This is a genomic window from Duganella sp. SG902 (assembly GCF_013376005.1).
Lineage (GTDB): Bacteria > Pseudomonadota > Gammaproteobacteria > Burkholderiales > Burkholderiaceae_D > Rugamonas.
The window spans coordinates 337,155-393,595 of the sequence record NZ_JABMJK010000006.1 but is presented as its reverse complement, the minus strand read 5'-3'; the positions used below and the strand labels follow the sequence as shown (position 1 = coordinate 393,595).

Below are 56,441 nucleotides of genomic sequence, written 5' to 3'. Positions count from 1 at the left end.
CGGCTTGCGGCGGGTCAGGAACACCAGGCCCGCCGCGATCACCGAGGCGGACGCCAGCGCATACAGGCCGCCCTGGATGGAGCCGGTTTTCTGCTCGAGATAGCCGAAGGTGGCCGGCGCCACGAAGCCGCCCAGGTTGCCCAGCGAGTTGATCAGGGCGATCACCGCCGCCGCGATGCGGCTGTCGAGGTAGCCTTGCGGAATCGGCCAGAACAGCGACGAGGCCGCCTTGAAGCCGATGCCGGCGAAGCAGATCGCCACGAACGCGAATACCGGGCCGCCGGTGGTGGAGGCGAACATGCCGCACGCGGCGATCACCAGCGCCACCGCCACCCATGCCTGCTGATGGCGGTACTTCTGCGCCAGCGTGGCAAACATGTACATGGCCGCGATCGAAATGATCCAGGGGATCGAGTTGAACATGCCGATCTGGAACTCCGAGAAGTGGCCCATCTTCTTGATGATGCTGGGCAGCCAGAACGTGGCGCCGTAGATGGTCAGCTGGATCGCGAAGTAGATGAAGCAGAACAGGGCGATGCGGCCATCCTTGAGCAGCGTGAACATGCTGGCGTGCGCCGGCTTGTTGGCGTCGCGCTCCTTTTTCTCGGCCGCGATGACGGCGGCCAGCGCGTTGCGCTCGGACTCGGTCAGCCACTTGGCGTCTTCCGGCCGCGAGTCGAGGAAGAACCACACCACGAAGCACAGCGCCACCGAGGCCAAGCCCTCGATGATGAACATCCATTGCCAGCCGTGGAAGCCGCCGCCATCGATCGACAGCAGCGCGCCCGACAGCGGGCCGGACATCACCGACGCCAGCGCCGAGCCGCTCAGGAAGATCGCCATGGCCTTGCCGCGCTCCTTGTTCGGCAGCCATTGCGTGAAGTAATAGACCACGCCGGGGAAGAAGCCGGCCTCGGCCACGCCCAGCAGGAAGCGCATGACGTAGAACGACATCTCGCCCTGCACGAAGGCCATGCCGGTCGCCACCAGGCCCCAGCTGGCCATGATGCGGGTCAGCCAGGCCTTGGCGCCGAAGCGCTGTTGCAGGATGTTGGAGGGCACCTCGAACAGCGCGTAGGCGAGGAAGAACACCCCGGCGCCGAAGCCGAAGGCGGCGGCGCCGATGCCGAGGTCTTTTTCCAGGTGCGAACGCACGAAGCCGATGTTGACGCGGTCGATGTAGTTGGCGATGAACATCACCACGAACAAGGGCAGGATGCGCCACTTGACCTTGCTGACGGCGGTGTCCAGTACGGTGGGGGCGGCGGTCGCGCCGCCGCTGGCGGTGTTGCTGTTGCTTGCTGTGATCGTCATGTTTGTCTCCTTATGGTTCTTGTTGTCGTTATTAGCGAACCATGCAAGGCATCTTGTTGTTGAACTTCCAGCCGGGGATCAGGAACTGCATCGCCACCGCGTCGTCCCGCGCGCCCAGCCCCATGTTGTTGTACAGGTGGTGGGCGGCGTCGATGGCGTCCATGTCCAGCTCGACGCCGAGGCCCGGCGCGGTCGGCACCTGCACCATGCCGCCCTGGATCCGCAGCGGGTTTTTGGTGAGGTGCTGGCCATCCTGCCAGATCCAGTGGGTGTCGATGGCGGTGATGTTGCCCGGCGCGGCGGCGGCCACATGGGTGAACATGGCCAGCGAGACGTCGAAGTGGTTGTTCGAGTGCGAGCCCCAGGTCAGGCCCCATTCGTGGCACATCTGCGCCACCCGCACCGAGCCCTGCATGGTCCAGAAGTGCGGGTCGGCCAGCGGAATGTCGACCGATTGCAGCTGGATCGCGTGGCGCATTTCGCGCCAGTCGGTGGCCACCATGTTGGTGGCGGTCGGCAGGCCGGTGGCGCGGCGGAATTCGGCCATCACCTCGCGGCCCGAGTAACCGTTCTCGGCGCCGCATGGGTCCTCGGCGTAGGCCAGCACGTCGCCCTTATCGCGGCACAGGCGGATGGCGTCCTTCAGCAGCCAGCCGCCGTTCGGGTCCAGCGTCACGCGCGCCTGCGGGAAACGTTCGTGGATGGCGGTGACGGCTTCGATTTCCTCCTCGCCGCGGAACACGCCGCCTTTCAGCTTGAAGTCGTTGAAGCCGTAGCGCTCGTAGGCGGCCTCGGCCAGGCGCACCACCGCCTCCGGCGTGACGGCCTGCTCGGTGCGGATGCGGGTCCAGTTGTCGCTGGCGTCGTCCGGCACGCCGGCGTAGGGCAGGTCGGTCTTGTTGCGGTCGCCGATGTAGAACAGGTAGCCGAGCATCTCCACTTCGCTGCGCTGCTGGCCCTCGCCGAGCAGGGCGGCCACCGGCACGCCGAGGAATTTGCCCAGCAGATCCAGCAGCGCCGCTTCCAGCGCGGTGATGGCGTGGATGGCCACGCGCAGGTCGAAGGTTTGCAGGCCGCGGCCGCCGGCGTCGCGGTCGGCAAAGGCGGCGCGGGCGGCGTTCAGGATGGCGTTGTAGTTGCCGATCGGCTGCTCCAGCAGCAGCGGGCGCGCGTCCTCCAGCGTCTGGCGGATTTTCTCGCCGCCCGGCACCTCGCCCACGCCGGTGTTGCCGGCGCTGTCGGTGAGGATGACGAGGTTGCGGGTGAAGTAGGGGCCGTGGGCGCCGCTCAGGTTGAGCAGCATGCTGTCGCGGCCGGCCACCGGAATAACTCGCACGGCAACGATACGTGGGGTGTCTCGCATGATAAATCCTTAGAAAATGATTGCGCTGTCATTTGCATGTTAGCGGTCTTTCCTAGCTATTTCAAGGTAAACCTGTGTTTAAAAATGATAGAAAATGATGTGTGATGCTACAATGGCACATCTTTTTCTTATCGAGGATAGTCATGAGCGAGCTGCGGACTTTGCGCACGGCCACCGGCGAGGTCAGTGTCAGCGGCGCCACGCTGGCGGACGTGGCCAAGGTGGCGGGGGTGTCGCCGATCACCGTGTCGCGCGCGCTGAACCAGCCGCACCTGGTGCGGCCGAACACGGTGGCCAAGGTGCAGGCGGCGGTGCAGCAGACCGGCTATGTGAAGAACATGATGGCCGGCGCGCTGGCCTCGAGCCGCAGCCGGCTGGTGTCCTTGGTGCTGCCGACCATTTCCACGCCGATCTTCGCCGACATGGTGCAGGCGGCCAGCGATCATCTCACCGCCGCCGGCTACCAGGTGATGCTGGGGCTGTCCAGCTACGAGGCGTGGCGCGAGGAGGTGCTGGTGGAGACCATCCTCAGCCGCCGTCCCGACGGCGTGATCCTGACCGGCTCGCTGCACACCGACAGCACGCGGCGCCGCCTGCAGGCCTCGCAGGTGCCGGTGGTGGAGGCGTGGGATCTGACGCCGTCGCCGATCGACATGATGGTCGGTTTCTCGCACGAGGAAGTGGGGCATGCGATCGCCCAGCACTTGCTGGAGCGCGGCTACCGGCGGATCGCCATCCTGGCGGTGGAGGATCCGCGCGCGGCGCGCCGCAACCAGGGCCTGCAGGCCGGCCTGGCCAAGCATGGCGTGCAGGTGGCGGCGATACAGGCCATGCCGCTGCCATCCACCTTCGCGCTGGGGCGGGACGGCCTGTCGCTGTTGCTGGAACGCTGCCCCGACCTGGACGCGCTGGTGTGCAGTTCCGACACGCTGGCGCATGGCGTCCTGACCGAGGCCATCGCGCGCGGGTTGGCCGTGCCGCAACAGTTGGCGGTGGTCGGCTTCGGCGATTTGAATTTTGCGGCGCGCACCTATCCGCCGCTATCGACTGTGCGCGTCGATGGCGCTAATATCGGACGTGTGGCGGCGCAGGCGATACTGGACCGGGTCGAGGGCAAGGCGGTGGGCAGCCTGACCGACACCGGCTTCCAGTTCATCCAGCGCGGCAGTACTTAAACCAATCGGGGAGGCCGGCATGGAAATGAAACGCATCAATGCGGGGAAATTGCGGGCCATCGGCTATGACGCGCGCGACAAGTTGCTGCGGGTGGAGTTCGAGGACGGCAGCGCCATCGACTATTCGGGCGTGGGCAATGAGGTGTGGCGCAAGCTGTCCAGCTCCGGCGCGGCGTGGAGCTACTACCGCGATAATATCGAGGACGAATACACTGGCCGGCGCGGCGTGGTGCGCAAGCCCACCACGCGCGCCGACCTGGAGAGCCTGTTCAAGTCGCCGGGCGAGTGATCACAGGCGGCCGACCGCGATCACGGCGTCGGCAAACGCCTTGGGCGCCTCTTGCGGCAGGTTGTGGCCGATGCCGCCGTTGATCTGCTCGTGCTTGTACTTGCCGGTGAAGCGCTGGGCGTAGCTGGCCGGCTCCGGATGCGGCGCGCCGTTGGCGTCGCCCTCCATGGTGATGGTCGGCACGCTGATGTTGGGGAGCTTGGCCAGCTTGTCCTCCAGTTCCTTGTACCTGGCCTCGCCCGCCTCCAGGCCGAGGCGCCAGCGGTAGTTGGAGATGGTGATGGCGGCGTGGTCCGGATTCTCCAGCGAGGCCGCGCTGATGGCGTAGGTGGCGTCGTCGAAATGCCATTGCGGCGAGGCCAGTTTCCAGATCAGCCTGGCGAAATCCTTGTGGTTCTTTTCGTAGCCCAGGCGGCCGCGCTCGGTGGCGAAGTAGAACTGATACCACCACTGCAGCTCGGCCGCCGGCGGCAGCGGCTGCTTGCCCGCCTCCTGGCTGCCGATCAGATAGCCGCTGACGGACACCAGGCCGGTCACGCGTTGCGGCCACAGCGCGGCGACGATGTCGGCGGTGCGCGCGCCCCAGTCGTAGCCGGCCAGCGTGGCTTTATCGATCTTCAGCGCGTCCATCAGGGCGACGATGTCGGCGGCCAGCGCGGCCGGTTCGCCGTTGCGCGGCGTGCCGGCCTTGAGGAAGCGGGTGCTGCCGTAGCCGCGCAGGTGCGGAATGATGACGCGGTAGCCGGCCTTGGTCAGCTGCGGCGCCACGTCGACGTAGCTGTTGATGTCGTACGGCCAGCCGTGCAGCAGGATGACCACAGGGCCGTTGGCCGGGCCCTGGTCGACATAACCCACATTCAGGTCGCCGGCGTTGATCTGCTTGATGTCGGTAAAGCCGGCGGCGTGCGCGGCGCCCGACAGGGCGAACAGCGTGGCGGCGACGGCGGCGGCTACAGGGCGATGTTGTTTCATGAAGGTCTCCGGTAAAGGTTGGATGAGCCAACAAAGCTTAGGCCTTCTCCGCCGCCGCCAAGTCTTTCCGAAGGGAGAAGCCGCTAGTTCTTTTGGGTAGGTAGCAGGCGCGGACGCGTGTTGTTTCTGTCCAGTGCGGACAGCAAGCCGGCGCTGGCGATGAGGAGGGCGCCGGTGAGCAGGGGCGTGCGGGCGTCCCAGCCGGTCAGCAGGCCGGCGGTGGCGGTGCCGGCCGAGCCGGCGGTGATTTTCAGCGCGGCCACCCACAGGAAGATCTGGCCACGGGCGTTGGCCGGCGCGTATTCGGTGCGGGCGGCCAGGGTGGCGGCGAAGAAGAAGGCGTTCACCACGCCGGATAGCCAGAACAGGCAGACCGCCAGCCGCCAGTCGCCGCTCAGCATGATGGCGCCCAGCCCGCCCGCCGCGCACAGGGCCAGCATGGTCATCAGCCGGTCCGGGCTGCCGCGCAGGGGGCGCAGCATCACGCCGATCGATCCCGACAGGTTGCCGATGCCGTAGGCGGCGGTCATGGCCGCCGCGCCGGCCAGCGGGATGCCGAGGCGGCCGGTCATCTGGACGGCGGTGATCGGCAGCGCGGCCATGCTGAAGGCGACCAGCACGGTCATGTAGAGGGTGCGGCGCAGTTTGCCATCGCGGGCGATCAGGGCGATGGTGCGCCACGCGCCGGGCACGGCTTGCGGATTGCCGCCGTGTTCGGGCGCGGCGTAGGGCAGGCGCATCACCAGCGCGGCGGCCAGGAAGGTGGCGCCCGCCAGGCAGTGCGCGGCCAGCGCGGGCGTGGCCCAGGCCGAGACGGCCGCCACGATGGACGGGCCGACGGTGCCGCCGATGCCGTAGGTGGCGACGTCCCAGCCCTGCGCGCGGCGCAGGCTGGAACGGTCCTCGTTGGCGCCGTGGGAGGAGGCCGCGCGCGCCCGGGCGCCACGCGCGTCGGCCTGCGCGATGGCGGGCAGGCGCGTGCTGATGCCGCCGGTCAGCAGGGGGCCGCACAGGCCGGCCAGTGCCAGCAGCACACCGGTCAGTGCCAGCGGCACGCGGCCGTACGTGGCGACGGCGGCGGCCAGCGCGGCCGCGTACCACAGGCAGGCGGCGGCGATGACCTTGCGGCCGTCGTCCGCCAGGTCGATGCGGCGCGCGATGAAGGGACCGAGCAGATGCGGCGCGGTCAGGCAGGCGCCCAGCAGGCCGGCGGCCTGGCCGCCGTCGCCGCGCGTGGTGGCCAGCAGCACCACCGCCACCACGGCGCCGCCATCGGCCATCCGTGCCAGCGAGGCGGCGGCGACATAGCGGGCGAGGGCATCGCCCGGCCTCATGCCAGTTCCAGCGTATCGATCAGCTTGGCGAGCCCGGCGCGCTCGGCGTCCGGCAGCGCCTTCAGCGGCAGCGGCAGGCAGGCGCCCGACACCAGACCGAGGATGTCGAGCGCGCTGGCGGTGACGCGCAGGCTGCCGCCGTGCTTCGCGATCAGGTCCCAGTACGGACGCAGACGCTCGGACAGGCGCGTCGCCTCCGCCGCGTCGCCGGCTTGCGCGGCGCGCGCGATGGCCAGCGTGGTGCGCGGGAACAGGCCGCCGATCACCGAATACCACGCCTCGCAACCGGCGTTCATGCCGGCCGCGCCGAACCAGTCGCCGCTGACGCCGAGCGTGACGCTGGCCGGTATCAGCGCGCGCAGCCGCGCCACCCGTTCGGCCGCCGCCGCCGGCTCCGCCGGCACACCGGGAATCTTGATCGAGCCGATGTTCGGCAACTGGGCGATGCGGCCGTGCAACTCGTCGCTGAAGTTGAAGCGCGTGGTGCCCGGATTGTCGTACACGCACAGCGGTATCGACAGGTTGCGCGTGACCGCCTGGTACAGGCCGTACACCTCGTCCTCCGTCAGCGCGTGGTATGACATCGGCGCCAGCAGCACCGCCCGCGCGCCGGCCTTTTGCGCGTCCTCCGCCAACGCCAGCACGTCGCGCGTGCGCAACGCGCCGATGCCGACCATCACCGGCACGCCGTCCGCGTGCTCGACCGCCAGTTGCGCCGCGCGCGCCCGCTCGGCGCGGCTCAGGTAGGGGTAGCAGCCGGTCGAGCCGAGCGCGCCGATCGAATCGACGCCGGCCGCCACCAGCCGCCGCACCAGCCGGCCGTAGGCCGCCTCGTCGATGCCGTCTTCATTCAAGGGTGTGATGGGAAATGCGCTGAGACCGGAAAACATGGCGTGACTCCTGAGGTGATAGAATGTCTGGTACATCATAACACTATGTCCTAGGACAATGTCAAACATCACCGGAACCACCGCCATCGAGATTGCCGACTGCATCCGCGCCCTGGTGCAGGACGGCCGCTACCAGCCCGGCGACTCGCTGCCGCCCGTGCGCGAGCTGGCCGAGAGGCTGGGCGTCAACCGCAACACCGTCTCGGCCGCCTATCAGCGCCTGACCAAGGCCGGCCTGGCCGTGGCGCAGGGCCGGCTCGGCACCTCCATCGTGGCGCCGCCCAGTGCCGGCGAACAGGAGGGCGTCAGCCCCGACACCCCGCTGATCGACCTCGCGCACGGCAACCCCAACGCCGACTGGCTGCCGGACGCGGCGCCGCTGCTGGCGGGGCGTTCCCTGCGCTCGGCCCTGTACGGCGAGGACACCATCCTGCCCGAGCTGCGCGCGTCCGGCGCAAGCTGGTTTGCCGACGATTGCCCACCGGGCTGGGAGCTGGAGCTGACCGGCGGCGCGGTGGACGGCATCGAGCGGCTGGCGGCCGCCCAGCTGGTGGCCGGCGACAAGGTGGTGGTGGAAGACCCGTGCTTCCTCGGCTCGATCAACGCGCTGCGCCTGAGCGGCATGCAAACCGTCGGCGTGCCGCTGGACGACGAGGGCATGCAAGCGCAAGCGCTGCGGCGCGCGCTCGAGCAGGGCGCGCGCGCGGTGTTGCTGACGCCGCGCGCCAACAATCCCACCGGCTGCAGCCTGTCGCAACGCCGCGCCGCGGAGATCCGGCAGGTGCTGGCCGACCATCCCAACGCGCTGGTCATCATTGACGATCATTTCGCCCTGCTGGCCGGCACGCCGTATTACTCGGTGCTTCCCGCCAGCACCACACGCTGGGCGCTGCTGCGCTCGGTGTCCAAGGGGCTGGGGCCGGACATGCGCCTGGCCTTCGTGGCCTGCGACGCCGGCACCGCCGCGCGCTTGCGCACGCGGCTGGCGCCGGGCATGACCTGGGTCAGCCGCATCCTGCAAACGGTGGTGGCGGCCTGTCTCGGCTCGGCCGAGGTGCGGGGCCAGATCGCGGCCGCGCGCGCCGGCTACGCGGCGCGCCGTGCCGAGCTGCGCGACGAGCTGGCCGCTCAGGGCATCGCGCCGCCGCCGCCGGCCGACGGGCTCAACCTCTGGATTCCGCTGCGGCGCGACGCCAGGGACGTCGCCTACGCGCTGGCCAGGAAAGGCTGGCTGGTGCGGCTGGGCAGCGCCTACGACGTCCAGGGGAAGTCGCAGGCGATCCGCGTCACGGTCTCCACCATGCGGGATGGACAGGCGCGGCAATTCGCGCAGGACTTGAAGTCGGCGCTGCGCTAGCGCGTGTTCCGATTGAATCCGCCGGGAGGCTGTGGTTTAATCAAAAGATCGTTGACCTTTCCGATCGCCATGTCCAGCCAGCCAGATATCCAGCAAGACCAACCCGCATACCGCGTCGAACGCTCGTCGGTGCACGGCAACGGCGTGTTCGCGCGGCGCGACATCGCGCCCGGCGAGCGCATCATCGAATACGCCGGCCGCGAGATCACCTGGGAGGAGGCGCAGATCCGCGCCGAGATCCAGGGCGGCCCGCACAACCACACCTTCTTCTTCAGCCTGGCCAACGGCAATGTGATCGACGGCGGCGACCATGGCAACGAGGCGCGCTTCATCAACCATTCCTGCGAGCCGAACTGCGAGGCCATCGAGGAGGAGGATGGCCGCATCTTCATCTACGCGCTGCACGAGATCCGGCGCGACGAGGAGCTCAGCTATTCCTACCCGCTGATCTACGAGGGCCGCCACACGCCGGCCATCAAGAAGGCGTTCGCCTGCCGCTGCGGCGCCGCCACCTGCACCGGCACCATGCTGGCGCCCAAGCCGCGCAAGCGCAAGCCCAAGGTCAAGCCTGAGCCAGGCTTGTTCGCAGATCCCGTCCCTGCCTTAGCAACTGTTCAAAGTCCGCAGCCGGCAGCGGCGGGCTGAAGTAATAACCCTGGATTTCGTCGCAGCCGTGGCGGCGCAGGTAGTCGAGCTGGCCCGCGGTCTCCACGCCCTCGGCGATCACGCGCAGTTTCAGGTTGTGCGCCAGCGCGATGATGGACACCACGATGGCCGCCTCGCCGTCCTCGCCGATGTCGCTGACGAAGGAGCGGTCGATCTTCAGCACGTCGATCGGGAAGTGGCGCAGGTACGAGAAGCTGGAATAGCCGGTGCCGAAATCGTCGATCGATAGCGCCAGGCCCAGCGCCTTGAGCTTGTGCAGCAATTCCACCGCCTGCGCCACGTCGTGCATGAACAGGCCCTCGGTCAGCTCGATGTCGAGGCAGGAGGGCGGCAGGCCGGTGTCGCGCAGGACCTCGGCGATGGCGCTCAGCAGTTGCGGCTCGCCGAACTGGCGCGGCGACAGGTTGACGGCGATGCGCAGCTGGCCGTGGCCGTCGTCGATCCAGCCGCGCGCCTGCGCGCACGCGGTCCGCAGCACCCAGGCGCCGATCTCGACAATGAGCCCGGTCTCCTCGGCCAGGCCGATGAAGCGGTGCGGCGCCACCATGCCCAGCTCCGGATGCTGCCAGCGCAGCAGCGCCTCCATGCCGACCACGCGCCCGCTCCGCAAGTCCACCTGCGGCTGGTAGTGCAGCACGAATTCCTGCCGCTCCAGCGCGCTGCGCAGCGCGCCCTCGATGCGCAGGCGTTCGCGCGCTTCCTCGTTCATGGCCGGCTCGTAGAACTGGGTGTTGTTGCGGCCCAGCTTCTTGGCGCGGTACATGGCGATGTCGGCGTGCTCGATCAGGCGCTGGGCCGAGGTGCCGTCGGCGCGTACACCGCCACCCCGATCGAACAGGTGACGAAGAACTCCTTGCCCTCCAGCATGGCCGGCTGGGTCACGGCGCGCATGATGCGCTGGGCGACGTCGTGCGAGGCGTCGGCCGGATATTCGCACAGGATGGCGACGAACTCGTCGCCCGACAGGCGCGCCACGGTGTCGCTGTCGCGCACGCTGTCGCGCAGGCGCTGGGCCACGGTTTTCAGCAGCTGGTCGCCGGCCTTGTGGCCGAGGCTGTCGTTGACGAACTTGAAGCGGTCGAGGTCGATCAGCATCACCCACAGCGGCTTGCCGCTGCGGTTGGCGAACGCCACCGCCTGCGCCAGCCGGTCCTGCAGCAGCACGCGGTTGGGCAGGCCGGTCAGCACGTCGTGGTGGGCGATGTGCTGGATGCGCTGCTCGGCCAGCTTGCGGCCGGTGATCTCGCTGCCGGTGCCGCGATAGCCGCGGAACTTGCCCTCGCGGTCGAACACCGGCTCGCCGCTGGTGCTGAACCAGTGGGTCTGGCCGTCCAGCCCGGGCAGCGCGTATTCGAGGTTGGCGAACGGCAGGTGGGCCTCGAGCGTGGCGCGGTGGTCGCGGCCCCAGCGGTTGTCCCACAGCGCCGGGTTGATTTCCCAACGGGTCCTGCCGAGGAAGGCCTGGGGATCCTGCTTGCCCTTGTCGAAGAAGCCGCCGGTGATGCTGGTGAAGCGGAAGTGCTCGTCCTGCTCCCAGTACCAGTCCGACGACAGCGCCAGCAGGCGGCGGAAGCGGTGCTCGCTTTCCTGCAGCGCCTCCTCGGTGCGCTTGCGCGCGGCCACGTCCTCGGCCAGCTTGTCGTTGCTGGCCTTGAGCGCCACGGTGCGCTCGTCGACCAGGCGCTGCACGCGCAGCGAGCGGCGCGCCAGCGAGTTGACGAAGGCCGCCGTCAGCAGCGAGAACAGCAGGCCGCCGATCAGCGTCGACAGCGAACCGAGATGGTGCGGCAGGAACGGCCGCGGCAGCGGCGTCACCTGCACGTGCCACGGCTTGCCGGCCGCGCTGAAGGTGCGGGTGTAGGGCTGGCGGTAGTCGAACGCCAGCCAGCGTTGCAGCGGCAGCGGCGCCGGCGGCTCGTCGGCCTGCTGGCCGCGCGTGTAGACCAGGTTGGCCGGGCGGATGTCGTCGCCGATGTAGACCTGGACCAGCAGTTCGCGGTCGTCGAGCAGGTCGGCCGCCAGCAGGATCTTCTGGATCAGGTCGGCCGAGCGGATGACCGCGCTGGTGTTGCCGACCCAGGCCGCGCGCCGCTGCGCCACGGTGCTCAGCTCGGCGCCGGGGCGGTAGACCGGCAGCAGCATCACGAAGCCGTTTTGCGCGTCGGCCTCCTGTTCCAGCCGCAGCAGCTCGGTGGTGCGCGGCTGCGCGCTGTCCACCGCGTCGGCGATCACGCGCGCCATGTCCGGCAGCGAGGCCAGGTCCAGCCCGAAGGCGGCCTCGTTGCCCTCCAGCGGCTCCAGGTAGTCGACGATGATGTGCTGGGGGCGCGGCGACAGCGGCTGGCGGTTGGCGTCGTGCAGGCGGTATTCCGGGCGCTCTTGTCGCGTCTCGGCCTCGTGGCGGAGGGCGCCGGCGTGGTCCAGCACGCGGTGGAAATTGAAAGCCTGTACAAAAGGATAACGTTCCAGCAGCGGCCGGGTGAAGGCGGCGAACTGCTCGCGCTCGACCACGCCCGCCGTCTTGAACAGGGTGTTGATGATGGTGACCAGCTCCAGCGTGTCGTCCATGCCGCGGCGGATGGCGGCCGCGCGCATGTGGCCGCGCTGCTGGAAGCTCAGCTCCATCTTGCTGTATTCCAGCGCGCTGACCGCGACAAACAGCAGGCCGGTGACGGCGACGCCCGTCAGCAGCGTCAGGATGGCCGCCAGCGAGATCCGGGATGACTTGCGGGGTGACGACATGACGCCCTCTCCGGCAGGAAGATTGGCATGGCGCGGGCGGGGACAAGGGCCGCAGGCTTGCCGCTAGTGTGTCACAAAACATGCCGTGGCGACAGATATCGTGCCAAATAACCACGCCCCGTTGGCGCATGCCGCGCATGGATTCCGGCTTGCGCCGGAATGACGGTCAGAGCCAGCGCAGCTTGAGCACGATCCAGTGCGCCAGCAGGCGGTTGAGCACGGGCAGGGCGAGGCCGTGGCTGCGCGCCACCTTTTGCTGCATGGCCAGCGCCGGCGAGGCGCCGCCGTCCTTGACCGCGAACAGGATGCGGTTGTTGCCGGCGATGCCGCGAAACCAGCAGATGCGGCCCTCGAAGGTCTGGCGCAGGCGGCGCAGCATGTCGCCGTAGTGGGGATCGTAGCTGAAGATATTGCTCACCATCACGCCGCCGGGGCGCAGCGCGCGCCGGCAATCGGCGTAGAAGCTGGCGCTGCCCAGGGCTGGCGGCAGGCCCTCGGCGTCGAAACCGTCCACCAGCAGCACGTCGGCGCTGTTGTCCAGTCGGGCCATATACTCGACCGCGTCGGCCTGGATCACGCGGAAGCGGGCATTGTCGCGCGGGATGGCGAATTGCTCGCGCAGCGCGATCACCTCCGGGTTCAGTTCCAGGACGGTGATGCGGCACCGCGGCAGATAGCGGTAGCAGAACTTCGCCAGCGAGCCGCCGCCCAGCCCGACCATGACGATGTGCTCGGGCCGCGGGTGAAACAGCACGAAGCACATCATGGCGCGCGCATAGCTGAGCACCAAGTCGTCCGGGCGCGACAGGCGCATCTCGCTTTGCACCATGCCGGGCTGGAACTCCAGCAGGCGCTTGTTGCCGTGTGTGCGGACCCGGGGGCGCGGCGGGGAGGATGGCGGTGGCGTCAAGTTGTGTTGGATTGTGGATTTACCTAGGGAATCATAGTAGCATGGCGTTAGCACAGGCCAGCCCCTCCGGCGGCCATCTTGGAGAGAGATACGATGTTTTTAGACCACCCTACGCTTACCGCCACCAACAGCTTCACCGAGCCGGACCGCCTGGAGCGCCTGACCCGCGTCTACGGCTACGTGGCGGCGCTGGCCGACCTGGCCGGCAAGCAGAGCTTCATCGAGAAAGTCAGCCAGCTGCACGACCACAAGGGCACGCTGATCGTGTTCTGGCACGACAGCCCGACCGAGGATGAAAAGGCGTTCTTCGTGCAGGCCTGGTCCAGCAAGATGGGCGACGGCAGCACCAACGTGGAACACGAGGTCTGAGGCCCGGGACTGACATCGGGCCGCGGTCATGGATATAAAAACCTTGCTGCTGGCGCTGGCGCTGGGCAACTGGAGCCTGTGCGCGGCGCTGTTCTTTTTCGCGCGCGAGGCGCGCCGCAACGGCCAGGGCGGCCGCGCCCACGCCACCTGGGCGTGGGCCAAGCAATGCCAGGCCGTGGCCTGGACCTTGTTGTATTTCCGCGGCGACCTGCCGGATTTCCTGACCATCCCGTTCGCCAACGCGGTGCTGTTCGCCGGCTTCGCGCTGGATGCCGCCGCGCTGTGGGAGCAGGCCGGGCGCCGCGTCTGGCGCTCGCACCTGCTGCCGGCGCTGGGCGCGGCCATCGGCGTGTACGTGGGCGCCTGGCTGCTGCAGCTGCCGGCCGGCGGCCGCATCGCCATCGCCTCGCTGGCGGCCGGCTTCTTCTTCCTGGCCGGCGCCGCCGCGCTGGGACGCGGCTGGCGCAACGGCAGCGCGTTGCGGCGCTACCTGGTGCTGCTGATGCTGGCGCTGAGTGCCGCCGTGGTGGCGCGCGGCCTGTGGCCGCTGCTGCCGGAGGGCGCCGACGGCGGCGGCACGCTGGTGGCGCAGGGCGTGGGCATGGGCGCGCTGTACTTGATGATGCTGGGCAATGCTTTCGGCTACCTGCTGCTGGCGCGCGAACAGGCCGAGGCCGAGCTGGCGCGGCTGGAGGTGGTCGACCCCCTCACCGACGTGCCGAACCGGCGCGGCTTTTACCAGGCGCTGACGCCGTGGATCGCGCTGGCGCGCCGCCCGGGCATGCCGACCGCGCTGATCATCCTCAACCTGGACCAATTCAAGCGCGTCAACGACAGCTACGGCCATCCGGCCGGCGACCTGGTGCTCAAGGCCATGGTGGACGTGTGCAAGAAGCAGCTGCGCGACTCCGACCAGATGGGCCGCCTGGGCGGCGCCGAATTCGCCTTCCTGCTGCCGCGCACCTCGCTGCAGGACGCCGCCATGGTGGCGGAACGCATCCGCAACGCCGTGGCCGCGCTGCCGGTCAAGGCGGAAAAGGCCGTCATCAACATGACGGCCAGCCTGGGCGTGACCGTGATCCGCGCCGAGGACAGCACCGTCAGCCTGTTCAAGCGCGCCGACGAGGCACTGCAGGCCGCCAAGCAGGGCGGCCGCAACCGGGTGGTGGAGCTGAGTCATCAGGCTGTCACAAATTGAGCTTATCGTGCTTATAATGGTATAAATCGTTTAGTTTGATTTGTTTGATTTAGCGCGGAGCCTTCGAGATATGTATGCAGCAGTAGATTTAGGTTCCAACAGTTTCCGCCTCCACATCGGCAAGCATGACGGCGAGGCGATACGCGTCCTCAAATCCGTGCGCGAGCCGATCCGGCTGGCGGCGGGCCTGGACAAGGACGGCAACCTGACGCCGGCCGCCATGCAGTCGGCCCTCAATTGCCTGAAGAATTTCCGCACCGTGCTGGCCGCCTACAAGCTGGACGGGGTGCGCGTGGTGGCCACCTCGGCCATGCGGGTGGCGCGCAACGCCGGCACCTTCCTGCCGGAGGCCGAACTGGCCATCGGCTACCCGATCGAGATCATCTCCGGCGAGGAGGAGGGGCGCCTGATCTACATGGGCGTGGCGCACGCGGTGGCGCTGCCCGGCGAGCGCCGGCTGGTGATCGACATCGGCGGCGGCTCCACCGAGCTGATACTGGGGCGCGGGCAGGAGATCGAGCGGGTCGAATCGTTCAGCGTCGGCACGGTCAAGCAAAGCCTGTCGTTCTTCATCGGCGGGCGGGTGGACGGGCCGTCGTTCGAAGCCGCCATCCTGTCGGCGCGCAGCCATTTCGAGGACGCGGCGCCGCCGTACCATCCGCAGTTCTGGAAGCAGTGCTATGGCTCGTCCGGCACCGCGCGCACCATCGCCGACATCATCGTCAAGAATGGCCTGGGGCGCGAAGTCAACGGGCAGTCGCTGGAGGCGCTCAAGCAGCGCTTCATCGACTTTGGCCACGTCGGCAAGATCGACATGCCGGGCCTGAAGCCGGACCGCGCCTCCACCATCATCGGCGGCCTGGCGATCCTGATTGGACTGGTGCGCGAGCTCGATATCCCGGTGGTGGTGCCGATCGAGGCCGGCCTGCGCATGGGCGTGATGTGGGACCTGCACCTGCGCTCGACCAAGCGCGATCGCCGCGAACAATCGGTGCTGGCCTGCGTGCAGCGCTTCCACGTCGACGAGCGCCGCGCCAACCGCGTGGCCGACGACGCGCTGGCGCTGTATGCGCAGACCAAGCCGACCTCCGACCAGTACAGCCGCCACCTGTACTGGAGCGCGCTGCTGCACGAAATGGGCATGGTGGTGTCGCACACCGGCTACCACAAGCACGCCGCCTACATCATCGAGAACGCCGACCTGCCGGGCTTCACGGCGCGCGAGCAGCGCCTGATGAGCCGCCTGATCGTGGCCCACAAGGGCAACCTGCGCAAGGTGGCCGAGGTGCTGGGCGAGCCGGATTTCGCCAAGGCCATCGTGGCGCTGCGGCTGGCGGTGTTGTTCATGCACTCGCGCATCGACATCGACTTCACCCAGATCAAGCTGCGCTTCAAGAGCCGCATCGAGCTGGAAATCCGGCGCGAGTGGGTGGCCGAGCATCCGACCTTGTCCTACTGGCTGGAGAAGGAGCAGGAGCAGTGGGATGAAGTCGGTGTAGACTTCGCTATCCGGACCAGTTGAAGAGGAAACCATCATGCGAAACAGGACGACCAGCGTTTGCGCGGCGATCGCGCTAGTCCTGTCCCTGCCCGCCGCCGCCGCACCCAAGGAAACCGTGACCCTGTGCTACGAGGCGCAGGACGTGCTGCCGTGGCGCACCGCGAAGGGCGGCGGCCTGAATTTCGAGCTGCTGAAAATCGTCGCGCAGCGGCTCGACATCCGCCTCGATTTCCAGAGCATTCCGTGGAAACGCTGCCTGGCGCAGCTGAAGGCCAACGCGGTCGATGGCGCGTTCGCCGTCAGCTACAAGCCGGACCGGCGCGAACTGGGCGAATATCCGGGCGGCGAAAACCTCGACGCCAGCAAACGCATGCACACCGACACCTACGTGGTCCTGCGCCGCAAGGGCAGCAAGGTGGAATGGGACGGCAAGCATTTCAGCAACCTCGATGGCGCCGTCGGCTTCCAGCTTGGCTACTCGGTGGGCGACGTGCTGCGCGCGCAGAACCTGGAAGTGGACGAGGGCAGCCAGCGCGCCGACGAATTGGCGCGCAAGCTGATCGCCGGCCGGCTGGCCGCGGCGGCGGTGGGCGGCAGCGACGCCGCCGGCTTGATGCGCGGCCCGCTGGGACCACAGTTGGAGCAGCTGCCGGTTCCCATCATCGAGAAACCGTACTTCCTGATCCTGTCGCACGCGCTGCTGGCATCCCGGCCGCAGCTGGCGGCCAGCATCTGGAACGAGGTGGAGAAGGCTCGCAACAGCCCGGCCTACAGGAAACTGGCGCAAGCCGAAGGAGTGCGCCATTAACGCGCGCGACAAGCTGCCGGCCGACGGCGGCGGACCGCTGTCGCAGGTGCGGCTGGCATGGCGGCGCAATATCCTGTTGCGGCTGGGGTTTGGCATCTTCCTCGCGGTGGCGATATCCACCGCCATCTATACAACCTATGTGATGCGCACCCTGCGCAGCGAGGCCGAACAGAATCTGCGCGAGCGCGCCGAGCGGCTGGCGGCGGTGCTGTCGCAGGCGCTGGCGCGGCCGCTGTTCGACATCAACAGCGCGGCCGTGTCCAGCGTGGTCGATGCGTCCGGCGCCACGCCGGAAGTGCTGGTGCTGCGCGTGCTGGGACCGAACGGCGCGGAACTGGCCAGCTACGTGTCGCCGATGAAGGAGCCGGTGTCGTCGATCCACGTGCGGCGCGAGATCCAGTTCAGCGACGCGCGGCGCAACTACCCGGTGGGCTCGATCGACCTGGCGTACTCGCGCCAGCAGATGGACCGCGACCTGCAGCGGCAGATCGTCAACACGGTGGCGGCCAACCTGCTGCTGGCGCTGGGTATCGTGCTGTCCATCTTCATCGTCGGCCGGCGCGCGGCGCGGCCGTTCGCCGACATCCGCATCGGGCTGGAAAAGCTGACGCGCGGCGAGACCGACATCAAGCTGTCCGGCGTCGGACGCGACGACCAGGTGGGGCGGCTGTCCGACGCCGTGCTGCGTTTCCGCGACACGCTGACGCGCCTGCGCGACGCCGAGCGCGAACTGCGCGATCTCAACGCGGAGCTCGAGCAGCGCATCAGCGCCCGCACGGCGGAGCTGACCCGCAGCATGCAGATGGCGCGCGACAGCCAGGCCAAGCTGCAGGCCATCGTCGACACCGCGCTGGACGCGGTGGTGCGCATGGACGTGGAAGGGCGCATCGTCGGCTGGAATAAGCAGGCCGAGACCATCTTTGGCTGGAAGCGCGAGGAGGCGCTGGGGCTGGAGCTGGACAAGACCATCATTCCGCCGCGCTTCCGCTATGACCACAAGCGCGGCATGCAGCGCTACCTGACCGGCGGCGGCAGCGGCGTGCTCGATACCCGCATCGAGGTGTACGCCCTGCGCCGCAACGGCGAGGAGTTCCCGATCGAGCTGGCGATCACGCAGGTGAAGATGGAGGAGCGCGACAGCTTCGAGTTTTGCGCCTTCATCCGCGACATCAGCGACCGCCGCGAGCGCGAGCAAAAGCTGGTGAATGCCAACGTGATGGCGGAGGCGCCAATATCGCCAAGTCCGAGTTCCTGGCCAATATGAGCCACGAGATCCGCACGCCGATGAGCGCCGTGATCGGCATGGCCTACCTGGCGCTGCGCACCGAGCTGACCGCCAAGCAGCACGACTACATCAGCAAGATCCACCGCGCGGCCTTGACGCTGCTGGGCATCATCAACGACATCCTCGATTTTTCCAAGATCGAGGCCGGGCGGCTGGAGGTCGAGTCGATTCCGTTCTCGCTGCAGGACGTGCTGGACAACGTCAACAGCGTGACGGCGCAGCGCGCCGCCGACAAGCGCCTGACCTATGTCATCGGCGTGGCGCCGGACGTGCCGCGCCATCTGGTGGGCGATCCCCTGCGGCTCGGCCAGGTGCTGATCAATCTGGTGAACAACGCGGTGAAGTTCACGCTGGAAGGCAAGCTGGAATTGCGCTGCGATCTGCGCGCGCGGCGCGGCGACAAGGTGACCTTGCGCTTCACGGTGAGCGACACCGGCATCGGCATGACGCCGCAGCAGAAATCGCGCCTGTTCCGCGCCTTCAGCCAGGCCAATGGCTCGACCACGCGCCAGTATGGCGGCACCGGGCTGGGGCTGTCGATTTCGCAGCAGTTGGTGCGGCTGATGGGCGGGAATATCGAGGTGGAGAGCGAAGTGGATCATGGCTCGACCTTCCAGTTTGATCTGCCGTTCGCCTTGTCGGATGAAACAGCGCTGGCCGCGCAGGCGAGCGCGCAGCACGCGGCGGTGGGCGAGCTGCAACTGGACGCCTCGCCGCGCCGCACCGCGCGCGTGCTGCTGGCCGAGGACAGCGCCGACAACCAGGACGTCACGCGCGCCTTGCTGGAGTTGCAAGGGCTGGACGTGGAGGTGGTGGGCAACGGCCGCGAGGCGGTGGCGCGCCTGATGGAGGCCGGGCCGCGCGCCTACGATCTGGTGCTGATGGACCTGGGCATGCCGGAGATGGACGGCCACGAGGCCACGCGCCTGTTGCGGGTCGACAGCCGCTTCAGCGAGCTGCCGATCATCGCGGTGACCTCGAACGCGCTGGCCGGGATGCGGGCGCGCTGTCTGGAGGAGGGCATGCAGGACTACCTCACCAAGCCGATCGATCCGCAGCGGCTCTACAGCGTGCTGTCACGCTGGCTGGGGATGTCGATGAAGGTGATTCCGCCGGTGCCGCCGTTGGCGGAATCGGCGGACGGCGCGGCCGACGCGCGCCAGGCCTTGCTGGACCTGGCGGGGCTGCTGGCGGATTTCAGCGGCGAGAGCATGGATTATTTTGAACGCGCCCAGGTCAGCCTGGCGACGATGTTGTCGCCGCCGGAGATGGGGCGGCTCAGGCACCATATGGAGCAATACGAATTCCAGGCCGCCGGCAAGCTGCTGGCGGAAGCCATAAAAAGACAGGAGACATGATGAACAATGCCAATCGCCCGACCGTTTTGATCGTTGACGACACGCCGGACAACATCACCTTGTTGTCCACGCTGTTGAAGGACAAATACAACACCAAGGTGGCCACCAGCGGCGCCACGGCGCTGCAGATCGTGGCGTCGTCCAAGGTGGATCTGATCCTGCTCGATATCATGATGCCGGACGTGGATGGCATCGAAACCTGCCGCCGTCTCAAGGCCGATCCCGCCAGCGTGGGGATTCCGGTGGTTTTCCTGACCGCCAAGAGCCAGCAGGAAGACGAGGCGCTGGGCCGCAGCGTGGGCGCGGCCGACTTTTTGCGCAAGCCGGTTAATCCAGATCAATTGTTCGCCCGTGTGGCTGCTCAGCTGAAATGATATATACTGTTTATATTGTTGATTAAATTGGAGTGAGTATGGCCACCAAAGCAGCCACCAAAGCAGCCCCGAAAACCACCGCGACCAAGACCGCCGCCAAGCCGGCAGCCGCCAAGCCAGCCGCCAAGCCAGCGGCACCCAAAGCCGTCGCCAAGCCCGCGCCGAAAGCCGCCGCCAAGCCGGCCAGCCGCGCGACCACCGCCAAGCCGGCGCCGAAAGCCACGCCTAAGGCCGCACCGAAAGCGGCACCAAAGCCGACCGCGCCAAAAGCCGCCGCCAAGCCGAAAACCGCCGCTGTGGAAGCCAAGGTCAAAGCGCCAAAAGAGAAATTGGTACGCGACAGCTTCACCATGCCGGAAGCCGAATACGCGGTGCTGGGCCAGGTGAAGAAAACCGCCCTGAAGGCCGGCTTCGAAGTGAAAAAGAGCGAACTGCTGCGCGTCGGCGTCGCCCTGATTTCGCAAATCGACCTGGCGACGCTGAAGAAAGTGCTGGCCAGCCTGCCGCAACTGAAGACAGGCCGTCCGAAGAAGGCCTGATTAAAAAACAACATGTCACGAAAATGACATTTCACTGTCATTTTCCTGAAGTATTCGCTGGTTACGCTTGCTTCGTCTTCCACAAAAAAGGGATGAAGCATGCAAACCTCGATCATACAAGCGGACGTGCGCGCGGCGTCCGGCAAGCTGGTACTCAGTATGGCAAGCACGCCGGAAGAACTGCGCGAAGTGCAGCGCCTGCGCTACAAGGTGTTTATCGAGTCCATGGGCCTGAGCGCGCTGGAACGCGCCGACGGCCTGGATAGCGACGAATTCGACGAGCACTGCGACCACCTGATCGTGCGTGATGCCGACAGCCTGATGGTGGTCGGCACCTACCGCCTGCTGAACGCCACCCGCGCCCGCAAGCTGGGCCGCCTGTATTCGGAAGGCGAGTTCGATCTGGGCCGGTTGAACAACATTCGCGGCCGCATCGTGGAAGCCGGCCGCGCCTGCATCCATCCTGATTATCGTGGCGGCAGCGTGATCATGCTGCTGTGGTCCGGCCTGGCCGAGTACATGCGCCGCGAGAACGCCGAATTCCTGGTCGGCTGCGCTAGCATCTCGCTGGCCGACGGCGGTCACAATGCCGTCGCCGTGTACCAGCAGCTGGCAGCCAAAAACCTGGCGCCGATCGAATACCGCGTGACGCCGCACCTGCCATTCCCGTTCTCGAAGCTGGAAGCCGCGCAAAAACCGCAAGTGCCCGCGCTGTTGAAAGGCTATATGCGTTCGGGCGCGTGGATCTGCGGCGAACCGGCATGGGATCCTGATTTCGAAAGCGCCGACCTGTTCCTGCTGATGCCACTGGCAAACCTGGACGCGCGCTACGCCCGTCACTACGGCGTGGGCGAGCTGCAGGCGGCTTGAACGCGCCCGCGCGGCCCCGTGTAGAATAAGCCGTTGTGCTTATTCCGCGGGGCTGTGATGAAGTTGGATCTGGAGTCGGACAAGGCGGGTTTTCAGGAACGCCAGGTAACGCGCCATCGCGGCGCCGACGCCGCTCGCGCCGGCGACCGTGTGATCGAGGAAGTGCCGGTGGCGCTGGTATTCAATGGTATCTCGCATGCCGTCATGATGGTCACGCCGCGTGACCTGCAACCGTTCGCCATGGGCTTTGCGCTGACCGAGGGATTGGTGGCCAAGCCGGCCGACGTGTTTGACATCGAGGTGCGCGAGCATGCGCGCAGCTTCGAAATCGACATCACCATCGCCAGCGAGGATTTTGTGCAGCTCAAGCAGCAGCGCCGTTCGATGGCGGGCCGCAGTGGTTGCGGCGTGTGCGGCATCGAAAGCCTGGAGCTGCTCGACCTGCGGCCGCAGCGCATCCAGGCCGCGCCGCTGCCGGCGCCGCTGCAACCGGCCGTCGCCCGCGCGGCTTCGGAACTGGGACAGTACCAGGAACTGCAGCGCGCCACCGGCGGCGTGCATGCCGCCGCATGGTGCGGCGTCGATGGCGCCGTGCTGAAAGTATGCGAGGACGTCGGCCGCCACAACGCGCTGGACAAGCTGATCGGCCATCTGGCGCTGGAGGGCGTCGACATGCGCAACGGCTTCGTCTTCATGTCCAGCCGCGCCAGCTACGAGCTGGTCCGCAAGGCCGCGCGCATGAACATTCCCATGCTGGCCACCATCTCCGCGCCCAGCACGCTGGCCATCGATATCGCCGCCGAAGCCGGCATCAAGCTGCTGAGCTTTTGCCGCCAGGACGGCTGCGTCGAATATTCCTGACGCGTGGCCGTCAGCCACGCATGATACCGCTTTCATGCGGCTAGCCGTTGCCTTCGCGCAACGGCGAAGTCACATTCCAATCGAAAATTACACAAAAAAGATCTTTCCCGATACACACTGAGGTCGTGATTCAGCGCCAAAAGAAGCGACCACAACTACCGGAGGGAACGATGACGAAGACCACGCTGGCCCTATCCATCCTCGCGGCATGCGGCGTAGTTGCCGCTACCGCACACGCGCAAGACTCCTTACCCATCACCATCGCCGGCTTCGGCACCGGCGCCCTGACCAAGACCAATACCGACCTCGCCGAATTCAGCCGGCCCAGCCAGGCTTCCGGCGTCGGCAAGGATGCCCGCACCGGGGTCGACTCGAACTTTGGGCTGCAGGCCACCGCCAAATGGGATGACCGGCTGTCGTTCACCGCGCAGGGCTTGGTGCGCAAGCATGGCGAAAGCGACCAGTACACCGCCGAGCTGGCGTGGGCGTTCGCCAAGTACAAGCTCAGCGACGACTTCTCGGTGCGCCTCGGCCGCATCGGCTTGCCGATCTATATGATTTCCGACTCGCGCAACATCGGCTACGCCAACACCATGCTGCGTCCGCCGACCGAGGTCTATCAGCAGGTGCCGCTGGATAACGCCAACGGCGGCGACGTCATCTACCAGCACAGCTTCGGCGAGACCACGGTGACCGCGCAGTTCGCCACCGGCGTGGCCAAGGACCATTCGCGCAACAGCACCCTGGTCAATTCCAGCACCATGGCGGCCCAGCTGCTGCTGGAGAACGGTCCGTTCACCTACCGTATCGGCCGCTCGCAGGCCAACGTCAGCATCCACAACGCCGGCCTGGCGCAGCTGGTGGCCGGCGCCAGGGCCGTCAATCTGCCGATCGCGGATCAGTTGAACGTGATCGATTTCACCGGCAAGTTCACCTCGCTCGGCCTGACGATGGATTATCGCAACGTGCTGGCCCAGGCCGAATACGCCAAGCGCACCACCGACACCCGCCTGATCCCCGACACCACCTCCTGGTACCTGATGCTCGGTTACCGCTGGCAAGCGTTCGTGCCTTACTACGTGCACGGCAATGCCAAGCAGGACAGCGTCCGCAATTTCGCCGGCCTGCCCACGACCGGCCCGCTGGCCGGCCTGAGCGCCGGCATCAACGGCGCCATCAAAGCCGGGCTGCAAACCACCGACGCGGTGGGCCTGCGGTGGGACTTCTACAAGTCGGCCGCGTTCAAGGTGCAGATCGATCGCGTCAAGCCGAAGGATGGACCGGGCTATTTCCTCAACGCGCAGCCGGGCTTTACGGGGCCGGTGACCGTGTACGCCGCCGCCATCGATTTCGTCTTCTGAGGAGCGCGCTATGAATACGTCTATGGGCAAGCTGTTGCTGGCGGCCGGCGCCTGGCTGGCCGCCACCTCCGTGTTTGCGACGGAAATCGTGGTGATCGTCAATCCCAAGAATCCGGCCACGCGCATGTTCAGCGAACAGGCGGGCCAGTTCTTCGTGGGCAAATCCACGCTGTTCACGCCGGTCGAGCATACCGACGGTCCGCTGCGCACGGAGTTCTACCGCAAGGTGCTGGACAAGGACACCGCCCAGGTCAAGGCGATCTGGTCCAAGCTGGTGTTTACCGGCAAGGCCACGGCGCCCAAGGAGCTGGGCTCCAGCGCCGAGGTGAAGAAGGCCGTCGCGGCCGACCCCAACGCCATCGGCTACATCGAGAAATCGGCGGCCGACGATACCGTGAAGGTGATCCTGACGATACCGTAAGCCGCCGGGCCGGGCTCAGAAGCGGTGGTTGTATTCCGCCGTGAACTTCATGCTGCGCGGCGCCGTGTAGCCGACGAACGCGCCCGGCGTGCCGTAGGTCGGCGAGATGGCGCCCGAGGCGGTGTTGTAGACCTGGTCGATTTGCTGCACCGTCTGCTTGTTGAACAGATTGAAGATGTCCAGCTTGAACGACAGGCCGTTCAGCCGCGCCGGCTTGTAGACCACATCCATGTCGAAGCGCACGTCCCACGGAAGGCGGCCGGCGCTGCCTTGCGGGGCCGGCGTGTTGGCGCCGCCGACGCCGCAATAATGGTAGGCGGAGCCGTAGTCCGGGAAGCCGGGATCGGCGTCCTGCAGCGCTTGCGGATAGTTGCCCAGGCAGCTCTCCGGCTGGCCCGAGGCGATCAGGGCATTGCCGCCCAGCGACCATTGGCGGTTGATCTCATAGATGCCGAACGCCTTGATCTGGTGCCGGCGGTCGTTCGGCAGCAGGCCGCTGGCATGCTCCATGATCTCACGGTGGTCCCAGGTCTCGGTCGCGGCGACGTCGGTTTGCGCCACCGCGGACAGGGTCTGGCCTTCGGTGTTGCCTCGGCTGCGCGACAGCGTGTAGTTGATCTTGCCGTACCAGCCGTTATGCATCGGGTGTTCGGCGAGGAAGTCCAGCGCTGCGTAGGTGCGGCTGGGGCTGTCGAAACCCATGTCTTTGGCCGTCAGGCTGACCGGGGTGAGGTTGGTGCCGGTGCCGGAGAAGTCCACCAGGAAGTCGTTGGTGCGGCCGGGATTGATGGAGGCGCAGGCGAAGCCGTTCCAGTTCGAGGTGTCGACGTTGTGCGCCGCCGCCCAGGCGTCGAACGGACGCTGGTCGCAGAAATCGTCGATGGTGGAGCGCAGCTTGCGGTAGGTGCCCTTGACGCCGAAGTTGAAGTCCGGCGACCAGGCTTTTTCAAAGCCCAGCGTGATCTCGTCCTGATAGCTCGGCTTCAGGTTTTGCGCCGCGACGGTCTGGTACAGCTTGGGTTGCCCGAACTCGTTGTCGGCCGAGGTCACCGGCGTGATGGCGGTCAGGCCGGTCGGCACGCCGTTGGCGCCGATGCCGGTGTAGGTGAAGTACTGGCGGGTCAGGGTCGACACCGACGCGCCGCGGATCGCCACGTGGGTCGGGATCTGGATCGAGTAGCGCCCGGCGCTGCCGTACACCTTCAAGCTCGAATCGCCGTTGGCGTCCCAGACCGCCGCGAAGCGCGGATTGAGCTGGTTGTTCACCTCCAGGAAGGTCTGGCCCAGGCCGTTCTTGTTCTTGTACTGCTCATCGCGCAGGCCGATGGTCAGCAGCAGATCCTTGTTGTACTGCCAGCGGTCCTCGAGGTATTGCGCCGACTGGTCGGAGAACGCCGCGGTGATGTCGTTGAAGATGCGGTGGCTGACGAAATAGCCGGTCGCGCCGGAACCGCTGCCGGCCGCCACGGTGGTGCTGTAGCCGTTGAGCGTGATCGGCGCGTTCGGCGTGGCGGTGTGGTCGTAGTTCCAGCTCGAGCCGCCGGCGGTCATGTCGCCGGCGCCGTACGAGGAAAGCTTGTTGTTGTCGAAGCCGCCTCGGATCAGGTGCTGGCCGAGCTTGTATTCCAGGTCGAAGCGCTGCGAGGTCACCTTGTCGTACGACGATGGCGACGAAATGGTGCCGCTGAACGGTTGCCGGTTGATGTTATCCATCGGGAAGTCCGGATTCTTGCCGGTGGCCGTGATGATGATTTGCGGGATGGCCGGATCATAGCCGCCCAGCGACGACACGTGGCTGGTGTGGTTGCGGCCATACAGCGCGGTCACGGTCAGGGCGTCGGTCAGGTTGCCGGTGTACTTGAGGATATTGGAGCGGGCGCCGATGGTCGGCGTGATGTTGGCCAGGCTCTCGTAATGCGCGGTGCCGCTGACCACGCCGGTGCGGCTGCCGCTGGCGTAGTCGAACCCGGACAGCGTGCGGTCGGTGACCGGCTTGTCGCCGATGGTGGTCCATTCGAGGCGGTGGTTGTCGGTGATGTTCCAGTCGAACTTGCCGAGGTAGCGGGTGGTCTTGTTGCGATCGTCCTGCCATCCCGACACCTCGGGCGAGCCGTCGATGGTGTCGGCCACCTTGCCGCTGTTCTCGCGGGTCTGCTCGGCGGCGATGAACATGAACAGCTTGTCCTCGATGATGGGGCCGCCGACATAGGCGCCATACTTTTTGACGGTGTCGGTGTTGAGGTGGTTGATCGCGTGGATCGTGCCATCGGTGGCGGTGTTGTTCGGATCGCCGGTGCGCGCGTAATACACGTCCTTGGCCTTGGCGCGCAGCGCGTTCGGCTCGATGCTGTACTGCGCCCCCACTTCCCAGTTGTTGGTGCCGCTCTTGGTGGTGATGTTGATCACGCCGCCGATGGAGCGGCCGAATTCGGCGCCGAAGCCGCCGGTCATCACCTGGGCCTGGGCGATGGCGCCGAACGGCAGCTCCGAGGCGCCCAGCTGGGTCAGCGGGTTGGCGACCGGGAAGCCGTTGATGTAGTAGGCGTTCTCCGACGCGCCGCCGCCGCCGATGCTGGCGCCGGCCGGGTAGCGCGGGTCGGCGCGGGTGGTGTTGGGCGCCAGCTGGACGATGGCCTCGACGCTTTGCGCGATCGGCAGCGCGGCCAGCTCCTTGGCGGTGAAGGTGGCGCCGTTGTTGGCGCTGGAGACGTCGATGCTGCTGCGGTGGCCGGTGATGCGCACCGTTTTCGCGCCTGGCGCGACGAACGAGGCCTCCACGCCGCGCCCCACCAGCACGTCGATCTCGACGGTGTTGACGACGCTGCCGTCGCGCTGCAACTCGATCTTGTAGTGTCCGATGGGCATGGCGGTGGCCGTGTAGCTGCCGTCGGCGGCCGGTGTCACCAGCCGTTTCAGCGCCGTGTCGGTATTGGTCAGCAGGATCGTGGCGCCGGCCGGCGCTTCCACGCGGCCATAGATATTGCCCGATGCGTTGGACTGCGCCAGCGCCACCGGCGCGACCACCGCTCCCATCACAGCCGCCGCGTATGCCACAGACAAAGTACGCGCCATTTCCGTTTTCTTCAACATAAGCTCCCTCCGATTGTTGTGACACCAGCGGTTCGATACCGTTGGAAGATTGGCCGGCTCGTGGCCGGACATGCCTTGCTTGCATGGCAAAAGTCACGCTATCAGTGTTTGCTGCGGTGCACCATCAGAACTACCTTAAAGCCGTGTAAGGAAAATCTGACCCTTCACCAGAATGATGCAAACGATTTCACGGGAGGAAGTTTTTGGCGCGCGCGCGGCGCGCCTGTGGTGCGAGGAGGATGAGGCGCCCATCGGGACGGACGGGCGGAAGGGGACTTGTGGCGGCTAGTCGGCCGGCGCCGTCGCGCAGCGCTCCAGCAGCACCGGGATCGACTTGGAGGTGGGGGTGCCGGCGCCGTCGGCGGTGCTGTGCAGCGGCACCAGGCCGTTGGTCTCGGGGAAGTAGGCGCCCAGGCAGCCGCGCGGGATGTCGTATTCCACCAGCAGGAAGCGCTCGGCGCGGCGCGTGACGTTGTCGTCCCACACGCTCACCATGTCCACGTATTCGCCGTTCCTCAGGCCCAGCATCGCCAGGTCTTCCTTGTTGATGAAGACCACGCGGCGCAGGCCGTACACGCCGCGGTAGCGGTCGTCCAGGCCGTAGATGGTGGTGTTGTACTGGTCGTGCGAACGGGCCGTCATCAGCACCATCAGGCGCTCGCCGTGCAATGCGCGGGCGCGGTGAATCGGCGTGTCCAGATCCACCGCGTGCGGCACGAACTGCGCGCGGCCGCTGGCGGTGCGCCATTCGCGCTCGCGCGAGGCCACGCGCAGGTGGAAGCCGCCCGGATGCGCCACGCGCGCGTTGAAGTCGTGGAAGTCGTCGAAGACTTTTTCGATCATCTCGCGGATGCTGGCGTAGTCGGCGGCGCAGGCCAGCCAGTCGATCTTGCCGCTGCCCAGCGTGGCGTGCGCCAGGCGCGCCACGATCGCGGTTTCCGACAGCAGGTTGTCCGAGGCCGGCTTGTTCATGCCGAAGGACAGGTGCACCATGCTCATCGAGTCTTCCACCGTCACGCCCTGCGGCACGCCGTTTTGCAGGTCGATCTCGGTGCGCCCCAGCGTCGGCAGGATCAGCGCGTCCTTGCCCATCACCAGGTGGCTGCGATTGAGCTTGGTGGCGACGTGCACGGTCAGCTCGCACTTGCGCAGCGCCTCGAAGGTGAGGGCGGTGTCCGGCGTGGCCATGGCGAAGTTGCCGCCCATGGCGATGAACACCTTCACGCGGCCGTCCAGCATGGCCTGGATGCTGTCCACCGTATCCAGCCCGTGTTCGCGCGGCGGCTCGAAGTCAAATACTTTTTGCATACGGTCGAGGAAGGCCTTGGTCGGCTTTTCCTCGATGCCCATGGTGCGGTCGCCCTGCACGTTGGAGTGGCCGCGCACCGGGCACAGGCCCGCGCCCTTGCGGCCGATCTGCCCGCGCATCATCATCAGGTTGGACAGCATCTGGATGGTCTTGAGCGCACCCTTGTGCTGGGTCAGGCCCATGCCCCAGGTGCTGATGACGTTCTTGCCCTTGATGTAGATGTCGGTCAGTTGTTCGATCTGCGCGCGCGGCACGCCGGATTCGCGCAGCAGCACGTCCCAGCTCTCGGCGCGCAGGTCTTGCTCGAAGGCGGCGTAGCCGCTGGTGTGGCGCTCGATGAATTCGCGGTCCAGCAGGCTGGCCTGGCCGGCCGCCAGCGCCTCGTCGTCGCGCTCGACCAGGCGCTTGGCCATGGCCTTGATCAGCGCGAAGTCGCCGGCCAGCCTGGGCTGGATGAACAGCGAGGCGATGTGGGTGGTCGAGCCGGTCAGCATTTCCAGCGCGTGCGCCGGCGAGGTGAAGCGTTCCAGTCCGCGCTCGCGCAGCGGGTTGATGGAGACGATGGTGGCGCCGCGGCGTGCGCAATCGCGCAGCTCGCCCATCATGCGCGGGTGGTTGGTGGCCGGGTTCTGGCCGAAGATCAGCAGGGTGTCGGCATGTTCGAAGTCCTCCAGCGTGACCGTGCCCTTGCCGATGCCGACCGTGCCCGGCAGGCCGCGGCTGGTCGGCTCGTGGCACATGTTGGAGCAGTCCGGGAAGTTGTTGGTGCCGTACATGCGCACGAACAGCTGGAACAGGAAGGCCGCCTCGTTGCCGGTGCGGCCCGAGGTGTAGAAGGTGGCCTGGTTGGGATCGGGCAGGGCGTTCAGGTGGCGCGCCATCAGCGCGAAGGCGTCGTCCCAGCCGATCGGCCGGTATTTGTCGCTGGCGGCGTCGTAGACCATGGGATCGGTCAGGCGGCCGTGCTGTTCCAGTTCGTAGTCCGATTGCCGCAGCAGTTCGGTGACGGTGTGGGCGGCGAAGAATTCCGGCCTGACGCGCTTGCTGGTCGCCTCGGCGGCCACCGCCTTGACGCCGTTCTCGCAGAATTCAAAGGTGGAGGCGTGCTCGCGGTCGGGCCAGGCGCAGCCGGGGCAGTCGAAGCCGTCCGGCTGGTTTTGCTTGAGCAGCGTCTTATAATTGCCGCCAGCGACGCGTTCGCGCACGAGGTTGATGGCTACCTGTTTCAGCGCGCCCCAGCCGGCGGCCGGATGGGTGTAGGGTTCGATGTGGCCTGATTCGGGCTTTTTGTTCATGTTGCGGTCCGGTAATATTTTCTGCGAGTATATTGCATTTTCAACTAAGCGATGTGTTCCCATGGATGATAACGTGATGGCCGCCCTGGCCGGCCTGCTGGAGGCCCTCGGGCGGATCGAGGCCGAGCGGCCCGGCAAGCCTTGTTCGCTGGCCAAACTGAGCAAGCAGGCCGGCCTGCCCATGAGCGCGCTGCGCCGCCAGCTGACGCTGCTGGAGGAGGCCGGCCTCGTCGCGTTGACGCTGGACGATGGCGGCGTCACCGGCACCATCGAGCTGAGCCCGACCGGACGGCAACTTCTGGGCCATTAGAAATTCCAGGATTGTCGGGGCATATCTTGTAATTGGTCATGCCGAGGGGTGTGAGTTGGCCGCAGACTGGGAAGATGTCGACCGCCGCCACCCCGCCTGCCCGTTATGATTTGCCATGGAAAGCCGCCTTGTCGCATGCTTTCCGGCGCTTCCTCGATTTCTATTTTGCGGATCTCAGCGCCCTGATCGACTGGCGGCAGCGCCCGCGTTTCCGCGACAAGGAACTGGCGCGGTTGGGTTTGGGCAGGGCGCCCGACGTGATGGTGGCCGACAAGCTGGTCGAGGTGCGTCTGCGCGATGGCGCGCGCCGGGTGTTGATCCACGTCGAAATCCAGGCGCAGCATGACTCCAGGCTGGCGCGTCGCATGCGCGACTACTACTCCCGCATCAGGGAAACCTACGGCCTCCCGGTAATCAGCCTGGTGCTGCTGGCTGATGACCATCCGAGCTGGCGTCCGGAGGGCTTCCATGAGGCGTTGCACGGTACGGCGATGACGTTCTCTTTCGGCACCGCCAAGCTGCTCGATTGCGCGGCGGATATCGACGCGTTGGAAGCTTCGGATAATCCTATTGCCTGGGTCACTCACGCGCATGCGCTGACTCAGCAGGCGCATCACGACGCCGACGAGCTGTATACGGCCAAGCGCCACCTGACCCAATTGCTGTTCCAGCATGGCTGGCGGGAGCGGCGCATAATGGTTTTATTCGATGTGATTAACTGGATGATGGTCTTGCCCGAGGCATATGAGCGGCGCTATTTGCAGGAGGTCATCTGGTTGGCAAAGGGGAGCGAGATGAAGAAGTTATTTAACCCATTGGAGCAAATGTTGATCAACGACGGCATCAAGATAGGCCTCGAGCAAGGACGCAAGGAGGGAGCCGTCGCGTTATTGGAGCGGCAATTGGTGCAGCGTTTCGGCCCTCTGCCGCGCGCCGTCAGCAACAAACTGGCTCAGGCCAGCCTGGCGCAACTGGAGGCCTGGAGCGATGCCCTGGCGGCGGCGCAATCGTTGAAGCAAATTTTTAACTAGGCAGCCGGCCGCAAATTTCTCTTGCATCCCGGGCCGGCAAGGTTTAGAGTTGTTGTACCGATTGGTACAACTAAAGGAAATCATCATGACCCGCCCCCCATTACCGCCGTTCACCCTTGAAACCGCCGCCCAGAAAGTGCGCGCCGCCGAAGACGGCTGGAACACGCGCAACCCCGAAAAGGTGGCGCTGGCCTACACCGAGGATTGCTACTGGCGCAATCGCGGCGAATTTGTCACCGGCCGCCCCGGGATCATCGGCCTGCTCAAGCGCAAATGGACGCGCGAGCTGGAGTACCGCCTGATCAAGGAACTGTGGGCGCATGACGGCAACCGCATTGCGGTCCGCTTCGCCTACGAATACCATGACGATTCCGGCCAGTGGTATCGCGCCTACGGCAACGAGAACTGGGAGTTCGCCCCAGACGGCTTGATGCAGCGCCGCCTGGCCAGCATCAACGAGCACCCGATCGCCGCCGCCGACCGCAAGTTCCACTGGGATATCAACGCACCGCGCCCGGCTGACCATCCGGGATTAAGCGATTTTGGTTTCTGAGCAATGCCACGAGTAATGGGAGAGCGGCGCGACGTCGTGCCGCTGCTGGCCGAAGTGTTCCGCACCTACGGTTTTGAAGGCGCCAGCCTGGCGCGGATCGCCGAGGGGACGGGCATGGGCAAGGGCAGCATGTATAACTTCTTCCCGGGCGGGAAGGAGGAGATGGCGGAGGCCGTGCTGAGCGAGATCGACGACTGGTTCCGCCAGCAAGTGTTCCAGCCGCTGCGCGCCACCGAGGACGTGGCGCAGGGCGTGGAGCGCATGTTCACCGCGGTCGGCCGCTATTTCCTGTCGGGCCGCAAGGTCTGCCTGGTGGGCGTGTTCGCGCTCGGGCATGAGCGCGAGCGCTTCGCCGTCAAGGTGCAAGCGTATTTTGCCGAGTGGGTGCAGGCATTGGCCACGGCGCTCCAGCGCGGCGGGCGGGACGCCGACACCGCGCTGGCGCTGGCCGAGGACGTGGTGGGCGGCATCCAGGGCGCGCTGGTGCTGGCGCGCGCGGCCGACGAGCCGGACCTTTTCATGCGGGCGCTGCGGCGCATGCGGCAGCGCTTGCTGACTGCCGGGTGAACTCAGCGGCGCCGTCGCGGTCTAACCGAGTTTAGACCAGCCGGGCACCGCCATGACACCTCCGTTGACGAATGTAATCGCTCCCGGCCTGGCGCCGGACATCCTGTTGCAGCAGATTTACCTGAACGTGCGTGATTTCGCCATCTTCACCATGGACACGCAGGGCCGGGTCACCAGCTGGAACCTTGGCGCCGAGCTGATTTTCGGCTTCGCGCCGGACGAGATCATCGGCCAGAACGTCGCTTGCCTGTTCACCGCGGAAGACCAGCGCGATGGCGAACAGTGGCTGGAGATGGAGTTGGCCGCCAAGTGTGACCGCGCCTCCGATTACCGCTGGCACCAGCGCAAGGACCATTCCATGTTCTGGGCCGACGGCGTGCTCACGCCGATTCCGGGCGGCGACGGTCAGCCGTCCGGTTACCTGAAAATCCTGCGCGACATCACCGAGCGCAAGCTGGCGCAGGACGAGATACGCCGCCTGGCCACGGTGGACGTGTTGACCGGCCTGGCCAACCGCGCGGCCTTCGACGCGCGCCGCTCGGAGATGGTGTCGCTGGCCGAGCGCACCGGGCAGCAACTGCTGTTGCTGATGGTCGACCTCGACCAGTTCAAGGAGGTCAACGACATGCTCGGCCACCAGGCCGGCGACCAGTTGCTGCAGCAGGCCGCCCAGCGCATCCGTGCCGTCAGCCGCGAGAGCGACTATATCGCCCGCCTTGGCGGCGACGAGTTCGCGTTGTTGCAGCCGTACGCGCCGTCGCCCGCCAGCGGCGGCGTGCTGGCGGAAAAGCTGCTGCAGGAAATGGCGCAGGCGTTCATGATCAATGGGCGCGAGATCAAGATCAGCGCCAGCATCGGCATCGCCGTATGCCCGGTGGATGCCACCTCGCCCGACGCGCTGCTGAAGAAGGCCGACCTGGCGCTGTACCATGCCAAGAACGCCGGCCGCAACCGCTATCACTATTACACCCAGGCGCTGGACGAGATCGCCCATCGCAAAAGCGCCGACCACAACGAGCTGCGCCACGTGCTGCGCACGGGCAGCTATTGGCTGGAGTACCAGCCGATCCTGACGGCCGATGGCCGTCCGTTCGCCATGGAGGCCTTGCTGCGGCTGCCGGACTTCCTCGGCCAGCAGCCGGTGGAGTACGTGATCGGCCTGGCCGGCGAGCTGGGCGCCTTGCCGGAGCTGGGCAAGGGTGTGCTGCGGCGCGCCTGCGCGCAACTGCGGCACTGGCGCGACGCCGGTCTGCGCGGGCTGCGCATCTGCATCAATACCTGCGCCAAGGAATTGCTGGACAAGGACTATCTGGCCCAGATCGACGTCGTGATGGCCGAGTCCGGGCTGGCCGCCGGCGACGTGGAGATCGAGCTGACCGAGCGGGACGCCATCGAGCTGGAGCGCAACGGCAGCCATATGATCGAGCAATTACGCCTGCGCGGCTTCATGGTGTCGCTCGACGACTTCGGCACCGGCTATTCCTCGCTCAGCTATTTGCGCGCGCTGCCGGTCAACACCATCAAGCTGGACAAGAGCTTCCTGCGCGGCGTGCCAGGCAATGACGACGCCAACGCGGTGGTCAGGATGGTGATCCGGCTGGCGCAGGACCTGCGCCTGAACGTGGTGGCGGAAGGGGTGGAGAACATTGAGCAAGCCACCTTCCTGGGCGATGCCGGCTGCACCGCGTTCCAGGGCTATCTGTATTCACCGGCGCTGAATCCGGACGACGCCACCGACTGGCTGCGCGACCACGGCGCGCCGTAGAGGCGCCGGGCTACACCAGCCCGAGGTCGCGCCCCGGTGTGCCGAAGATTTTCTCGACCTGGCCGGCATTCAGGCCGTACATGCGCGCCAGCAGGCCGCCGAACATGGCGCGGTATTCGTTGAGCACCGGGTAGTCGCGGTTCTGGAACAGCGCGGGCTGTTCCAGCCGCACCTGTTCGCCGCGTATCTTGCCGCCGTCGATGCCGCCGCCCAGCACCCAGTACACCGTGCCGTGGCCATGGTCGGTGCCGCGATTGCCGTTCTCGCGGAAGGTGCGGCCGAATTCGCTGACCACCACCACCACCGTGTCCTTCCAGTCCGGCCCCATCTCCTGCGCGAAGCCGGCCAGGCCCTTGCCCAGTTCCTCCAGCCGGTTGGCGAGGTAGCCGGTGGCGTTGCCCTGGCCGACGTGGGTGTCCCAGCCGCCGACGTCGACGAAGCCGATGTTGTAGTGCTCCTTCATCACCTTGGCGATGCGGCGCGCCTCCAGCTCGAAGCCCTTGGCGGTGATGGCGTTGCGGTTGGCGGCGTCCATTTCCCCGATCATGTCCTTCATCACATCCTCGCGCACGGTGAAGCCGTCGCGCACCGGTTGCGCCAGCGCGGTGCCGTCGTACATGGCGGCGATCATCCGGGCCTGCCTGGCGTCGACCGCCGGCTTGGCGACGTTGCGCAGCGCGGTGTTGGGCACTTGCAGTTCGCCCTGCATGATCAGCGGCAGCTGGTCGGTGAAGGCGATGGCGCTGGCGCGGTCGGCGTTGAGCGTGGCGGCCAGGCGGTTGAGGAAGCCGGAGCGGTAGTCGCGCTTGCGGTCCAGCGCCTGTCCCAGTTCGATGCTGTCCTGCGTTTCGAAGTGGCTGCGCGACAGATCCTCGGTGCCGGCGAACGGCACGAAGGCCGCCTGTCCGGCAGTGAACAGCGGATGGATGGTGTCGCGCAGGGCGGGGTGCAGGCCCCAGTCTGCGTCGAGCGGCAGCACCGCCGTCCTGGCGATGGCGATGTTGGGCCGCACCTCGTAGTAGTACTGGCTGGAGATCGGCACCAGCAGGCTGGTGGCGTCGTAGCCGCCGCGCATGAAGACGAACAGCAGCCGCGTCTTGCTGGCCGGCGCGGCCCACAACTGGCCGGCGAATGACACGGCCGAGGCGGCGGCCAGGGATTTGAGCAGGGTGCGGCGTTTCATGGTGCTTCTCCTAGCGGTGCATCAGTTCCGGCGACGACAGGAACAGCGTGTTCCATTCTTGCGGCGAGGTGGCTTGCTCCAGCGCCTGGCGCGTGGCCGGCGCCAACGACGCTTGCAGCGACTGGTAGTACAGCGCGTTCTGCAGCTGCGGGAAGGCCGGCTTTTCGAGCGGCTGCGCGCCATCGGTCTTGAACAAACCGGCCGCGCCGCCGCCGATGGCCTTGGCGATTTCGAAGCGGGTGGTCATCTGGCCCGGACTGGCCCAGCCGGATTGCGTGAGCGGATAGCCGTCCGGCGTCTGGCGACCGTACAGCGGTTCGGCCATGCGATTGAGCCAGTTCAGCATCGGGCCGGCGTTGAGGATGATCTTGTCGTCGTAGGTCAGGCGCACGGCGGAGACCACGTAGTGCACCGGGTCCTTGAACTTCCGGCCCAGCGATTGCGTGAACTCGGGGGAGGTCAGCATCACGCGCAGCACGGCGGCGATGTCGCCATCGCTGGACTGGAAGCGCTCGGCCATGCGTTCCACCAGCTGCGGCGGCGGTTCGTCGGCCACGAAGTAGATCGCCAGCTTGCGGCTGACGTAGCGCGCGGTGGCGGGATGGCGGCACAGCCGGTCCAGCGCCTCGTCCACTTCGGCCAGGCCGCGCCCCTTCACGGTCTGGCCGAGGAACACCTTGTCGCCGTAGTCGTGGCGATTGGGATTGAACTCGAACAGGCCTTTGCGCACGTACTGGTCCTGCTTGTCCTTGCGGACGTTGGGCGTCTTGTCGCCCAGGTTGACGCCGACGCCGGTGAGAATGCGCGCCAGCTGCTGCACGTCGTTCTGCGAGTAGCCGCCGTCCACGCCCAGCGTGTGCAGCTCCATGATTTCGCGCGCGTAGTTTTCGTTGACGCGGTTGGCGGCGTTTTGTTCGTTGTCCAAATAGCGGATCATGGCCGGGTGGCGCAGCGTGGCGGCCAGCAGGTCGCGGAACTTGCCCAGCGCGTGCGGGCGGATCGCCTGTTCTTCATAGTCGCTCACCAGCACGCGCAGATTGCTCTTGCCCTGATGGACATTGAAGTGGTTCATCCAGAACCACGTCATCTGCTCCTGCAACTGGTTGGGGGAGTACAGGTCGCGCAGCAGCGAGCGGGTGGCGGCCTCCTTCGCCAGCCGGTTCAACTCCTGCTGGTAGGCGCGTTGCGCGGCCTTCTTGGCGTCGTCGTCGACCATGGCCTTGTCGTAGTCGCGGCGCTGGTCTTCCAGCTCCTTCACCAATTGCGGCAGCGGCTTTTGCGAGATGGTCATGGCGTCGATCTGCGCCTGCGCCGCGGCGGGCAGCTGCGCCGGAGCGGGATGCAGTTGCCGCTCCAGCCAGGCGTCGTAGCCGATCTTCTCGGCCTGGCGGTAGGTCGTCATGTTGACGCCCCAGGTGACGCGATCCAGCGCGCGGCTCAGGGCCGCCGGATCCGCCGGCGGCGCCGGTGGCGTGGGAGGGGTGGCGCAGCCGGCCAACAGCAGCAGGGCGGCCACGCAGCGGGCGATAGGTCGAGTATGCATAATTCGCAGAATATGCCAGATTCCGCCGTTTGGTATATGAACCATGTGTATGGTGCTACGAAATGTTACAAGCCGGCGCCCGCTTTCATCTATGATGGATTTTTATCCAGGGAGGCTTGCATGCGTCTCGCCACGCTGATTTTTCCAGTCCTGCTGGCGCTGGCGGCATCGCCGGCGCTGGCCGATATCAACCTGCACGTCAGTGTCGCCGCCAAGGAGGGCGCCACGCAAATGGATGTGACGCTGGGCGGCAGCTACCTGGCGATCGATACCCCCAAGGGGCGCATGATCTACGATTTTAAGACACGGCGGCGGTATGCCATCGACACGGCGCGCAAGCAGTATGTCGATTACTCGCTCTACGACGTGGTGGGTTTCCGGGTGAGGGAAATGCAGAACCGGCGTGTTTTACAAGGGGCGCTGGGCGCGATCAAAGCCGGGACGCCTATGCCGGGCATGCCGCTGCAGGAAAACGAGCTGTCGCTGCTCGCCGGCGCGCCGGGCGTGGTCGAGGAGCAGGACGGCGGCGGCCTGCGCACCTTCTCGATCGGCGGCGTCAAGCTGGCCACGTGGAGCGAAGCCGGCGCCAAGGTCGACGCGGCCGATGCCGCGCAGTTCGCGCGCTTCCTGCGCTACGCCGAGGGCGGCCATCCGCAGCTGCTCGATATGCTCGCCAAGGGCAGCGTTATTCCGCAGCAGATCACTTTTTTTGTGAGCGGCGACCGCAGTGTGAGCCTGGACGTCAGCGCGGTGCGCAGCGTGCCGCCGCAAGCCTATGATCTCAAGCCCTACACGCCGGAGCGGGATGGCGGCGGCATCGACGGCGTGTTCGATCGCCTCGCGGCGCTGACGCCGGAGCAGCTGGCGGCGCTGCGCGGCCAGTACCCGTGCGACATCGGCGACGACGTCGGCGCGGCGCAGGTGCTCGATACCGTGCTGGGCAAGCTGGAGTGCCGGCTCAGTTATGGCACGCCGCTGTCGATGACGCCCGAGGTGAAGCAGGCGGCGCTCGCATCACCGTCGGTGAAGCTGCTGTTCGCCGCCCTCGATCCCGGCAAGGATTCCGAAAACGCCTTGAAAACACTGGCCGCCTTGCGCGAGCAGGCGCCGCGCAAGACCTATATGCTGAAGGTATTCGAGGCTGGCCAGCGCGGAAGACTGAAGCAGGTGAAGGAGGCCTCGCGGCTGCTGACCGAGGCGCTGCAGACCAACCCGCTGTTGGCCGGCGTCTACGAGGATCTGGGCGAGATGTTCCTGATGCAGTACGATAGTGCGCGTGCCTGGCGCTGCTGGGACACGGGCCGCCGCCTGGTGCCCGGTTTTGTGCTCTTCGATAAAATCAACAAATTCGAGGCCGAGCTGGCGGCGAATCAGCCGGAATACTTTTAAAGAGAACACCATGCCCACCACCGATCCGCGCGTCGACGCCTACATCGCCAAATCCGCCGACTTCGCGCAGCCGATACTGGAACATCTGCGCGCGGTGGTGCATGCGGCCTGTCCCGAGGTGGAGGAGACCATGAAATGGAGCTTCCCGCACTTCATGTACAAGGGCATGATGTGCAGCATGGCTTCCTTCAAGGCGCATTGCGCTTTCGGTTTCTGGAAGGCGGAGCTGCTGATGGCGGACGATGAGGTCAAGCGCGAGGCGATGGGCCATTTCGGCCGTATCACCTCGGTCAAGGATCTGCCATCGAAGAAGGTGCTGGCAGGGTACATCAAGCAGGCCATGAAGCTGAATGACGACGGTGTGGCGGCGCCGGCGCGCGCCAAGCCGGCCACGCCGCGCGCGCTGGAGATTCCCGATGACCTGAGCGCGGCGCTGGACGCGGTGCCGGCCGCGCGCCGGCATTTCGACGCCTTCAGCCCAAGCAAGCAGCGCGACTATGCCGAGTGGCTGACGGAAGCGAAGACCGAAGCCACCCGCGCGCGCAGGCGCGAGCAAGCCATCGCGTGGATCGCCGAGGGGAAGTCGAGAAATTGGAAATACGAGAAGTGTTGAGAGGTTAGCGTTCAGCGGGGTTTGGGCTGGTCGCTAAGGCGCTGAGGGGGCGCCGGATACCGCATGCCGGCGCCTGGCATGGCACGATAGACTAGGTCGATCAATGCATGGACGCGGTTGACAGATCTTTCAGCTCGCGAATGCTGATATCTGACTTCTCATGCATACGCAACAGGATCGTCGCACCTACTGCCAGCTTGCGGTGTCGGATCTTGCTGATGATGGGAGGCTGAACTTCCAGCACCCGGCACAACTCTGCATCGTTCTTCAAGTTCATCTTTTCGATCAAAGTATCAAGAAGCTTGTTTGGGACAAAACTGGATGGCTCCAGTGCCCGCGCACGATTCATGGCTTCAATCAGTTCCAGCTTCTTTTGCCGTACGTTCATGGTTTGCTCCTCCTTTGCTCTAAACGTTAATAAAGTTACGTTTCCCGGCAAGGCTAGCGCCCACAGTTCTTTCTGGTCCGAATGTGGTACGCGACTCAACATTCTTGATAACCATGCAAGTTATTTTCAATAATACTACGGTTAAAAAAAAAGTGCAGGGTTTGCTAAATAAATTATGTTAGTTATTGCGCAAACGGATTGACGATTGTTGTTTCTTGTATGCCGTTGCGAGATAAATGTAGGACTTTGTCTGTCTTTTTAGCAGCAAGTTGCGAATGTGTCACCATGATCGCGCACGCGCCGGTGGCTTTAATTTCGCGCTGCAACAGGTTAAGGATGGCTTCGGCGGTATCAGGATCTAAGTTACCAGTTGGTTCATCGGCCAGGACCAGCGCCGGCCGGTGCACCAGCGCGCGGGCGATGGCCACGCGCTGCATTTGTCCGCCGGAAATCTGATGTGGAAAGTCGTGCTCGCGGCCGCCGAGGCCGACCGCCTCCAGCATTTCCGCAGCGCGTGTCGTGGACAAACCGTTCAGGAGTAGCGGCAGCGCCACATTCTGCAGCAGGGTCAGATGCGGCAGCACGTGGAAGGCCTGGAAGATGAAGCCCATGCGCGAACGCCGCAGTTTGGTGGCGGCGTCGTCGTCGAGGCCGGACATCGGGATGCCGTCGACGACGATCGGCGACGCGCCGGGCGCGGCGTCCGGCGTATCGAGACCGGCGATGAGATTGAGCAGCGTCGATTTGCCGACGCCCGAATCGCCCATGATGGCGACGAATTCACCAGCCTTGAAGGTCCATGATAGCTGGTCCAGCACAGGCCGGCCGCCGTAGGATTTGGAGAGGTTGCGTAGTTCGAGCATTATCGTGTGAGCGCGCGGCGCATGGCAAAGCTGACGCCATCGACCAGCGCCACCAGCAACAGCATGGCGATGATGACGGTGGCGGCCAGCGGCATCTGGAACAGCGACAGGTGGTATTTGAGCATCTGGCCCAAGCCGCCGGCGCCCACCACGCCCAGGATGGCGGCGGCACGGATGTTGTTCTCCCAGCGGTACAGGGTGTAGGACATCATCTGCGGCAGCGTTTGCGGCAGCGTGGCGTAGAGGAAGGCGGCGGTGGCGCTGGCGCCGTTGGTGCGCAGGCTTTGCTCGGGCAGCGGCGCGGCGTTTTCCAGCGAGTCGGCAAACAGCCGGCCCAGCACACCGGCGGTGTGCGCGGCCAGCGCCAGCGTGCCGCCCAGCGGGCCAAGGCCGGCGGCGATCAGCATGATGGAGGCCCACACCAGTTCCGGGATGGAGCGCAGCACATTGAGCACGGCGCGCATGGCGGCGCGCGGCGCGGCGCCGAAGCGGCCGGAGGCCGGCAGCGAGAAGGCCAGGCCGAAGGCCACGGCCAGCAGCGTGCCAAGGCCGGACATGGCCAGCGTTTCAATCGCGGCCCAGAAGGTCTTGGCGAGGAAGGGCAGGCCGGTCTCCGGCGGCGCAAAGCCGGCCAGCAGTTCGAGGCTGCTGTTGATGGCTTCCACGGTGAAGAATTCGCGCCACTTCAATGGCAGCGTGGCGAAGCTGGCGATGACTAGCGCGGCCAGCATGGCCATCAGCACGATGACGGTCCAGTCGCGGCGCGGCGGCTTGGGCATGTGGTTCATCCGAGGCGCCTCCGCAGGACTTTGGAGAACTGGTCGGCCAGCGCCACCAAGGCCACGAACACCAGCAGCATGGAGGCCACTTCGGCGCCCGCCAGCATCTTCATCGATTCGTCCATGCGCTGCCCCAGGCCGCCGGCGCCGACGAAGCCCATCACAACCGAGCCGCGAATCGCGCACTCCCAGCGGTAGACGGTGTAGGACATCAGCTCCGAGGCGGCTTCCGGCAGCACGCCGTACAGCAGCGCGGCCAGCCGCCCGCCGCCATTGGCCAGCAGCGTGTCGCTGGCGTGGGCGTCGGACGATTCAAGGATCTCGGCGTAGACCTTGCCCAGCATGCCGCAGTAGGTGAGGGCGATCGCCAGCACCCCGGCCGTGGGCCCGAGGCCGATGATGCGCACGAACAGCAGCGCCCACACCAGTTCCGGCACCGAACGCAGCACCACCAGCAGCCAGCGCACCGCTTGCCGCACCACACGCGCGGCGGGGCGCATGCGGCCGGTGCCGAGCGCGGAGATCGACAACTGCTCGTTGATCACCAGCGTGGCCGGGATGGCGCCCAGCAGGGCCAGCGCCAGGCCGGCGGTGGCGATGGCCATGGTGTTCCAGGTTTCGCGCAGCAGCATCTGCAGGAATTCCGCGCTGTGCGCGGGCACCAGGAAGTCCGTCAGGAAGCGGCCGGTGGCGCCCAGGCTTTGTTCGTCGAGCAGTATCCACGGCTTGAATTCGCTGATCACCAGCGTTGGCCACAGCACCAGCAGCGCGACGACGATGGCGGCGACGCGGCCGCGCAGGGCGGGATCGCGACGGATGGCGGCCAGGCTGGCCGGTGAGGGCTGGGTGGCCATTACAGGCAGGCGCCCACGCCCAGCTTGACCGCCATGGCGTCGTCTTGCCGGGGGGCGCTGGCGGCCGGTTGTTCGCCCTGGTACAGGGCGGCGATCATTTGCGGTGTGACCTGTTCGCGCGGCAGGTCGAATTCGATGCGGCCGTCGCGCAGGGCGACGATGCGCGGGAAGTGGGCCAGCGCCAGGTCCACCTGGTGCAGGCTGCAGATCAGCGTGGCGTTGCGCGCGCTGGCTTCCTCGCGCAGCGTGTTCAGGGTCAGCTCGGACAGCGCTGGATCCAGCGCGGACAAGGGCTCATCCACCAGCAGCGCCTTGGCCGGCGACAGCAGCAGACGCGCCAGCCCGCAGCGCTGGCGTTCTCCTCCGGACAGGCGGTCGACGCGCGAATACAGTTTGTCGCCAAGATTGAAGCGCGACAGTGCCCGCCATGCGGCTTCCGGATCGGCGGGCTTGAACAGCGAGGCCAGCGCGCGCCACACGCTCCATTGCGGCAGGCGCGCGGCCAGCACCGCCGTCACCACGCGCTGGCGCGGCGGCAGTGGCGGAGTTTGCGGGGCCAGGAACAACTGCGCGCGCAGGCGGTGGCGCGCGGCCTCGCCCAGCGCCCACGGATCCGTGCCGAAGGCCTGGAAGCTGCCTTCCGCCGGCTTGTGGGACAGCGACAACGTCGCCAGCAGGGTGGTCTTGCCGGCGCCGGATGGGCCGATCAGGGCCAGTTGCTCGCCCTGTTCCACGGTCAGGTTAATCGCTTGCAGCGCGGACGACGAGCGCGCGCCGAGGTGGCGCACGGTGAGGTTTTGCAGTTGGTAAGCCGGCATTTACTTCAGCAGGCCGGCGTTCTTGGCCGCCGCTTCGATGTTCTTGTAGTTCTCCGCCTTGGTCGGGATGAACTTGACGGTGCGCTGCAGGTCCATGATGACCTTGTCCTCAGGCTTGTTGATGTCCAGCGCGAGGAAGGCATCGGTCAGCTTTTTCTTCAGGTCCGCGTTCATGTCGGTGCGCACCGACCAGTTGTAGTCGTAGTAGCCGGGCGTGGTGTAGAACACGCGCACCACGGCCGGATCGACCTTCTTGGCCTCCACCAGTTTTTCCCACACCGAGATATTCAGCGCGCCGGCATCGACCTTGCCGCCCGCGACGGCGGCCACGGTGGCGTCGTGCGCGCCGGAGAAGGCGATGCGTTTCAGATCGGTGTCCGGATTGATCTTCGCCTGCAGCAGGTAGTAGCGCGGCATCAGGTGGCCGGAGGTCGAGGACTCGGAGCCGAAGCTCAGGGTCTTGCCCTTGAGGTCATTCAGGCTGTTGATGCCCTTGTTGGTGGTGACGAACACGGAGCGGAATTTCTCATCCTCGGCGCGCTGCACCAGCGGCGTGATCTGGCCCTTGCTGCGATCATTGGCCTGCACAAAGGTGAAGCCGCCGAACCAGACCATGTCCACCTTCTTGTTGATCAGCGCCTCCACCGATGCGGCATAGTCGGTCACCGGCGTGAACTCGACCTTCATGCCGATCTTCTTCTCCAGGTACTCGCCCAGCGGCTTGAACTTGCGCTGCAACTCGGTCGGCGCTTCGTCCGGAATGGCGGACACGCGGAACACGTGATCGGCCGATTGCGCGTGGGACCAGGAAGCGGCCAGCATCATGCCTGCGGCGAGAACGGATTTGAGGGAGATTTTCATTGTGATTTACCCCTTGAGTGTGAAAGGACGCACGGAACTTTTGGTACGGCGCTGCAAAAATGGATATTCGGCTATCATAGCAAAAATCATCTCCACCGATGACCCCCAGAATAAAGGCAGAGCATCCCATGCATATGTCCCGCTCCCCGGCGATTCGTGTTGTGTCGCCCGTAGACAGCAACATGCCGCCGCCGCCACGGCCCGCCCATGGCAGCCCGGAGGTGATCGCGGAAATCAGCGCCGGCCTGCTGGCGGCCAAGGCGCATACCTCGCCCAAGTTCCTGTACGACGGCCTGGGGTCCAAGCTGTTTGAAGCGATCTGCGAACTGCCCGAGTATTATCCCACCCGCACCGAGGCCGCCATCTTCAAGGCCTATGGCGCCGACATGGCGCATGCGATTGGCCCCGGCGCCACCATGATCGACCTGGGCGCGGGCAACTGCGCCAAGGCGGCGTCGCTGTTCCCGCTGCTGCGGCCGGCGCAGTACGTGCCGGTCGATATCTCGCGCGACTTCCTGGAGGGCGCCGTGGCGCAATTGCGGCAGCGCTTCCCGCAGATTGAAATGACGGCGCTGGGGCTGGATTTTTCCAACGGCTTCAGCTTGCCGGACAGCGTGCACACTGGGCGCCGCCTGTTCTTTTATCCTGGTTCCTCGATCGGCAACTTCGCGCCGGCGCAGGCGGTGGAATTCTTGCGCGGGCTGCGCGCCAACGCGGGGCCGGACGGCGGCCTGTTGATCGGGGTCGACCTGATCAAGGATCACGCCGTGCTGGATGCGGCCTACGACGACGCGCTGGGCGTGACCGCCGCCTTCAACCTGAACATGCTGCGCCACCTGAACCATCTGGCGGGGGCGGACTTCGATGTCGAGCAGTGGAAGCACGTGGCCTTCTTCGACTTCGAGCATAGCCGCATCGAGATGCACCTGGAGGCGCGCTGCCCGCTGACGGTGAGCTGGCGTGGCGGCGAGCGCGATTTCGCGCGCGGCGAGCGCATACACACGGAAGACAGCTACAAATACACGCGCCAGTCCCTTGTCGGTTTGCTGGAGCGGGCCGGCTTCGCCACCACGCGCATGTGGACCGATGAAGACAATTGGTTCGCCGTCATTCACGCACGGGTGATTTGAGGATGATGGACCAACTGGGCGCCCGCTACGACGCGGTACGCAAACACACGCTGGCGCTGGCCGAGCCGCTGTCGGACGAAGACTGCGGCGCGCAATCGATGCCCGACGCCAGCCCGATCAAATGGCACCTGGCGCACACCACCTGGTTCTTCGAGACCTTCATCCTGGAACGCATGGAACGCGGCTTCGCGCCGTTTCATCCGGCGTTCCGCATCCTGTTCAACTCCTACTACAACGGCATTGGCGAAAAGCACCCGCGCGCGCAGCGCGGCCTGCTGACGCGGCCCTCGATGGCCGAGGTGCGCGCCTACCGCGCCAATGTGGATGGACGCATGGCGCGGCTGCTGGCGGGTGAGCTGGATGCGGCGCGGCGCGCCGAGCTGTCGATGCTAATCACGCTGGGCATGCAGCACGAGCAGCAGCACCAGGAATTGATGCTGACCGACGTCAAGCACCTGCTGGCGCAAAGCCTGCTGCGGCCGGCCTACATGGCGATACCGCTGCCGGCCGCCGCGGTCGCGGCGCCGCTGGCATGGCAGGCGTTCGAGGGGGGCCTGGCGGAGATCGGCCATCATGGCGACGGCTTCAGCTTCGACAACGAACTTCCGCGCCACAAACAATACGTGGCACCGTTCGCGCTGGCCTCGCGGCTGGTGACCAATGGCGAGTATCTGGCCTTCATCAACGCTGGCGGCTACTTCAACGCCGCGCTGTGGCTGGCCGAAGGGTGGGACTGGGTGCGCGCGCAAAACCTGAAAGCGCCGATCTACTGGTTCCAGGACGAGCAGGGCGGGTGGCAGGAGTTTACGCTGCATGGTCCGCGGCCGCTGGACTTGCAGCGACCGGTCACGCATGTATCCTTGTTCGAGGCGGACGCCTATGCCCACTGGGCCGATGCGCGCCTGCCGACCGAGGCGGAATGGGAATACGCCGCCGCGCACGGGCGGGCATCGATCGAAACCGGCTCGCTGCATCCCGCCGGCGCGGGGGCGGGAGGCGGGCTTCGGCAAATGTTCGGCCATTGCTGGCAATGGACCAGCAGCAGCTACGCGCCATACCCCGGCTTTGCGGCGGCCGAGGGGGCGCTGGGCGAATACAACGGCAAATTCATGCTGAACCAGTACGTGCTGCGCGGTTCCTCGTGCGCGACACCGGAAGGCCATGCGCGGGCCAGTTACCGCAACTTCTTCCCGGCCGGCGCCCGCTGGCAATTCACCGGCATCCGCCTGGCCCGCCAGATCGACGGTTAAGCAACTCCGGGGGCGGGTCCTATGCCGCTAAGTACGAGCCGTCATTCCCGCCTGCGCGGGAATGACGGCTCGTTAGTTTGCGGTCAAAAAAACTTAGATTAGCGGCATTAGGGTGGGGTTATGCCGCTACCTGGCCTTGCGCCTGGCCTGCTTCCACGCGCGCCAGCTGGCGGTTGACGGCGCTCAGCACGGCCTTGAACGAGGCGGTCAGGATGTTGCTGTCGGTGGCCGCGCCGAACAGGGTCGGGCCGTTGGCCAGACGCAGTTCGACATAGCACGCCGCCTTGGCGTTGGCGCCCGAGCCGATCGAGTGCTCATGGTAGTCCATCAGTTTGATGTCCAGGCCCAGTGCGTCGACGAAGGCGTCGATCGGACCATTGCCGCCGCCCTGCAGCGCCAGTGGCGCGCCGCGATGGATCAGGGCGATGTCGATCTGCACCGGCTCGTCACTGCTGGTGTCTTCCACCATCTTGTGCGACTGGTAGGCGTACGGCGTGGACTGCTCGAAGTATTCCTTGCTGAAGATGTCGTAGATGCCTTCGGCGGTGATTTCGAGGCCGGTCTGGTCGGCCACGGCCTGCACCGCGCGGCTGAATTCAATCTGCAGGCGGCGCGGCAGCACCAGGCCATAGTCCTGCTCGAGCAGATAGGACATGCCGCCCTTGCCGGACTGGCTGTTGACGCGGATGACGGCGTCGTAGCTGCGGCCCAGGTCCTGCGGGTCGATCGGCAGGTAAGGGATCTCCCAGATCGCGCCTGCTTCCTGCTTGGCGAAGCCTTTCTTGATCGCGTCCTGGTGCGAGCCGGAGAAGGCGGTGAACACCAGGTCGCCCACGTAGGGATGGCGCGGATGCACCGGCAGCTGGTTGCACTCCTCGACCACTTTGCGCACTTCGTCGATGTCGGAGAAGTCCAGGCCCGGATGCACGCCCTGCGTGTACAGGTTGAGCGCCAGCGTGACCAGGTCGACGTTGCCGGTGCGCTCGCCGTTGCCGAACAGGCAGCCCTCGACGCGGTCGGCGCCCGCCATCACGGCCAGTTCCGCCGAGGCGACGGCGGTGCCGCGGTCGTTGTGCGGGTGGACCGAGATGATCAGCGAGTCGCGGCGGGTCAGCTTGCGCGACATCCATTCGATCTGGTCGGCGTAGACGTTCGGCGTGCTGCATTCCACGGTGGACGGCAGGTTGATGATCATCTTCTTGTTCGGGGTCGGCTCGAAGATGGCGATCACGGCGTCGCAGATATGCTTGGAGAAATCCAGTTCCGTGGTGGAGAAGGATTCCGGGGTGTATTCGTAGCCCCAGTCGGTGTCCGGGTGCTGCCTGGTCAGTTCCTTCACCAGCTTGGCGCCGGTGGTGGCGATGTTGGTGATCTCCTCGCGCGACATGCCGAAGACGACTTTGCGGAACACCGGCGCCACCGAGTTATACAGGTGGATGATGGCGCGCTTGGCGCCGACGCACGATTCCACGGTGCGGCGGATCAGCTCATCGCGCGACTGCGTCAGCACGATGATGGTGACGTCGTCCGGAATACGCTTTTCTTCCACCAGCTTGCGCACGAAATCGAAGTCGGTCTGCGAGGCGGAAGGGAAGCCCACTTCGATCTCTTTCAGGCCGATCTTGATCAGCAGGTCGAACATGCGCAGTTTTTTCTCGATGCTCATCGGCTCGATCAAGGCCTGGTTACCGTCGCGCAGGTCGGTGCTCATCCAGATCGGCGGTTTGCTGATGACGGCGTTGGGCCAGGTACGGTCGGTCAACTGGACGGCTGGGAAGGCGCGGTATTTGCTCGCTGGGTTCTGCAACATCATGGTAGTGCTCCTGAATTCTGTATGTGGGGTGTGCTAAACGATGTGGCGAAAGGCTGCGGCGCGGCCACGGGACACTAGGCGCGGCAACCGATCGGTAGTTTTAGCAGGTGCGAAAAAGCTGGGAGCATCGGTACAACTTTCCTGATTTTGGGGAGTCGAGTGCGGCTTATGGCCGGCACCGGGGTACAACAGAGGCGCGGATTAAACGCGCGCTAGTAGACGCGCTGCTAGCGATAGGGCGCTGGCAGGCGATAGCAGGAAAGCGGATAGGTGCAGATGCGAGATCATTCCTAGAATGTAAGCGATCCCCGCCGATGTCGTCAAGCGAAATTGGCGGGGTTGTCGTTTAGGCTACATTGACACGCGCCGGGCCGGCGGCCATGCGGCCGATGACGGCGGCTTCGCCGAAGCCTTCGCGATGGAACAGGGCCAGGACCTGGTCCACGCTGGCCGCGTCGCAGGAGACCAGCAGGCCGCCGGAGGTCTGTGGGTCGGTCAGCAGCGAGTGCTGGGCGGGCGTGATCGATTCCGCCAGCGTGACCTCGGCGCCGTAGGCGGCCCAGTTGCGGCCGGAGGCGCCGGTAAAATAGCCGTCGTGCGCCAGTTGTTCGACGCCCGGCAGCAGCGGGATCTTGCTCATTTCCAGATGCGCCTCCAGCCTGGCGCCGCGCGCCAGCTCCAGCAGGTGGCCCAGCAGGCCGAAACCGGTGACGTCGGTCAGCGCGTGCACGCCCGGCAGCTCGGACAGCGCCTTGCCCGGTTTATTCAGCTTGGTGGTGTTGGCGATCATGGCCTGGTAGCCTGCCGCGTCCAGCGCGTCCTTCTTCAGCGCCGCCGACAGCACGCCCACGCCCAGCGGTTTGCCGAGAATGAGCACATCGCCGGCCTGGGCGTCCGCGTTGCGCTTGACTTTCGAGGGATGGACCAGGCCCATGACCACCAGGCCGTAGATCGGCTCGACCGAGTCGATGGTGTGGCCGCCGGCGATGGGGATGCCGGCTTCGGCGCAAATCGATTCGCCGCCCTTGATGATCTGGCCGATGGTCTCAACCGGCAGTTTGTTGATCGGCATGCCCACCAGTGCCAGTGCCATGATCGGCGTGCCGCCCATGGCGTACACGTCGGAGATGGCGTTGGTGGCGGCGATGCGGCCGAAGTCGTACGGGTCGTCCACGATCGGCATGAAGAAGTCGGTGGTGGCGATCAGCGCCTGCTCGTCATTCAGTTTATAGACGGCGGCGTCGTCGGCGGTCTCGATCCCGACCAGCAGTTCCTTGGGCACCGGGAAGCCGTTGGAGTTCTTCAGGATCTCGGATAGCACGCCGGGCGCGATTTTGCAGCCGCAGCCGCCGCCGTGCGAGAAGGAGGTGAGTTTGATGGGGGCGTCGCTCATGGTTGGCATCCTTGGTTAAGTCTTATGCAGCAGATTATCCACCAACTCCAGCAACGCCGCTTGCTCGGCGGCCGGCGCGAACAGCGGCGCGCGGGCGTCGCACTGGGCGCGCAGAATGGCATGGAAGTCATGGTCTTCGGTGACGCGGTCGATCAGCCGCGCCAGCGCGGCGGCGTCGCCAGCCGGGAAGTAGCCGGCGTAATCGTCGCCCAGCATGCCGCGATTGCCGCCGATGTCGCTGGCCAGCACCGGCACGCCGGCGCACACGGCTTCGATGATGACGTTGGCGCCGCCCTCCATGTGCGAGGTCAGCGCCATGGCGCGGCTGCGCTTGAGACGCTGACGCGTAGCCGCGTGCGGCATCGCGCCCAGCCAGCGATAGCGCGGATGTTGGGCGGCGGTGGCTTGCGCGGCCGCCGCCAGCGCTGGCTCCAGCGCGCCGCCGATGTGGATCAGCCGTGCCGAAGGCGCCCGCACCAGCGCCGCCGCGCGCATGAAGGTGAGCGGGTCTTTTTCCTCGCGCAGGTGGCCGACCATGCAGATGTCGGCGTGGCGCCGCAGGCCGACGAAGGGCCGCAGCGAGGCTGCCGATTGATGGATGACCCGCGCCTTGGCGCGCAACGACGCGGGCAGGACCTGCAGGCCATGCCGCTGCAGCACCACCAGGGCATCGGCCTGCCGCAGCGAGCGCTGGGCGCTGGCGTCGGTTTCGATGTCGCGATACAGGTCGGTGCCGGTCAGCAGCAGGATGGACGGGCGCGTCGGGTAGGCGCGCGTCCAGGCGTCGAGCGAGGGAGCGGAGCGGCGCGCGTGCAGGGCGATCAACAGGTCGGGCGGCGCGGCCGGGGCCTGGGTCTCCGCTTCCGCAGGCCACTGCGGCGCGAGGGTGACGCGGTGGCGCGTGCGCAGGAATCGCGCCCAGCGGCTGGCACTCTGCCAGTTGCCATTGTTGTTGCGGGCGGAGGCGGGGCTGACGATCCAGATATGTGCTTGGCTCACTGGTGTTTTGCTTGAAAGTGGTTACAATCGTCGCATGACTTCTTCATTCAGGAACGCCACCTCGCAGCAGATGGCTGAAGCCCTTCAGCATGCCCGGGATTATACGCTGTCGCTGTTCGATAGTTTTGTCGCGGCGGGCATGGACGCGCCGACGCGCGTGCCGCAGCTGCGCATCATCAATCCGCCGCTGTGGGAGCTGGGTCATACGGCGTGGTTTGCCGAATGGTTTATTCTGCGCGAGGCCGCGTCCAGCCATCCGGCGGACGCCAACGGCAACTGCCTGCTGACCAAGGGGGACGACTGGTTCGACTCCGCGCGCGTGCCGCACCGCAGCCGCTGGACGCTGGATCTGCCCAGCACCGGCGGCGTCAAGACCTACTGTCACGAAGTGCTGGACCGCGTGCTCGACAAGCTCTCGCGCGAGGCTAATACCGACGAGGCCTTGTACCCATATCGGCTGGCGCTGGCGCATGAGGACATGCATGGCGAGGCATTCCACTACACCTTGCAGACACTGGGCCTGCCCACGCCGCTGCCGCAGACCGGCGAGGTGCTGGGCGCGTTTGCGCCGTCGGAGATCAGCTTCCCCGGCGGGATTATCCAACTGGGCAGCAAGGCCGGCACCGGCTTTGTGTTCGATAACGAGCGCCAGTCGCATGCCTTCCACGTGGCGCCGTTTCGCATGGATAGCACACTGGTGACCAACGCCCAGTATGCGGATTTCGTCGCCGATGGCGGCTATGACAACCGCCAGTTCTGGAGCCAGGCCGGCGCCGACTGGCTGATGCGCCAGGAGCGTTCGGCGCCGCGCTACTGGCAGCGCGACGGCGGGCAGTGGCGCACCGTGCGCTTCGGGAAGCTGTGCACCCTGGCCGGCGCGGAGCCGGTGCGGCACGTGAATCTATATGAAGCCCAGGCTTATTGCGCCTGGGCCGGTCGCCGCCTGCCGACCGAGGCCGAGTGGGAATACGCGGCTTTGTCGGGTCATCCGGCGTTTCGCTGGGGGCAGCTGTGGGAGTGGACGGCGTCGCCGTTCGAGCCTTATCCGGACTTCAAGGCGGATCGCTACCTTGAATACTCGGAGCCGTGGTTCCACACGCACCAGGTGCTGCGCGGGGCGTCGTTCGTCACGCCGTCGCGCTTTGGCTCGGCCAAATTCCGTAATTTCTACCTGCCGGAACGCGACGATATCTTTGCAGGTTTCCGCACCTGCGCCTGGCCCGGGTAGCTTCGCATTTGGCGGGGGCTCTGCTATGCTTTTTGTTTTAAACCTCGACAAGGGCGCCCTCCATGAAACTGAAGCACTTCCTGATCTCCGCAGCTGTCCTGGGCGCGGCGGCGCAAGCCTGCGCGGCCGAGCAGGTGACCGCCATCCGCGCCGGCAAACTGGTGGACGTTGTGGCCGGCACGGTGCTCAAGGATCAGACCATCATCATCACCGGCGAGCGCATTAGCGCGGTCGGTCCGAGTGCTTCAACCAAGGTGCCGGCCGGCGCGCAGCTGATCGATCTGTCGGCGCAAACCGTGCTGCCTGGCCTGATCGACATGCACACCCACCTGACCGCCGACCCGTTCATGAGCGGCTACAACTCGCTGGGCGTGTCCGACACGCGCGCCGCGCTGTATGGCGTGCGGGCGGCGCGCAAGACGCTGGAAGCCGGTTTCACCACCGTGCGCAACGTCGGCGCCGGCGGCTTTGGCGACGTGGCGCTGCGCGACGCCATCAACGACGGCGATTTCATCGGCCCGCGCATGCGCACCGCCGGTTACGCCATCGGCATCAAGGGTGGCCACTGCGACGAGAACCTGCTGCCGCCGGACGCGAACTTCACCGGCCGTGGCGTGGCGGACGGCCCATGGGAAGCGCGCGCCAAGGTGCGCGAGATGGCCAAGTATGGCGCCGACGTGATCAAGATCTGCGCCTCCGGCGGCGTGCTGTCGAAAGGCGATGAGCCAGGTGCGCAGCAGTACACGCTGGAAGAGATGCAAGCCATCGTCAACGAGGCGCATAAGCTGGGCCGCAAGGTGGCCGCGCACGCGCACGGCACCAGCGCCATTCACGACGCCATCCTCGCCGGCGTGGATTCGATCGAACACGCAAGCCTGATCGACGACACCAACATCAAGCTGGCCAGGGAGAAGGGCACTTACCTCGTGATGGACATCTACAACGATGACTTCATCCTGCAGGAGGGCATCAAGGCCGGCATGCTGCCGGAATCGATCGAGAAGGAGAAGGTCATCGGCCAGCTGCAGCGCGATAACTTCCGCAAGGCCTTCCAGGGCGGCGCCAAAATGGCCTTCGGCTCCGACTCCGGCGTTTATCCGCACGGCGACAACGCCAAGCAGTTCTACTACATGACCAAGTACGGCATGACCTCGATGCAGGCCATCCAGGCCGCCACCATCAACGCGGCCGACCTGTTGGGCTGGAAGGACCGTGTGGGTTCGATCAGCGTCGGCAAGTACGCCGACATCATCGCCGTCAAGGGCAATGCCGCGGAAGACGCCACCGAACTAACCAAGGTGTCGTTCGTGATGAAGGGCGGCGCGGTGATCCGCCAGCAGTAATGGGCTGACAGGTCATCACGCTGGCTCGCCAGGCCATGCGGGCGGTGTAGGGGGAAGTTGTTTTTCTTCTTATACTGGCTGCATGCGTGTCTTTCTTCTCTTTGTCTTTGCGGTGCTGAGCGCTTGCGGTGGCGGTTCCAACTCCTCCTCTGGAACCGCCACTGGCTCTGCGGCCGCTGCCCCCATCACCGTTTCCGATACCGTCACCGTTGGCTCGCTGGCCGGCATGTCCGACGCGCTGGTGGTTGGTGACCACATCGTGGTGCGCTCGCGTTCCGACTCCTTCGTTACCACCAACGGCCAGCCGGTGTATGCGGGCACGCGTCTGAGTGTGCTGGATAAGCAGGGCAAGCTGGTGTCCAGCACCGATTATGGTTTCTCGCTGGCCGCCGGCTATACGGGCGACTGGCTGATGATGCCGTCGCCCGATGGCTTCGTCATGGTGCAAGCCGCCAAGGGCACGGCCTTGCTGCGCTTTGACGCGCAAGCCAAACTGCTTGGCGGCGCCACCAATCTCTATCCGCCTGTGGCGGCGACTTCCAGCACCGAATATGCCGCCGCCGAGAATGGCGGCGCGGCGGATGGTAACGGCTTTTGGCTGGCCACCACCTTTTCGCTGCTGCCGGTCACCGACAAGACGCAGTATGTGCTCAAGCTGTGCAAATTCGATTTCAACGGCAGGCAACTCACTCCACCGTTCATGATTTCCACGTCCGCCTTGCATCCGCGCGTGGCGGCGGCAAACGGCGCTGTGCTCGCGGGGTGGATGGAAGGGGGCGGCGGCATGCTGGCCATGTGGGCCAGGGGCGCCGGTGCCCCGGCTATCCGGTCCATCAATACCGGCGGGTCTCAACCCTATCCGGTCGCGCTCAACACGGCCGGCAAGATGGGCGTGCTGTGGAACGGCAAAGCGACGACCACCAGCAGCGGCGGCATCATGGGTGTGGCGGTCGATAACAATGGCGCGCCCGTGCTGGCTGCCGGGCGCACCGACCTGACGCAGGAGTCCTTGTCCGGCAAGTGGGCCGGCAATGTGCGCACCTCGGAGATCGATGCGCATGCCTTCAGTGGCGGCATCACCATCGCAGGCAGCGTGGTTGGCGCGTTCAATCCTGGCGACGCGATTGGCGACGTGCTGGTGCTGGCGGATTATGCGGTGGGCACGGAGCCGCTGTCTGCGCAGGCGCAGACGGTATTGCGTTTCACCTTGCCGGGCCGTGCCTTGCTCGGACCAACGCCGATCTTCCGCCAGACGCTGTTTGCCGACCACGCCGTGCTGCTGGTTGGCGACGACAACCGGCTGCTGGCCATCAACGTCACGCGGAGCCGTTAAATCACTTGCAAGCGGCACGTTGCCCATTACATAATTGAAAAATAATTATGACGATGGGGAGGGTGCTGCATGAAACGTGCATTCAAGTGGCTGGCGATCGCGCTGGCCTCGGTGGTACTGGTGGTGGCGGCCCTGATCGTCCACACCATTTACTTCAAGCCGCTGAAGCTGGACTGGTTCTACACCAAGGTGTTCGCCGCATTCGCCATCGATAGTCCCGAGATGCTGTCGTCAATGCGCATCCTGCCCGGCTGGGCGGACTTCTACAGCGCCAGGCTGGATGACGCGTCGCCGGCCCACGAGCAGAAGATGGTGGACCTGATGAAGAACAGCCTGGCCACCATCAAGCAGTACGACCGCGAGAAGCTGGACCGCGAAGGCCAACTCTCCTACGACACGCTGACTTACTTCCTGCAGATCCAGGTCGACGGCGAGCCGTACGACAAGCATAACTTCCCGGTCAACCAGATGCAGGGCGTGCAAAGCGCGCTGCCGGACTTCATGGTGCAGGTGCACCAGGTAGGCAGCAAGGCGGAGGCGGAGAACTACATCGCGCGCCTGAAACTGTTCCCGACCAAATTTACCCAACTGGCCGAAGGCCTGCGCCTGCGCGAATCGCGCGGCATTCTGCCGCCGCGCTTCACGGTGGAGAAGGTGCTCAAGCAGATGAACGGCATGATCGCGATGGCGCCGGAGCAGCATCCGCTGTACGTCAGCTTCAAGGCGAAACTGGACAAGATTCCGGCGGCGGAAATGGACGCCGGGACGCGTACCCGCCTGCTGGCCGCCGCCGCCGCGGCTGTGAAGGATCAGGTGTACCCGGCCTACCACGGTTTGATCAGCTACTTTACCGCGCTGGAGCCCAAGGCCAAGGAAAACAATGGCGCGTGGAGCCTGCCGAACGGCGATGCGTTCTACGCCTGGGCCGTGCGCATGCACACCACCACCAACATGACGCCGCAACAGGTGCATGAACTGGGGCTGGCGGAAGTGGCGCGCGTGAGCGCGGAAATGGACGCCATCCTCAAGTCGCAAGGCCTCGGCGATGGCAGCATCGGCGCGCGCGTGCAGCAGTTGGCGCGCACGCCCGCCCAGCAGTATCCGAATACGCCCGAGGGCAAGAATGCCATGCTGGCGCAATACCAGGCGATACTCGATGAGGTGAACAAGGGGCTCGATGGCGCGTTCGATATCCGTCCCAAGCTGGGCGTGAAGGTGGAGCAGGTGCCGCCATCATCGGAGGCGACCGCGCCGGGCGCCTACTACATGCCGGGCGCGTTCGACGGCACCCGTCCGGGCGTGTTCTATGCGAACATGCGCAATCCGGGCGACACGCCGAAGTTCGCCATGCGCACGCTGGCTTATCACGAAGGCATACCGGGCCACCATTTCCAGATCACGCTGGCGCAGGAGCTGCAGGGCGTGCCGTTCTTCCGCCGCGTGGTGCCGTTCACCGCGTATCAGGAAGGCTGGGCGCTGTACGCGGAACGGCTGGCGTACGAGTTGGGCTTCGAGAAGGATCCGCTGGATAACCTGGGCCGCCTGCGCGACGAGATGATGCGCGCCACGCGGCTGGTGGTCGATTCCGGCATCCACTACAAGCACTGGACGCGCGAGCAGGCCATCAGCTACATGATGGATAACACCGGCATGGCGGAAGGCGATGTGACGGCGGAGGTTGAGCGCTACTTCGTCAATCCCGGCCAGGCTTTGGCGTACAAAGTCGGCATGCTGAAGATCCTGGCCTTGCGCGAGCAGGCGAAGCGGGAGCTAGGGGATAAGTTTGACCTCAAGCAGTTCCACAACGAGGTGCTGTCGCATGGCGCCTTGCCGCTGTCGGTGCTGGAGCGCGTGATCAACGATTGGGTGGCGAAGCGCAAGCAGGCATGAAGATAGGAATGCAAACGTGGGGCAGCCACGGCGATATCCGGCCTTTCCTGGCCTTGGCGGAGGGCTTGCAACTGGCGGGGCATGAAGTGACGCTGGTGATCACCTGCGTCGATAGTGATATTTACGCGGGCGTGGCATCGGCGGCGGGTGTGAGGCTCCGCGTGGTGGGATCGCCGGTGAATGGACCGGAGGAGGCGGAGAAGATCGGCATGGCGGCGCTGGAGATGCGCAATCCGCTGACACAAATGCGGATGCTGCTGGATCGCTGCTTTGTGCCCTCCGAAGAGGAAATGTTCGCGGCGGCACTGGCGCTGGCTGCGGAATCGGACCTGCTGATCGGGCATTACTTTATGTATCCCTTGCAGGTGGCGGCGGAGCAGGCCGGCAAGCCGTATGTGAGCGTATTGCTGTCGCATGTGGCGATACCGAGCGCGCATAGCCATCCTACGGGCTTGCCGTTCGGGCAGGGCTTCCTGTGGTGGTTGAGCAGGTGGGCCTTGCACAAGGCGGCCAGCCCGTATCCGGACCGTCTGCGCGCGCGGTTGGGCATGGCGCCGACCGGGGATTTCGTCACGCAGGTGTGGTTGTCGTCGTGGCTTACGCTGGTGGCGGTGAGTCCGCAAATTTGCATGAGGCAGCCGGATTGGGCGCCGTCGTTGCAGGTGTGCGGTTTCCTTGACATGCCGAATATGCAGCTGGAGGGACGGCTGACGGAGGCGGTTGAGCGCTTCCTCGCCGCAGGCGCGCCGCCGGTGTACATGACTTTTGGCAGCTGGACGCCGCGCGAGATCGGCAATCAGAGCGAGAGCCTTCGCTTGTTCACCGAGGCGGCCAGTCTGGCCGGATGCCGAGCCATCATTCAGACGCATGACGCGGCGGCATGCGGCTTCCGGT

General features: G+C 65.9%; 51 protein-coding genes (2 of these 51 cut by a window edge). 30 read left to right on the top strand and 21 right to left on the bottom strand.

The features are described 5' to 3' along the window. Both FHW83_RS16170 and gudD read right to left on the bottom strand, forming a co-directional pair. Positions 1-1,314, bottom strand: the 5' portion of a protein-coding gene (locus tag FHW83_RS16170; protein WP_176647364.1) for an MFS transporter. The gene continues 6 nt to the left of window position 1, outside the view; only the first 1,314 of its 1,320 coding nucleotides appear in the window; its start codon is at positions 1,312-1,314; its stop codon lies beyond the left edge, outside the window. A gap of 31 nt (positions 1,315-1,345) precedes the next feature. Beyond that, a complete protein-coding gene (gene gudD, locus FHW83_RS16165) occupies positions 1,346-2,677 on the bottom strand; it encodes a glucarate dehydratase (RefSeq protein WP_176647363.1) in 1,332 nt (443 codons plus the stop codon). A 143-nt stretch (positions 2,678-2,820) separates the two neighbouring features. On the opposite strand from gudD, the gene FHW83_RS16160 reads away from it, so the two are divergent. Both FHW83_RS16160 and FHW83_RS16155 read left to right on the top strand, forming a co-directional pair. Beyond that, positions 2,821-3,852 carry a LacI family DNA-binding transcriptional regulator gene (locus FHW83_RS16160; protein WP_176647362.1) on the top strand — a complete coding sequence of 344 codons (1,032 nt, stop codon included), beginning with the start codon at positions 2,821-2,823 and terminating at the stop codon, positions 3,850-3,852. Between the two features lie 19 nt (positions 3,853-3,871). Next, positions 3,872-4,141 (top strand): KTSC domain-containing protein, encoded by a 270-nt coding sequence (locus FHW83_RS16155; protein WP_176647361.1) that lies wholly within the window; start codon positions 3,872-3,874, stop codon positions 4,139-4,141. Here the strand turns inward: FHW83_RS16155 and FHW83_RS16150 are convergent, their stop codons facing one another. The 3 genes from FHW83_RS16150 to FHW83_RS16140 all read right to left on the bottom strand — a co-directional run bounded on the left by FHW83_RS16150 (position 4,142) and on the right by FHW83_RS16140 (position 7,337). Then, positions 4,142-5,113 carry an alpha/beta fold hydrolase gene (locus tag FHW83_RS16150; RefSeq protein WP_176647360.1) on the bottom strand — a complete coding sequence of 324 codons (972 nt, stop codon included), beginning with the start codon at positions 5,111-5,113 and terminating at the stop codon, positions 4,142-4,144. It abuts the gene before it with no gap. Positions 5,114-5,196: 83 nt separating this feature from the next. Further along, entirely contained in the window at positions 5,197-6,447 is a 1,251-nt protein-coding gene (locus FHW83_RS16145) for a hypothetical protein (RefSeq protein WP_218106293.1), read from the bottom strand. After that, positions 6,444-7,337, bottom strand: coding sequence for a dihydrodipicolinate synthase family protein (locus FHW83_RS16140; protein WP_176647359.1), 894 nt, complete (start codon positions 7,335-7,337; stop codon positions 6,444-6,446). Before FHW83_RS16140 ends, FHW83_RS16145 begins: the two co-directional genes overlap by 4 nt. A gap of 58 nt (positions 7,338-7,395) precedes the next feature. On the opposite strand from FHW83_RS16140, the gene ptsJ reads away from it, so the two are divergent. After that, entirely contained in the window at positions 7,396-8,694 is a 1,299-nt protein-coding gene (ptsJ, locus tag FHW83_RS16135) for a transcriptional regulator PtsJ (RefSeq protein ID WP_176647358.1), read from the top strand. Positions 8,695-8,745: 51 nt separating this feature from the next. Then, complete coding sequence (locus tag FHW83_RS16130) at positions 8,746-9,339, top strand: SET domain-containing protein-lysine N-methyltransferase (protein ID WP_308936760.1); 594 nt, start codon at positions 8,746-8,748, stop codon at positions 9,337-9,339. Here FHW83_RS16130 and FHW83_RS30760 read toward each other — a convergent pair. The 3 genes from FHW83_RS30760 to FHW83_RS16120 all read right to left on the bottom strand — a co-directional run bounded on the left by FHW83_RS30760 (position 9,257) and on the right by FHW83_RS16120 (position 13,012). Continuing rightward, the gene (locus tag FHW83_RS30760; protein WP_229224214.1) at positions 9,257-10,123 is read right to left on the bottom strand and encodes a bifunctional diguanylate cyclase/phosphodiesterase; all 867 of its coding nucleotides are present in this window, start codon (positions 10,121-10,123) and stop codon (positions 9,257-9,259) included. The genes FHW83_RS16130 and FHW83_RS30760 overlap by 83 nt on opposite strands. A 20-nt stretch (positions 10,124-10,143) precedes the next feature. Then, on the bottom strand, positions 10,144-12,102 hold the full coding sequence (locus FHW83_RS16125; RefSeq protein ID WP_229224213.1) for a diguanylate cyclase domain-containing protein: 1,959 nt from the start codon (positions 12,100-12,102) through the stop codon (positions 10,144-10,146). Between the two features lie 166 nt (positions 12,103-12,268). Next, positions 12,269-13,012: a methyltransferase domain-containing protein gene (locus FHW83_RS16120; protein WP_218106291.1), complete on the bottom strand. Its 744-nt coding sequence runs from the start codon at positions 13,010-13,012 to the stop codon at positions 12,269-12,271. A 93-nt stretch (positions 13,013-13,105) separates the two neighbouring features. Here FHW83_RS16120 and FHW83_RS16115 point away from each other — a divergent pair, with 93 nt between their 5' ends. From FHW83_RS16115 to FHW83_RS16065, 12 genes are all read left to right on the top strand, one after another. Then, positions 13,106-13,381 carry a hypothetical protein gene (locus FHW83_RS16115; protein ID WP_176647357.1) on the top strand — a complete coding sequence of 92 codons (276 nt, stop codon included), beginning with the start codon at positions 13,106-13,108 and terminating at the stop codon, positions 13,379-13,381. Positions 13,382-13,409: 28 nt separating this feature from the next. Continuing rightward, entirely contained in the window at positions 13,410-14,579 is a 1,170-nt protein-coding gene (locus FHW83_RS16110; RefSeq protein ID WP_176647356.1) for a GGDEF domain-containing protein, read from the top strand. Positions 14,580-14,649: 70 nt separating this feature from the next. Then, positions 14,650-16,101: a Ppx/GppA phosphatase family protein gene (locus FHW83_RS16105; protein WP_176647355.1), complete on the top strand. Its 1,452-nt coding sequence runs from the start codon at positions 14,650-14,652 to the stop codon at positions 16,099-16,101. 13 nt (positions 16,102-16,114) lie between these two features. After that, the gene (locus tag FHW83_RS16100; protein ID WP_176647354.1) at positions 16,115-16,888 is read left to right on the top strand and encodes an ABC transporter substrate-binding protein; all 774 of its coding nucleotides are present in this window, start codon (positions 16,115-16,117) and stop codon (positions 16,886-16,888) included. Positions 16,889-16,934: 46 nt separating this feature from the next. Then, positions 16,935-18,152 carry a PAS domain S-box protein gene (locus FHW83_RS30755; RefSeq protein ID WP_373997222.1) on the top strand — a complete coding sequence of 406 codons (1,218 nt, stop codon included), beginning with the start codon at positions 16,935-16,937 and terminating at the stop codon, positions 18,150-18,152. Further along, positions 18,149-19,531, top strand: a complete 1,383-nt coding sequence (locus FHW83_RS30750) for an ATP-binding protein (RefSeq protein WP_229224212.1) — start codon at positions 18,149-18,151, stop codon at positions 19,529-19,531. Before FHW83_RS30755 ends, FHW83_RS30750 begins: the two co-directional genes overlap by 4 nt. Then, positions 19,528-19,905 (top strand): two-component system response regulator, encoded by a 378-nt coding sequence (locus FHW83_RS16090; protein WP_229224211.1) that lies wholly within the window; start codon positions 19,528-19,530, stop codon positions 19,903-19,905. The genes FHW83_RS30750 and FHW83_RS16090 overlap by 4 nt, the downstream gene beginning before the upstream one ends. Before the next feature lie 38 nt (positions 19,906-19,943). After that, a complete protein-coding gene (locus FHW83_RS16085) occupies positions 19,944-20,444 on the top strand; it encodes a hypothetical protein (RefSeq protein WP_176647352.1) in 501 nt (166 codons plus the stop codon). A 99-nt stretch (positions 20,445-20,543) separates the two neighbouring features. Continuing rightward, the gene (locus FHW83_RS16080; protein ID WP_176647351.1) at positions 20,544-21,314 is read left to right on the top strand and encodes a GNAT family N-acetyltransferase; all 771 of its coding nucleotides are present in this window, start codon (positions 20,544-20,546) and stop codon (positions 21,312-21,314) included. 57 nt (positions 21,315-21,371) lie between these two features. Beyond that, on the top strand, positions 21,372-22,175 hold the full coding sequence (fdhD, locus tag FHW83_RS16075; protein WP_176647350.1) for a formate dehydrogenase accessory sulfurtransferase FdhD: 804 nt from the start codon (positions 21,372-21,374) through the stop codon (positions 22,173-22,175). 170 nt (positions 22,176-22,345) lie between these two features. After that, positions 22,346-23,536 carry a hypothetical protein gene (locus FHW83_RS16070; RefSeq protein ID WP_176647349.1) on the top strand — a complete coding sequence of 397 codons (1,191 nt, stop codon included), beginning with the start codon at positions 22,346-22,348 and terminating at the stop codon, positions 23,534-23,536. 22 nt (positions 23,537-23,558) lie between these two features. Beyond that, positions 23,559-23,957 (top strand): hypothetical protein, encoded by a 399-nt coding sequence (locus tag FHW83_RS16065; protein ID WP_176647404.1) that lies wholly within the window; start codon positions 23,559-23,561, stop codon positions 23,955-23,957. 15 nt (positions 23,958-23,972) lie between these two features. On the opposite strand, the gene FHW83_RS16060 is transcribed toward FHW83_RS16065, so the two are convergent. Next, positions 23,973-27,047 carry a TonB-dependent receptor gene (locus FHW83_RS16060; protein ID WP_176647348.1) on the bottom strand — a complete coding sequence of 1,025 codons (3,075 nt, stop codon included), beginning with the start codon at positions 27,045-27,047 and terminating at the stop codon, positions 23,973-23,975. A gap of 285 nt (positions 27,048-27,332) precedes the next feature. Beyond that, a complete protein-coding gene (locus FHW83_RS16055; protein WP_176647347.1) occupies positions 27,333-29,651 on the bottom strand; it encodes an FdhF/YdeP family oxidoreductase in 2,319 nt (772 codons plus the stop codon). A gap of 61 nt (positions 29,652-29,712) precedes the next feature. Here FHW83_RS16055 and FHW83_RS16050 point away from each other — a divergent pair, with 61 nt between their 5' ends. The 5 genes from FHW83_RS16050 to FHW83_RS16030 all read left to right on the top strand — a co-directional run bounded on the left by FHW83_RS16050 (position 29,713) and on the right by FHW83_RS16030 (position 33,877). Beyond that, positions 29,713-29,961 carry a helix-turn-helix domain-containing protein gene (locus FHW83_RS16050; protein ID WP_176647346.1) on the top strand — a complete coding sequence of 83 codons (249 nt, stop codon included), beginning with the start codon at positions 29,713-29,715 and terminating at the stop codon, positions 29,959-29,961. A gap of 74 nt (positions 29,962-30,035) precedes the next feature. Further along, the gene (locus tag FHW83_RS16045) at positions 30,036-30,992 is read left to right on the top strand and encodes a DUF4351 domain-containing protein (protein WP_176647345.1); all 957 of its coding nucleotides are present in this window, start codon (positions 30,036-30,038) and stop codon (positions 30,990-30,992) included. An 85-nt stretch (positions 30,993-31,077) separates the two neighbouring features. Next, positions 31,078-31,545: a nuclear transport factor 2 family protein gene (locus FHW83_RS16040; RefSeq protein WP_176647344.1), complete on the top strand. Its 468-nt coding sequence runs from the start codon at positions 31,078-31,080 to the stop codon at positions 31,543-31,545. Between the two features lie 3 nt (positions 31,546-31,548). After that, the gene (locus FHW83_RS16035; RefSeq protein ID WP_176647343.1) at positions 31,549-32,112 is read left to right on the top strand and encodes a TetR/AcrR family transcriptional regulator; all 564 of its coding nucleotides are present in this window, start codon (positions 31,549-31,551) and stop codon (positions 32,110-32,112) included. Positions 32,113-32,176: 64 nt separating this feature from the next. Then, positions 32,177-33,877 (top strand): bifunctional diguanylate cyclase/phosphodiesterase, encoded by a 1,701-nt coding sequence (locus FHW83_RS16030; protein WP_176647342.1) that lies wholly within the window; start codon positions 32,177-32,179, stop codon positions 33,875-33,877. Positions 33,878-33,887: 10 nt separating this feature from the next. Here the strand turns inward: FHW83_RS16030 and FHW83_RS16025 are convergent, their stop codons facing one another. Both FHW83_RS16025 and FHW83_RS16020 read right to left on the bottom strand, forming a co-directional pair. Further along, positions 33,888-35,060, bottom strand: a complete 1,173-nt coding sequence (locus FHW83_RS16025; RefSeq protein WP_176647341.1) for a DUF1501 domain-containing protein — start codon at positions 35,058-35,060, stop codon at positions 33,888-33,890. Positions 35,061-35,070: 10 nt separating this feature from the next. After that, a complete protein-coding gene (locus FHW83_RS16020; RefSeq protein WP_176647340.1) occupies positions 35,071-36,603 on the bottom strand; it encodes a DUF1800 domain-containing protein in 1,533 nt (510 codons plus the stop codon). Positions 36,604-36,723: 120 nt separating this feature from the next. Here FHW83_RS16020 and FHW83_RS16015 point away from each other — a divergent pair, with 120 nt between their 5' ends. After that, positions 36,724-37,992, top strand: coding sequence for a hypothetical protein (locus tag FHW83_RS16015; protein ID WP_176647339.1), 1,269 nt, complete (start codon positions 36,724-36,726; stop codon positions 37,990-37,992). A gap of 10 nt (positions 37,993-38,002) precedes the next feature. Continuing rightward, positions 38,003-38,605, top strand: a complete 603-nt coding sequence (locus tag FHW83_RS16010) for a YdeI family protein (protein WP_176647338.1) — start codon at positions 38,003-38,005, stop codon at positions 38,603-38,605. Between the two features lie 100 nt (positions 38,606-38,705). On the opposite strand, the gene FHW83_RS16005 is transcribed toward FHW83_RS16010, so the two are convergent. The 6 genes from FHW83_RS16005 to FHW83_RS15980 all read right to left on the bottom strand — a co-directional run bounded on the left by FHW83_RS16005 (position 38,706) and on the right by FHW83_RS15980 (position 43,168). Continuing rightward, entirely contained in the window at positions 38,706-38,993 is a 288-nt protein-coding gene (locus FHW83_RS16005) for a hypothetical protein (RefSeq protein WP_008447145.1), read from the bottom strand. Positions 38,994-39,175: 182 nt separating this feature from the next. Next, the gene (locus FHW83_RS16000) at positions 39,176-39,856 is read right to left on the bottom strand and encodes an ABC transporter ATP-binding protein (protein WP_176647337.1); all 681 of its coding nucleotides are present in this window, start codon (positions 39,854-39,856) and stop codon (positions 39,176-39,178) included. After that, positions 39,856-40,644 carry a phosphonate ABC transporter, permease protein PhnE gene (phnE, locus tag FHW83_RS15995; protein ID WP_176647336.1) on the bottom strand — a complete coding sequence of 263 codons (789 nt, stop codon included), beginning with the start codon at positions 40,642-40,644 and terminating at the stop codon, positions 39,856-39,858. Before phnE ends, FHW83_RS16000 begins: the two co-directional genes overlap by 1 nt. Continuing rightward, positions 40,641-41,489, bottom strand: a complete 849-nt coding sequence (locus FHW83_RS15990) for an ABC transporter permease (RefSeq protein ID WP_176647335.1) — start codon at positions 41,487-41,489, stop codon at positions 40,641-40,643. Before FHW83_RS15990 ends, phnE begins: the two co-directional genes overlap by 4 nt. After that, positions 41,489-42,307, bottom strand: coding sequence for a phosphonate ABC transporter ATP-binding protein (locus FHW83_RS15985; protein ID WP_176647334.1), 819 nt, complete (start codon positions 42,305-42,307; stop codon positions 41,489-41,491). The genes FHW83_RS15990 and FHW83_RS15985 overlap by 1 nt, the downstream gene beginning before the upstream one ends. Next, on the bottom strand, positions 42,308-43,168 hold the full coding sequence (locus FHW83_RS15980; protein ID WP_176647333.1) for a putative selenate ABC transporter substrate-binding protein: 861 nt from the start codon (positions 43,166-43,168) through the stop codon (positions 42,308-42,310). It abuts the gene before it with no gap. 182 nt (positions 43,169-43,350) lie between these two features. On the opposite strand from FHW83_RS15980, the gene egtD reads away from it, so the two are divergent. Together egtD and egtB are read left to right on the top strand one after the other, a co-directional pair. Continuing rightward, on the top strand, positions 43,351-44,298 hold the full coding sequence (gene egtD, locus FHW83_RS15975) for an L-histidine N(alpha)-methyltransferase (protein WP_229224221.1): 948 nt from the start codon (positions 43,351-43,353) through the stop codon (positions 44,296-44,298). Between the two features lie 5 nt (positions 44,299-44,303). Beyond that, positions 44,304-45,548 carry an ergothioneine biosynthesis protein EgtB gene (egtB, locus tag FHW83_RS15970; RefSeq protein WP_176647403.1) on the top strand — a complete coding sequence of 415 codons (1,245 nt, stop codon included), beginning with the start codon at positions 44,304-44,306 and terminating at the stop codon, positions 45,546-45,548. Positions 45,549-45,666: 118 nt separating this feature from the next. Here egtB and leuA read toward each other — a convergent pair whose 3' ends face one another. The 3 genes from leuA to senB form a co-directional block, all read right to left on the bottom strand. Then, on the bottom strand, positions 45,667-47,361 hold the full coding sequence (leuA, locus tag FHW83_RS15965; protein ID WP_176647331.1) for a 2-isopropylmalate synthase: 1,695 nt from the start codon (positions 47,359-47,361) through the stop codon (positions 45,667-45,669). Positions 47,362-47,707: 346 nt separating this feature from the next. Further along, positions 47,708-48,754: a selenide, water dikinase SelD gene (gene selD, locus FHW83_RS15960; protein ID WP_176647330.1), complete on the bottom strand. Its 1,047-nt coding sequence runs from the start codon at positions 48,752-48,754 to the stop codon at positions 47,708-47,710. 15 nt (positions 48,755-48,769) lie between these two features. Then, positions 48,770-49,753 carry a selenoneine biosynthesis selenosugar synthase SenB gene (gene senB / locus FHW83_RS15955; RefSeq protein ID WP_176647329.1) on the bottom strand — a complete coding sequence of 328 codons (984 nt, stop codon included), beginning with the start codon at positions 49,751-49,753 and terminating at the stop codon, positions 48,770-48,772. Between the two features lie 34 nt (positions 49,754-49,787). Here senB and senA point away from each other — a divergent pair, with 34 nt between their 5' ends. The 5 genes from senA to FHW83_RS15930 all read left to right on the top strand — a co-directional run. Further along, positions 49,788-50,981, top strand: a complete 1,194-nt coding sequence (gene senA, locus FHW83_RS15950; protein WP_304506226.1) for a selenoneine synthase SenA — start codon at positions 49,788-49,790, stop codon at positions 50,979-50,981. Positions 50,982-51,043: 62 nt separating this feature from the next. Then, a complete protein-coding gene (locus FHW83_RS15945) occupies positions 51,044-52,324 on the top strand; it encodes an amidohydrolase family protein (RefSeq protein WP_176647328.1) in 1,281 nt (426 codons plus the stop codon). A gap of 82 nt (positions 52,325-52,406) precedes the next feature. Then, a complete protein-coding gene (locus tag FHW83_RS15940; RefSeq protein ID WP_176647327.1) occupies positions 52,407-53,657 on the top strand; it encodes a hypothetical protein in 1,251 nt (416 codons plus the stop codon). Positions 53,658-53,726: 69 nt separating this feature from the next. Then, positions 53,727-55,547, top strand: coding sequence for a DUF885 family protein (locus FHW83_RS15935; RefSeq protein WP_176647326.1), 1,821 nt, complete (start codon positions 53,727-53,729; stop codon positions 55,545-55,547). Between the two features lie 8 nt (positions 55,548-55,555). Then, positions 55,556-56,441 carry the 5' portion of a glycosyltransferase gene (locus FHW83_RS15930; RefSeq protein ID WP_176647325.1) on the top strand. The gene runs 356 nt beyond the window's last position, so 886 of the gene's 1,242 nt are visible here — the first part of the coding sequence; its start codon is at positions 55,556-55,558; its stop codon lies beyond the right edge, outside the window.

Excerpts from the sequence above, each read along its gene's own strand:
- gudD (WP_176647363.1), bottom strand. The coding sequence starts at position 2,677 with ATGCGAGACACCCCACGTATCGTTGCCGTGCGAGTTATTCCGGTGGCC.
- FHW83_RS16160 (WP_176647362.1), top strand. The coding sequence starts at position 2,821 with ATGAGCGAGCTGCGGACTTTGCGCACGGCCACCGGCGAGGTCAGTGTC.
- FHW83_RS16155 (WP_176647361.1), top strand. The coding sequence starts at position 3,872 with ATGGAAATGAAACGCATCAATGCGGGGAAATTGCGGGCCATCGGCTAT.
- FHW83_RS16150 (WP_176647360.1), bottom strand. The coding sequence starts at position 5,113 with ATGAAACAACATCGCCCTGTAGCCGCCGCCGTCGCCGCCACGCTGTTC.
- FHW83_RS16145 (WP_218106293.1), bottom strand. The coding sequence starts at position 6,447 with ATGAGGCCGGGCGATGCCCTCGCCCGCTATGTCGCCGCCGCCTCGCTG.
- FHW83_RS16140 (WP_176647359.1), bottom strand. The coding sequence starts at position 7,337 with ATGTTTTCCGGTCTCAGCGCATTTCCCATCACACCCTTGAATGAAGAC.
- ptsJ (WP_176647358.1), top strand. The coding sequence starts at position 7,396 with ATGTCAAACATCACCGGAACCACCGCCATCGAGATTGCCGACTGCATC.
- FHW83_RS30760 (WP_229224214.1), bottom strand. The coding sequence starts at position 10,123 with ATGTACCGCGCCAAGAAGCTGGGCCGCAACAACACCCAGTTCTACGAG.
- FHW83_RS16125 (WP_229224213.1), bottom strand. The coding sequence starts at position 12,102 with ATGTCGTCACCCCGCAAGTCATCCCGGATCTCGCTGGCGGCCATCCTG.
- FHW83_RS16115 (WP_176647357.1), top strand. The coding sequence starts at position 13,106 with ATGTTTTTAGACCACCCTACGCTTACCGCCACCAACAGCTTCACCGAG.
- FHW83_RS16110 (WP_176647356.1), top strand. The coding sequence starts at position 13,410 with ATGGATATAAAAACCTTGCTGCTGGCGCTGGCGCTGGGCAACTGGAGC.
- FHW83_RS16105 (WP_176647355.1), top strand. The coding sequence starts at position 14,650 with ATGTATGCAGCAGTAGATTTAGGTTCCAACAGTTTCCGCCTCCACATC.
- FHW83_RS16100 (WP_176647354.1), top strand. The coding sequence starts at position 16,115 with ATGCGAAACAGGACGACCAGCGTTTGCGCGGCGATCGCGCTAGTCCTG.
- FHW83_RS30750 (WP_229224212.1), top strand. The coding sequence starts at position 18,149 with ATGAGCCACGAGATCCGCACGCCGATGAGCGCCGTGATCGGCATGGCC.
- FHW83_RS16090 (WP_229224211.1), top strand. The coding sequence starts at position 19,528 with ATGATGAACAATGCCAATCGCCCGACCGTTTTGATCGTTGACGACACG.
- FHW83_RS16085 (WP_176647352.1), top strand. The coding sequence starts at position 19,944 with ATGGCCACCAAAGCAGCCACCAAAGCAGCCCCGAAAACCACCGCGACC.
- FHW83_RS16080 (WP_176647351.1), top strand. The coding sequence starts at position 20,544 with ATGCAAACCTCGATCATACAAGCGGACGTGCGCGCGGCGTCCGGCAAG.
- fdhD (WP_176647350.1), top strand. The coding sequence starts at position 21,372 with ATGAAGTTGGATCTGGAGTCGGACAAGGCGGGTTTTCAGGAACGCCAG.
- FHW83_RS16070 (WP_176647349.1), top strand. The coding sequence starts at position 22,346 with ATGACGAAGACCACGCTGGCCCTATCCATCCTCGCGGCATGCGGCGTA.
- FHW83_RS16065 (WP_176647404.1), top strand. The coding sequence starts at position 23,559 with ATGGGCAAGCTGTTGCTGGCGGCCGGCGCCTGGCTGGCCGCCACCTCC.
- FHW83_RS16060 (WP_176647348.1), bottom strand. The coding sequence starts at position 27,047 with ATGTTGAAGAAAACGGAAATGGCGCGTACTTTGTCTGTGGCATACGCG.
- FHW83_RS16055 (WP_176647347.1), bottom strand. The coding sequence starts at position 29,651 with ATGAACAAAAAGCCCGAATCAGGCCACATCGAACCCTACACCCATCCG.
- FHW83_RS16050 (WP_176647346.1), top strand. The coding sequence starts at position 29,713 with ATGGATGATAACGTGATGGCCGCCCTGGCCGGCCTGCTGGAGGCCCTC.
- FHW83_RS16045 (WP_176647345.1), top strand. The coding sequence starts at position 30,036 with ATGTCGACCGCCGCCACCCCGCCTGCCCGTTATGATTTGCCATGGAAA.
- FHW83_RS16040 (WP_176647344.1), top strand. The coding sequence starts at position 31,078 with ATGACCCGCCCCCCATTACCGCCGTTCACCCTTGAAACCGCCGCCCAG.
- FHW83_RS16035 (WP_176647343.1), top strand. The coding sequence starts at position 31,549 with ATGCCACGAGTAATGGGAGAGCGGCGCGACGTCGTGCCGCTGCTGGCC.
- FHW83_RS16025 (WP_176647341.1), bottom strand. The coding sequence starts at position 35,060 with ATGAAACGCCGCACCCTGCTCAAATCCCTGGCCGCCGCCTCGGCCGTG.
- FHW83_RS16020 (WP_176647340.1), bottom strand. The coding sequence starts at position 36,603 with ATGCATACTCGACCTATCGCCCGCTGCGTGGCCGCCCTGCTGCTGTTG.
- FHW83_RS16015 (WP_176647339.1), top strand. The coding sequence starts at position 36,724 with ATGCGTCTCGCCACGCTGATTTTTCCAGTCCTGCTGGCGCTGGCGGCA.
- FHW83_RS16010 (WP_176647338.1), top strand. The coding sequence starts at position 38,003 with ATGCCCACCACCGATCCGCGCGTCGACGCCTACATCGCCAAATCCGCC.
- FHW83_RS16005 (WP_008447145.1), bottom strand. The coding sequence starts at position 38,993 with ATGAACGTACGGCAAAAGAAGCTGGAACTGATTGAAGCCATGAATCGT.
- FHW83_RS16000 (WP_176647337.1), bottom strand. The coding sequence starts at position 39,856 with ATGCTCGAACTACGCAACCTCTCCAAATCCTACGGCGGCCGGCCTGTG.
- phnE (WP_176647336.1), bottom strand. The coding sequence starts at position 40,644 with ATGAACCACATGCCCAAGCCGCCGCGCCGCGACTGGACCGTCATCGTG.
- FHW83_RS15990 (WP_176647335.1), bottom strand. The coding sequence starts at position 41,489 with ATGGCCACCCAGCCCTCACCGGCCAGCCTGGCCGCCATCCGTCGCGAT.
- FHW83_RS15985 (WP_176647334.1), bottom strand. The coding sequence starts at position 42,307 with ATGCCGGCTTACCAACTGCAAAACCTCACCGTGCGCCACCTCGGCGCG.
- FHW83_RS15980 (WP_176647333.1), bottom strand. The coding sequence starts at position 43,168 with ATGAAAATCTCCCTCAAATCCGTTCTCGCCGCAGGCATGATGCTGGCC.
- egtD (WP_229224221.1), top strand. The coding sequence starts at position 43,351 with ATGCCGCCGCCGCCACGGCCCGCCCATGGCAGCCCGGAGGTGATCGCG.
- egtB (WP_176647403.1), top strand. The coding sequence starts at position 44,304 with ATGGACCAACTGGGCGCCCGCTACGACGCGGTACGCAAACACACGCTG.
- leuA (WP_176647331.1), bottom strand. The coding sequence starts at position 47,361 with ATGATGTTGCAGAACCCAGCGAGCAAATACCGCGCCTTCCCAGCCGTC.
- selD (WP_176647330.1), bottom strand. The coding sequence starts at position 48,754 with ATGAGCGACGCCCCCATCAAACTCACCTCCTTCTCGCACGGCGGCGGC.
- senA (WP_304506226.1), top strand. The coding sequence starts at position 49,788 with ATGACTTCTTCATTCAGGAACGCCACCTCGCAGCAGATGGCTGAAGCC.
- FHW83_RS15945 (WP_176647328.1), top strand. The coding sequence starts at position 51,044 with ATGAAACTGAAGCACTTCCTGATCTCCGCAGCTGTCCTGGGCGCGGCG.
- FHW83_RS15940 (WP_176647327.1), top strand. The coding sequence starts at position 52,407 with ATGCGTGTCTTTCTTCTCTTTGTCTTTGCGGTGCTGAGCGCTTGCGGT.
- FHW83_RS15935 (WP_176647326.1), top strand. The coding sequence starts at position 53,727 with ATGAAACGTGCATTCAAGTGGCTGGCGATCGCGCTGGCCTCGGTGGTA.